Source organism: Malonomonas rubra (assembly GCF_003247215.1).
Lineage (GTDB): Bacteria > Desulfobacterota > Desulfuromonadia > Desulfuromonadales > Geopsychrobacteraceae > Malonomonas > Malonomonas rubra_A.
In genome coordinates, this window is the sequence record NZ_QKAP01000013.1 from 1 (window position 1) to 57,671 (window position 57,671).

General features: G+C 49.7%; 52 protein-coding genes, 7 tRNA genes and 1 riboswitch (1 of these 60 running past the window's edge). Of the genes, 43 read left to right on the forward strand and 16 right to left on the reverse strand.

From position 1 onward, the window contains the following. The 5 genes from Q7J88_RS01015 to Q7J88_RS01035 form a co-directional block, all read left to right on the forward strand. On the forward strand, positions 1–936 hold a 936-nt coding region (locus Q7J88_RS01015), incomplete at its 5' end, for an aldehyde ferredoxin oxidoreductase C-terminal domain-containing protein (RefSeq protein ID WP_303720291.1). Beyond that, the gene (locus tag Q7J88_RS01020; RefSeq protein ID WP_303720292.1) at positions 933–2,105 is read left to right on the forward strand and encodes a class II aldolase/adducin family protein; all 1,173 of its coding nucleotides are present in this window, start codon (positions 933–935) and stop codon (positions 2,103–2,105) included. The genes Q7J88_RS01015 and Q7J88_RS01020, both read left to right, overlap by 4 nt. 14 nt (positions 2,106–2,119) lie before the next feature. Further along, entirely contained in the window at positions 2,120–3,247 is a 1,128-nt protein-coding gene (locus Q7J88_RS01025) for a lipopolysaccharide assembly protein LapB (RefSeq protein ID WP_303720293.1), read from the forward strand. Positions 3,248–3,348: 101 nt separating this feature from the next. Further along, a complete protein-coding gene (locus Q7J88_RS01030; protein ID WP_303720294.1) occupies positions 3,349–3,849 on the forward strand; it encodes an acyl carrier protein phosphodiesterase in 501 nt (166 codons plus the stop codon). Between the two features lie 31 nt (positions 3,850–3,880). Continuing rightward, positions 3,881–4,567, forward strand: a complete 687-nt coding sequence (locus Q7J88_RS01035; RefSeq protein WP_303720295.1) for a CAAX prenyl protease-related protein — start codon at positions 3,881–3,883, stop codon at positions 4,565–4,567. Positions 4,568–4,749: 182 nt separating this feature from the next. Here Q7J88_RS01035 and Q7J88_RS01040 read toward each other — a convergent pair whose 3' ends face one another. Together Q7J88_RS01040 and Q7J88_RS01045 are read right to left on the reverse strand one after the other, a co-directional pair. Continuing rightward, on the reverse strand, positions 4,750–5,124 hold the full coding sequence (locus Q7J88_RS01040; RefSeq protein WP_303720296.1) for a hypothetical protein: 375 nt from the start codon (positions 5,122–5,124) through the stop codon (positions 4,750–4,752). 224 nt (positions 5,125–5,348) lie between these two features. After that, complete coding sequence (locus Q7J88_RS01045; protein ID WP_303720297.1) at positions 5,349–6,686, reverse strand: radical SAM protein; 1,338 nt, start codon at positions 6,684–6,686, stop codon at positions 5,349–5,351. Between the two features lie 112 nt (positions 6,687–6,798). Here Q7J88_RS01045 and Q7J88_RS01050 point away from each other — a divergent pair, with 112 nt between their 5' ends. Continuing rightward, on the forward strand, positions 6,799–8,484 hold the full coding sequence (locus Q7J88_RS01050; protein WP_303720298.1) for a B12-binding domain-containing radical SAM protein: 1,686 nt from the start codon (positions 6,799–6,801) through the stop codon (positions 8,482–8,484). A gap of 52 nt (positions 8,485–8,536) precedes the next feature. On the opposite strand, the gene Q7J88_RS01055 is transcribed toward Q7J88_RS01050, so the two are convergent. Next, complete coding sequence (locus Q7J88_RS01055) at positions 8,537–9,715, reverse strand: OmpA family protein (protein ID WP_303720299.1); 1,179 nt, start codon at positions 9,713–9,715, stop codon at positions 8,537–8,539. A gap of 122 nt (positions 9,716–9,837) precedes the next feature. After that, on the reverse strand, positions 9,838–11,523 hold the full coding sequence (locus tag Q7J88_RS01060) for a DUF6178 family protein (RefSeq protein WP_303720300.1): 1,686 nt from the start codon (positions 11,521–11,523) through the stop codon (positions 9,838–9,840). 204 nt (positions 11,524–11,727) lie between these two features. On the opposite strand from Q7J88_RS01060, the gene Q7J88_RS01065 reads away from it, so the two are divergent. Then, positions 11,728–14,067: an ATP-binding protein gene (locus tag Q7J88_RS01065; protein WP_303720301.1), complete on the forward strand. Its 2,340-nt coding sequence runs from the start codon at positions 11,728–11,730 to the stop codon at positions 14,065–14,067. Further along, entirely contained in the window at positions 14,064–16,199 is a 2,136-nt protein-coding gene (locus tag Q7J88_RS01070; RefSeq protein WP_303720302.1) for a hypothetical protein, read from the forward strand. Before Q7J88_RS01065 ends, Q7J88_RS01070 begins: the two co-directional genes overlap by 4 nt. Here Q7J88_RS01070 and Q7J88_RS01075 read toward each other — a convergent pair. Further along, complete coding sequence (locus Q7J88_RS01075) at positions 16,187–18,643, reverse strand: TonB-dependent siderophore receptor (RefSeq protein ID WP_303720303.1); 2,457 nt, start codon at positions 18,641–18,643, stop codon at positions 16,187–16,189. The two genes, Q7J88_RS01070 and Q7J88_RS01075, sit on opposite strands and share 13 nt — an antisense overlap. 131 nt (positions 18,644–18,774) lie before the next feature. Here Q7J88_RS01075 and Q7J88_RS01080 point away from each other — a divergent pair, with 131 nt between their 5' ends. The 4 genes from Q7J88_RS01080 to Q7J88_RS01095 all read left to right on the forward strand — a co-directional run bounded on the left by Q7J88_RS01080 (position 18,775) and on the right by Q7J88_RS01095 (position 24,770). Next, positions 18,775–19,611 carry an energy transducer TonB gene (locus Q7J88_RS01080; protein ID WP_303720304.1) on the forward strand — a complete coding sequence of 279 codons (837 nt, stop codon included), beginning with the start codon at positions 18,775–18,777 and terminating at the stop codon, positions 19,609–19,611. Between the two features lie 143 nt (positions 19,612–19,754). Next, positions 19,755–21,044 (forward strand): response regulator, encoded by a 1,290-nt coding sequence (locus Q7J88_RS01085; RefSeq protein WP_303720305.1) that lies wholly within the window; start codon positions 19,755–19,757, stop codon positions 21,042–21,044. A gap of 10 nt (positions 21,045–21,054) precedes the next feature. Beyond that, the gene (locus Q7J88_RS01090) at positions 21,055–22,482 is read left to right on the forward strand and encodes a chemotaxis protein CheW (protein ID WP_303720306.1); all 1,428 of its coding nucleotides are present in this window, start codon (positions 21,055–21,057) and stop codon (positions 22,480–22,482) included. Further along, positions 22,479–24,770, forward strand: coding sequence for a hybrid sensor histidine kinase/response regulator (locus Q7J88_RS01095; protein ID WP_303720307.1), 2,292 nt, complete (start codon positions 22,479–22,481; stop codon positions 24,768–24,770). Before Q7J88_RS01090 ends, Q7J88_RS01095 begins: the two co-directional genes overlap by 4 nt. A 121-nt stretch (positions 24,771–24,891) precedes the next feature. On the opposite strand, the gene Q7J88_RS01100 is transcribed toward Q7J88_RS01095, so the two are convergent. Continuing rightward, on the reverse strand, positions 24,892–26,805 hold the full coding sequence (locus Q7J88_RS01100; protein ID WP_303720308.1) for a methyl-accepting chemotaxis protein: 1,914 nt from the start codon (positions 26,803–26,805) through the stop codon (positions 24,892–24,894). A gap of 172 nt (positions 26,806–26,977) precedes the next feature. On the opposite strand from Q7J88_RS01100, the gene Q7J88_RS01105 reads away from it, so the two are divergent. The 15 genes from Q7J88_RS01105 to Q7J88_RS01175 all read left to right on the forward strand — a co-directional run bounded on the left by Q7J88_RS01105 (position 26,978) and on the right by Q7J88_RS01175 (position 36,919). Then, positions 26,978–27,184 (forward strand): hypothetical protein, encoded by a 207-nt coding sequence (locus tag Q7J88_RS01105; RefSeq protein ID WP_303720309.1) that lies wholly within the window; start codon positions 26,978–26,980, stop codon positions 27,182–27,184. Positions 27,185–27,650: 466 nt separating this feature from the next. Then, positions 27,651–27,727: transfer RNA gene (locus Q7J88_RS01110), tRNA-Arg, on the forward strand. Positions 27,728–27,744: 17 nt separating this feature from the next. Beyond that, positions 27,745–27,820: transfer RNA gene (locus Q7J88_RS01115), tRNA-His, on the forward strand. Between the two features lie 254 nt (positions 27,821–28,074). Beyond that, positions 28,075–28,150, forward strand: a tRNA-His gene (locus Q7J88_RS01120). Positions 28,151–28,247: 97 nt separating this feature from the next. Then, a tRNA-Leu gene (locus Q7J88_RS01125) sits at positions 28,248–28,334 on the forward strand. 92 nt (positions 28,335–28,426) lie between these two features. Next, on the forward strand, positions 28,427–29,758 hold the full coding sequence (tig, locus tag Q7J88_RS01130) for a trigger factor (protein WP_303720310.1): 1,332 nt from the start codon (positions 28,427–28,429) through the stop codon (positions 29,756–29,758). A 2-nt stretch (positions 29,759–29,760) separates the two neighbouring features. Further along, positions 29,761–30,345, forward strand: coding sequence for an ATP-dependent Clp endopeptidase proteolytic subunit ClpP (gene clpP / locus Q7J88_RS01135; protein WP_303720311.1), 585 nt, complete (start codon positions 29,761–29,763; stop codon positions 30,343–30,345). 28 nt (positions 30,346–30,373) lie between these two features. After that, the gene (gene clpX / locus Q7J88_RS01140) at positions 30,374–31,621 is read left to right on the forward strand and encodes an ATP-dependent Clp protease ATP-binding subunit ClpX (RefSeq protein ID WP_303720312.1); all 1,248 of its coding nucleotides are present in this window, start codon (positions 30,374–30,376) and stop codon (positions 31,619–31,621) included. Between the two features lie 82 nt (positions 31,622–31,703). Further along, positions 31,704–34,052 carry an endopeptidase La gene (gene lon, locus Q7J88_RS01145; RefSeq protein ID WP_303720313.1) on the forward strand — a complete coding sequence of 783 codons (2,349 nt, stop codon included), beginning with the start codon at positions 31,704–31,706 and terminating at the stop codon, positions 34,050–34,052. Between the two features lie 156 nt (positions 34,053–34,208). Further along, complete coding sequence (locus Q7J88_RS01150; protein WP_303720314.1) at positions 34,209–34,481, forward strand: HU family DNA-binding protein; 273 nt, start codon at positions 34,209–34,211, stop codon at positions 34,479–34,481. Positions 34,482–34,574: 93 nt separating this feature from the next. After that, positions 34,575–34,651 (forward strand) — tRNA-Asp (locus Q7J88_RS01155). A gap of 11 nt (positions 34,652–34,662) precedes the next feature. Beyond that, positions 34,663–34,738 (forward strand) — tRNA-Val (locus tag Q7J88_RS01160). A gap of 4 nt (positions 34,739–34,742) precedes the next feature. Continuing rightward, positions 34,743–34,819 (forward strand) — tRNA-Asp (locus Q7J88_RS01165). 1,098 nt (positions 34,820–35,917) lie between these two features. Next, a complete protein-coding gene (locus Q7J88_RS01170) occupies positions 35,918–36,178 on the forward strand; it encodes a hypothetical protein (protein ID WP_303720315.1) in 261 nt (86 codons plus the stop codon). Between the two features lie 375 nt (positions 36,179–36,553). After that, entirely contained in the window at positions 36,554–36,919 is a 366-nt protein-coding gene (locus Q7J88_RS01175; RefSeq protein WP_369681939.1) for a hypothetical protein, read from the forward strand. A gap of 62 nt (positions 36,920–36,981) precedes the next feature. Here the strand turns inward: Q7J88_RS01175 and Q7J88_RS01180 are convergent, their stop codons facing one another. From Q7J88_RS01180 to thiF, 6 genes are all read right to left on the reverse strand, one after another. Beyond that, positions 36,982–38,718, reverse strand: coding sequence for an SLC13 family permease (locus tag Q7J88_RS01180; RefSeq protein ID WP_303720316.1), 1,737 nt, complete (start codon positions 38,716–38,718; stop codon positions 36,982–36,984). 113 nt (positions 38,719–38,831) lie between these two features. After that, positions 38,832–39,458: a thiamine phosphate synthase gene (gene thiE, locus Q7J88_RS01185; protein WP_303720317.1), complete on the reverse strand. Its 627-nt coding sequence runs from the start codon at positions 39,456–39,458 to the stop codon at positions 38,832–38,834. Next, positions 39,458–40,582, reverse strand: coding sequence for a 2-iminoacetate synthase ThiH (gene thiH, locus Q7J88_RS01190; protein ID WP_303720318.1), 1,125 nt, complete (start codon positions 40,580–40,582; stop codon positions 39,458–39,460). The genes thiE and thiH overlap by 1 nt, the downstream gene beginning before the upstream one ends. Before the next feature lie 4 nt (positions 40,583–40,586). After that, positions 40,587–41,357 carry a thiazole synthase gene (locus Q7J88_RS01195; RefSeq protein ID WP_303720319.1) on the reverse strand — a complete coding sequence of 257 codons (771 nt, stop codon included), beginning with the start codon at positions 41,355–41,357 and terminating at the stop codon, positions 40,587–40,589. A gap of 29 nt (positions 41,358–41,386) precedes the next feature. Then, positions 41,387–41,584, reverse strand: coding sequence for a sulfur carrier protein ThiS (gene thiS / locus Q7J88_RS01200; protein ID WP_303720320.1), 198 nt, complete (start codon positions 41,582–41,584; stop codon positions 41,387–41,389). Between the two features lie 11 nt (positions 41,585–41,595). Beyond that, complete coding sequence (gene thiF / locus Q7J88_RS01205; protein ID WP_303720321.1) at positions 41,596–42,402, reverse strand: sulfur carrier protein ThiS adenylyltransferase ThiF; 807 nt, start codon at positions 42,400–42,402, stop codon at positions 41,596–41,598. 60 nt (positions 42,403–42,462) lie between these two features. Further along, positions 42,463–42,566, reverse strand: a riboswitch (TPP riboswitch). Positions 42,567–42,717: 151 nt separating this feature from the next. On the opposite strand from thiF, the gene Q7J88_RS01210 reads away from it, so the two are divergent. From Q7J88_RS01210 to Q7J88_RS01245, 8 genes are all read left to right on the forward strand, one after another. Continuing rightward, positions 42,718–43,038 (forward strand): hypothetical protein, encoded by a 321-nt coding sequence (locus tag Q7J88_RS01210; RefSeq protein ID WP_303720322.1) that lies wholly within the window; start codon positions 42,718–42,720, stop codon positions 43,036–43,038. A 148-nt stretch (positions 43,039–43,186) separates the two neighbouring features. Then, positions 43,187–44,068, forward strand: coding sequence for an ATP-binding protein (locus tag Q7J88_RS01215; protein ID WP_303720323.1), 882 nt, complete (start codon positions 43,187–43,189; stop codon positions 44,066–44,068). A gap of 15 nt (positions 44,069–44,083) precedes the next feature. After that, positions 44,084–44,491 (forward strand): FmdE family protein, encoded by a 408-nt coding sequence (locus Q7J88_RS01220; protein WP_303720324.1) that lies wholly within the window; start codon positions 44,084–44,086, stop codon positions 44,489–44,491. Continuing rightward, positions 44,484–45,440, forward strand: a complete 957-nt coding sequence (locus Q7J88_RS01225; RefSeq protein ID WP_303720325.1) for a permease — start codon at positions 44,484–44,486, stop codon at positions 45,438–45,440. Before Q7J88_RS01220 ends, Q7J88_RS01225 begins: the two co-directional genes overlap by 8 nt. A gap of 5 nt (positions 45,441–45,445) precedes the next feature. Continuing rightward, entirely contained in the window at positions 45,446–46,288 is an 843-nt protein-coding gene (locus Q7J88_RS01230) for a right-handed parallel beta-helix repeat-containing protein (protein ID WP_303720326.1), read from the forward strand. Positions 46,289–46,415: 127 nt separating this feature from the next. Beyond that, positions 46,416–47,744: a right-handed parallel beta-helix repeat-containing protein gene (locus Q7J88_RS01235; protein WP_303720327.1), complete on the forward strand. Its 1,329-nt coding sequence runs from the start codon at positions 46,416–46,418 to the stop codon at positions 47,742–47,744. 11 nt (positions 47,745–47,755) lie between these two features. Next, on the forward strand, positions 47,756–48,067 hold the full coding sequence (locus Q7J88_RS01240; RefSeq protein ID WP_303720328.1) for a DUF3467 domain-containing protein: 312 nt from the start codon (positions 47,756–47,758) through the stop codon (positions 48,065–48,067). An 18-nt stretch (positions 48,068–48,085) separates the two neighbouring features. After that, positions 48,086–48,685 (forward strand): glycine betaine ABC transporter substrate-binding protein, encoded by a 600-nt coding sequence (locus Q7J88_RS01245; protein WP_303720329.1) that lies wholly within the window; start codon positions 48,086–48,088, stop codon positions 48,683–48,685. A gap of 89 nt (positions 48,686–48,774) precedes the next feature. On the opposite strand, the gene Q7J88_RS01250 is transcribed toward Q7J88_RS01245, so the two are convergent. After that, positions 48,775–49,701 carry a diguanylate cyclase gene (locus tag Q7J88_RS01250; protein ID WP_303720330.1) on the reverse strand — a complete coding sequence of 309 codons (927 nt, stop codon included), beginning with the start codon at positions 49,699–49,701 and terminating at the stop codon, positions 48,775–48,777. A 221-nt stretch (positions 49,702–49,922) separates the two neighbouring features. Beyond that, on the reverse strand, positions 49,923–50,969 hold the full coding sequence (locus tag Q7J88_RS01255) for a 3-deoxy-7-phosphoheptulonate synthase (RefSeq protein WP_303720331.1): 1,047 nt from the start codon (positions 50,967–50,969) through the stop codon (positions 49,923–49,925). A 199-nt stretch (positions 50,970–51,168) separates the two neighbouring features. Between Q7J88_RS01255 and Q7J88_RS01260 the strand changes: the two genes are divergently transcribed. The 4 genes from Q7J88_RS01260 to Q7J88_RS01275 all read left to right on the forward strand — a co-directional run bounded on the left by Q7J88_RS01260 (position 51,169) and on the right by Q7J88_RS01275 (position 52,633). Then, a complete protein-coding gene (locus tag Q7J88_RS01260; RefSeq protein ID WP_303720332.1) occupies positions 51,169–51,450 on the forward strand; it encodes a YggT family protein in 282 nt (93 codons plus the stop codon). Positions 51,451–51,477: 27 nt separating this feature from the next. Next, on the forward strand, positions 51,478–52,008 hold the full coding sequence (locus Q7J88_RS01265; RefSeq protein WP_303720333.1) for a DivIVA domain-containing protein: 531 nt from the start codon (positions 51,478–51,480) through the stop codon (positions 52,006–52,008). Continuing rightward, positions 52,005–52,316: a DUF167 domain-containing protein gene (locus tag Q7J88_RS01270; protein ID WP_303720334.1), complete on the forward strand. Its 312-nt coding sequence runs from the start codon at positions 52,005–52,007 to the stop codon at positions 52,314–52,316. Before Q7J88_RS01265 ends, Q7J88_RS01270 begins: the two co-directional genes overlap by 4 nt. A gap of 74 nt (positions 52,317–52,390) precedes the next feature. Next, positions 52,391–52,633: a zinc ribbon domain-containing protein gene (locus Q7J88_RS01275; protein WP_303720335.1), complete on the forward strand. Its 243-nt coding sequence runs from the start codon at positions 52,391–52,393 to the stop codon at positions 52,631–52,633. 386 nt (positions 52,634–53,019) lie between these two features. Here Q7J88_RS01275 and Q7J88_RS15305 read toward each other — a convergent pair whose 3' ends face one another. Both Q7J88_RS15305 and Q7J88_RS01280 read right to left on the reverse strand, forming a co-directional pair. Next, the gene (locus Q7J88_RS15305; protein WP_369681940.1) at positions 53,020–53,241 is read right to left on the reverse strand and encodes an IS110 family transposase; all 222 of its coding nucleotides are present in this window, start codon (positions 53,239–53,241) and stop codon (positions 53,020–53,022) included. A gap of 772 nt (positions 53,242–54,013) precedes the next feature. Further along, complete coding sequence (locus Q7J88_RS01280; RefSeq protein WP_303720336.1) at positions 54,014–54,775, reverse strand: hypothetical protein; 762 nt, start codon at positions 54,773–54,775, stop codon at positions 54,014–54,016. Between the two features lie 360 nt (positions 54,776–55,135). On the opposite strand from Q7J88_RS01280, the gene folD reads away from it, so the two are divergent. The 4 genes in view from folD to gcvT are tightly spaced (at most 51 nt apart) and all read left to right on the forward strand, a layout consistent with a single transcriptional unit that may run on beyond the window. Beyond that, complete coding sequence (gene folD / locus Q7J88_RS01285; protein ID WP_303720337.1) at positions 55,136–55,990, forward strand: bifunctional methylenetetrahydrofolate dehydrogenase/methenyltetrahydrofolate cyclohydrolase FolD; 855 nt, start codon at positions 55,136–55,138, stop codon at positions 55,988–55,990. Between the two features lie 8 nt (positions 55,991–55,998). Further along, positions 55,999–56,661: a methylenetetrahydrofolate reductase C-terminal domain-containing protein gene (locus Q7J88_RS01290; RefSeq protein WP_303720338.1), complete on the forward strand. Its 663-nt coding sequence runs from the start codon at positions 55,999–56,001 to the stop codon at positions 56,659–56,661. Next, a complete protein-coding gene (locus Q7J88_RS01295) occupies positions 56,658–57,515 on the forward strand; it encodes a methylenetetrahydrofolate reductase (protein ID WP_303720339.1) in 858 nt (285 codons plus the stop codon). The genes Q7J88_RS01290 and Q7J88_RS01295 overlap by 4 nt, the downstream gene beginning before the upstream one ends. A 51-nt stretch (positions 57,516–57,566) precedes the next feature. After that, a protein-coding gene (gcvT, locus tag Q7J88_RS01300) for a glycine cleavage system aminomethyltransferase GcvT (protein ID WP_303720340.1) crosses the window boundary here: on the forward strand, positions 57,567–57,671 show its 5' end (the start). The gene runs 981 nt beyond the window's last position; the window shows 105 of its 1,086 coding nt (coding positions 1–105); it begins with the start codon at positions 57,567–57,569; the stop codon falls past the right edge of the window.

Sequence of the window (57,671 nt, forward strand, 5' to 3'; positions counted from 1 at the left end):
GGGCCCGCGATTCGCAAAGAGTATCAGCCGAAAAACCATGGCTGCTATGGCTGTCCCATTCAATGCAAAAAGAGCACGCAGGACGGCACCCCGCTGCCTGAATATGAAACGGTCAATCATTTCGGAGCGCTCAATAATATCAAAGACCTGCGTTCCATCGTCAATTCCAATAATCTCTGCAACCAGCTCGGGATGGATACCATCTCGGCGGCGGCGACTCTGTCGGCATGGGGAGAAGCGCGTGGTGAATTTCCGAGGGCGGAAGATATCGGTGAGTTGCTGCGAAAGATTGCCCATCGTCAGGGAGATGGAGACTTGTTGGCGGAAGGGGCTCAGCGAGTCGCGCTACGGCAGGGACGGCCGGAACTGAGCATGAGCGTAAAAGGGTTGGAGTTGCCAGCGTATGATCCACGCGGCGCTTATGGGATGGCGCTAGCTTATTGCACCAGTAACCGTGGCGGCTGTCACCTACGCGCTTATCCGATCTCCCACGAAATTCTTCGTAAACCGGTGGCGACCGATCGCTTCGATTTTGCAGGCAAGGCGAGGATGATCAAAATAGCCGAGGATTGCAATGCCACGATCGATTCGCTGGTAGCCTGCAAATTCTCATTTTTTGGTGCTAGCCTCGAGGAATATGCTGAACTTCTGTCGGCGACCACCGGTGTCGAATACACGCCGCAATCATTGAAGGAGATTGGGGAACGGATCTATCTCACAGAGCGTTTTTATAATCTTGCAAACGGGTTCACTGCTGACGATGATTTGCTTCCGGAGCGGTTTTTTACCGAAGCGGGCAGTAGTGGCGAGGGGATTGAGGTTGCGCCGATTGATAAAGTACGATTTGTCGAAGAAATGCAGAAGTATTATCGCATTCGCGGGCTGGATGAACAGGGACGCTTGCCGCAGGCCGATTTCCTGGGGTGTCAGCCATGATTCGGCAGATCGAGAAATATGCCGGCAAACTGGCCACTGATGGTAGCGCTGATCCTGAACGTACCGTGCTGCTGGCCAGGGATGATCGGTTGCTCAACTGGGGGAGTGAAATCTTGCTGCCGCTGGGGCAAGCGGTTATCGAGCGTCTGAACATAATCTCTCTTGTGGTTGCTGCTCCGCCGTTGCCACTGGTCGATTTGCTGCTACGGCGGATTCCGGCGAATGATCGGCGGATCGTCCCGCAGGATACGGAAACCAGGACCTTTCTGCACGATATCCCGGTCATCAGGCGTGAGCAGTTCAGCGTCGAAGATCCGCAGTATCTGGTTTCGCAACTCGGGCAACGCAAGGGGGTGTTGGTCGAAGGGGTTGGGATTATGGCGACCGGCAGTGTTACGGTCGAGCAGGCCTATATTAATTATTCTTCGGTTTATCATGCCCTGTTTGTAAAGTTTCTGCTGATGTTGTTAATTGATCCGCAAGCGCCGACCGAAGAGGAAATAGAGGCGTTGGATCCGCTCTGGCAACAATTGAAAACGGATATCCCCCGGGGCAGTGGAGACTTACTTGAGGGGCCGCTGGATGAAAAAGAGCGGATCCTGCAGGCGATGGATCAGGTCGGTAAGCGAACCGTCGAGCTGAAGTTGGTTGATTCGTTTTTTGGCAACATCTCCTCTTGCCTGGATGGCCAGCTGTTTATCTCCCAGACCGGTGCCAGCCTGGATGACCTGCCCGGCTGTATTGACCGGGTGCCGAATGATAATTCGAGTACCGCCGGGATCACTGCATCGAGTGAGCTGATCGCCCATCGGGCTATATTTGAGCATAGTGGCGCGCGGGCCATTCTGCATGGCCACCCGAAGTTTTCAGTGATTCTAAGCTTGATTTGTCAAGAAACAGACTGCAAGATAAAAGATTGTTGGAAAGATTGTGATAAAATTAGGTACTTAGATCAAGTGCCGATTGTCGCCGGAGAGGTCGGCGCCGGTGGGATCGCGCGCAAGGTTCCCCCGGTTATCGATGGTGGTATTGCAGTAGTTTACGGTCATGGCGTTTTTGCTACCGGTCGGCTCGATTTCCGTCAGCCGCTGGAAGCGATGATCGATCTGGAAAACTGGTGCCGCCACGAATATGCAAGAAATTTATTTGAACGTTGCCGAAATGTTTAAAGCCAGGAGATGCTGTGGATAAAACAGAAAGTAACAACGCAGCTAGCGGGGGAAAGCGACAGCTTTCTGTTATTGATCTTTCGAAAAAAGGCCGACAAAAGTTCCGTGCTCGCCGTTATCAGGAAGCGAAGCAGTTGTTCGAGGAAGGTTTGCAGCAGGAACCGGATAATCCCTATTTGTTGTCCGGGATGGGGGATGCCTGTCGGGAAACCGGCGATTACAACGAAGCAGAGCGCTGTTATCGGCACTTGCTAGGAATCGACAAAAATAATCTATTTGCGCTTCGCGGTTTGGGCGATGTCTGCAAGAAAATGGGACGTCATCAGGAGGGGATACGGCATTGGAAACAGTATCTGAGTCTGCGGCCACGCGATAAGCATGTGATGACGCGGATTGCCGATAGTAGTAAAGCGCTGTTGCAATTTGAAGAGGCGGAAAGGGTTTATCAGCAGATCATCGATTTTGACCCGCGTGACCGTTTCGCTTTGACCGGGATGGCCGATCTACAGCACCGACTCGGAAATGAAGAAAAAGCGATCGCCTATTACGAGAAGGTTTTGCAGTTTGATCCTGATGAGCTGCATATTCTCACTATCATCGGCAAGCTCTGTTGGCGGATTAACGATTTTGATAAGGCTGAAGAGTATTTCCGTCATGCCCTGTCGATCGATCCGCACAACCCTTACGCGCTGTATGGCCTCGGCAACTGCTTCCGCTGGCACCAACAATATGATAAGGCAATTGAAATCTGGGAGGAAATCCTCAAGCAAAATGAAGGGACCCAAGCTCTTTTCACGCGGATGGGCGATGCCAATGTTCACCTCGGAAATATCAAACAGGCCGAAGCCAGTTATTTAACTGCGATGGAACTTGGAGATGACCCTTTTGCGGTTGCCGGGTTGGTCCGTTTGTACTGCGATCGGAAAGACTGGGTACAGGCAGAAAAGTTCTTCTGGATATTGGTCGACGATGAAGAAACCGCAGCCCATCAAATTGAAGAACTGGCCAAGCGCTTTGTTCGTTCTGGGTTGCGGGATACGATGCTCGAGTTTTTCCGCCGCTTGCTTGATTCAGGGCGAGGTGAGTCGATCGTTGTCAGTGAACTGGATGGACGACTCTGCAGGCTGGATTGCGACGAGTGAGCTTATTGTTAAACGGTTCTTGACCGGTGAATTACCTCGCTCATCTCTACTTTTCTGCACCAACTCCTCTGGCTTGGGCCGGATCTTTGATGGGAGATTTCGTGAAAGGCCCAGTGTCAGGCTCTTTGCCCGAAGAACTTGCCCGTCACCTGCGGTTGCATCGTCGAATAGATACCTATACTACTGTAAGCCAGTCATTTCAGAGTAGTCGCCAGCGACTCGATCCACGCTTCCGCTATGCCCGTGGCATTCTCGTTGATGTTTTCTATGATCACTTCCTCGCTTGTCACTGGGATCGATATTCCAGCCGTCCACTTGCTGAGTTCGCGCAAGATGTGTATCGGGGATTGCAAAGCTGTTACCCGTTGTTGCCTGAGAGCTTGCAACAACAACTCCCCCGGATGATTGAGTACGATTGGTTGACTTCTTATCGTGACCAAGACGTTGTCCTGCGTGTTTTGCAGCGCCTGGAAGATCGCTTGCGAAATAAATTTCCATTAGCGGAAGGATACTCGGAAATGATAATTCATCGCTCCGGGTTGGAAGCCGATTTTGCCGATTTCATGAAGGAACTGAGTGCAGCGATAATCTATTGGGATTGATCGGTTTTTGTATTTTTGCCTGGGAGGGATTATGGGTAAGGCAGCTTGGTTGCGGATTGTTCCTTTTGCAGTGTTTATGGGGTTTATCGGCCTGCAGCAAGGCTTGCAGTGGCTTGTCGATCAGGGGATGCTTGCTCTTAGCGAACAGCTGATGCTCTATCTTTATCCGCTGAAAGCGATTCTGGTGGCGATTTTGCTGCTGAGCTTCATACGACATTATGATGAGCTACGCTGGGGAGATTTAAAAAATCCCTCGCAAACGTTTGGCAGCGTGCTACTTGGAATAATCGTTTTTCTTCTTTGGATCAATATGGATTGGGATTTTGCCACGCTGGGTGAAAGTCAGGGGTTTAACCCGAGCCTGATTGAAAACGATCCCATACGTAATGGGCTGATTTTTTCCCGAATTTTTGGCGCTGCCTTGGTGGTGCCGATTATGGAAGAGCTTTTCTGGCGCTCTTTTTTGCTGCGCTACATCATAAATCAGAATTTTATGGCGGTTCGGGTTGGAACCTACAGTCTGGCATCTTTCCTTATCGGTTCGGTGCTGTTCGGCCTAGAGCACAACCTGGTGTTGGCTGGCGTTATGGCAGGGGTTGCATATAGTTTGGTGCTTTATTGGACCAGAAGCATCAGCCAATGCGTTCTGGCGCATGCAGTAACCAATTTTATCCTTGCCCTTTATGTTCTTCAGACCGCCAATTGGCAGTTTTGGTAATTGGCGGCTGAAGAACTGTTTTTCTAATCCACCACTTCAGTTCCGGGTTGTTTGCAGCACTGAGCTCGGCGGAAGCTTTCCATGGTTTGCAGAATAATCCCGGAGATGGCGATCAGTTTAAAGTTTTCCTGCAACATTTCCTCGTTCCAGAAAAAGAAGTAGAAAGCCAGGTAGAATCCGAGTTATTTGAGGGCGAATTTACGCGAGCCGTCTTGCCCGCTTCTGAGCAGAATATAGAAAAATTCGGAAATGATATAGACGGCCAGGGAAATGTTGAGATAGAGCTCAGGCGGTGCTTTGTCAAGCCAGATGCGGAGCTGTGCCGATGGTTCTGGATAGTTGGTTGCCAAGGTGATGACCGCGAGGCTTAGCACCAGGAACGCAACCAGGCCGCACAGATGGCATGCGCACGGTGGAGAGAAGCTTTCCCTCCTGCTTAAAGCCTCTGAAGCGGTTTGCCAGATTTGGTTGTCGATTGCTTTTTCTTTGATGTAATTCCTTTTTTTTGCTGATTTGTTCGCACGATAACCTTCAGATTCTCCTTTTCTGGGCAGCATGGTCTCTCCCTGTTGCTGGATCTGTGATCTTTCGGTGCGCTGAATTTTTATTTGTCCGGTTACTTTGGCATAAATGGTGCCACGGATTTAGTTTTTATAATTGATTTGTTTGTGCGCGATTGTTTCGCAGAATTCACGAAAGTCAGGGTGAACGGAAAATCCGAATGATTTTTTTTTGTTAATAGAAAGGAACCGTTACTGCTCCCTCCGCTCAAAAATTCTTTTTATCCGAGTTGACCAGGCAGTGGCCAGTCGGTTTCAAAACCATCTGGATAAAAATTCTCTTTGGTTCGGTTGAAATAACCGAACTGAATCCGTGGAAACGCCGACTTGACTCGGTCGAGCATTTTCTTCATGCCGATACCGCTTCCTTCCGCTCCCATAGCGTTCCAATACAGCAGTGGGTCGATACTCAAATTACGCATCTGAATCATGTCGATACCGGCTGAATCGATCAACTCCAGCAACTTTGTGATCTCATCCTCTCTGTCGCTGATACCGGGAAAGACCAGATAGTTGAGCATGGTGAACAGACCGTTGCGTTTGGCGCGATAAATCGAATCGATAACTTCGTCGAAACGGTAACCCTGCGGACGATAGTAGGCGTTATAGAAGCGCTCCTGAACTGAATTCAAGGAGATTCTGATTGAATCGATCCCAGCCTCGGCCAACCGGTCGATGGCAGAAGGGATCGATGCATTGCTGTTGAAGTTTATCGTACCTCGCCCGGTTTGTGCACGCATCTCTTTGACGGCGTTACAGATCGTGTCGGTTTGCAAAATCGGATCGCCTTCGCACCCCTGACCGAAGGAGACGATAGCATTTTCCGCTTTACACAGGTGAGGAACAGCGACCTCGCAGAGTTCCTGAACGGTTGGCACGAAAGTTAGCCGTTCTTGGCTGGAAGGGCAGCAATCGGGGGCTTCCTGCTTGGAGATACAGCCGACACAGCGAGCGTTGCAGGTCGGAGAGGTCGGCAGCGGCGCTTCCCAGCGGTTGAAAAACAAGTTCTTGGCGGCAAAGCAGTGATAGTCGAGAGCACAGCGGGAGAGTTGCTCGATCAGGCGATTCTGCGGATATTCAGTGACACGCTTGCGGACTAGCGGTTCCAGCTTGCGATCATCAAAATGTTCCGGTTGCCACTGCTGGTTGCGGTCAACCCGAGCGGCAGCGACATAAAAGCGTTCTTCTTCGACACACCAACCAACGGCGGTATAAGACCAGAGGGTTAGATCAATCTCTTTTTTGCCGTAGACTGCGGCGGGCAGCAGAGTGCGTGTGAATGCTGGTGTCATAAAGGCGGAAACCGCTTGCACTTTGCCACCGCCCCAACTTTTGGGCAGGGTTTCGAGCGTCTTGAGTTTACCGGTGCGCTTGTCGAAGCCGATCGGCGGCGTGTCGGGTATGGTAAACAGGCGACTCCCTTCCGGCAGCGGAATCAGTTCGTCCATTTCCGGTCTGTGCGGAGTCAGTCCACTCATTCCAGCCAGCAACAGGTCGGGGTGTTCAAAGACTTCACCCGCTTCGTCGGCGATAACCGCCAGTATGGTTTTTTTACTCATCTCACAAGATCCTTTTGAACTCTGGCGGCGGAGCATACCACAAGTTGAAGAACGGGATAAAGTGGCTCGATGAACTTGAACCGCAAATGCCCTTTGCGCTATCCTCCGGCGCATGAACATATTGCTAACAACGCTGCATAGCAAATATATCCACGCTAGCCTGGCCCTACCGTATCTCGCAGCTTTCTGCGGTCCAGAGTGTGGTGACATCCGGATCTGCGAATACACTGTTCATGAGCCGAAAGAAACGGTGCTGTCCCGCATCGTTGAGCAACAGGCTGATGTGGTCGCTTTTTCGGTCTACCTGTGGAACCGAGTCGCAACGCTTGAGTTGGTTGCCTGCTTGAAGCAGGTTGCTCCGCAATTGAAAATTGTGCTTGGCGGGCCAGAGGTTTCTTTCGAGGATGCAGATTTTTTTCAGTACTATCCGGTCGATGCCTTGGTCTGTGGTGAGGGGGAATTGCCTTTGCGTCATTTGTTGCGGGCCTGGGAGACAGGACAGGTACCTGTTCCCATCCCCGGATTACATTTACCTGTTGAGCCGGCCCCCAGCGGAAGGAGTTTGCTGGATAATCTGGATGAGCTGCCGTCACCTTTCGCTGCGGGTTTGGTTGACCTGTCGCGTGGGTTGGTTTACTACGAGTCGAGCCGCGGCTGCCCCTATACGTGCAGTTTCTGCATGAGTGCTTTGGATGAGCGGGTTCGCTCCTTTTCCATGGAACGAATTCTCAGTGACTTGCAGCAGTTGATCGATGCCGAGGTCAAGCAGATCAAATTTGTCGATCGCACTTTCAACTATGATAACCCGCGTAGCCGGGAAATCTTCAAATTTATTCTGCAACGGAATCGCTGCAGCCACTTCCATTTTGAAATTGGCGCTCACCTGCTCGACGAAAAGACGTTGCGGCTTCTGGAAACGGTGCCGCCCGGTATGTTTCAGTTTGAAATTGGTGTCCAGTCGTCTCTGCCAGAAACTTTGCAGCAAGTCGGGCGCCGGGCATCGCTGGAAAAGCTGGCCGAGAATGTAAGCCGACTGCGCAAGGCCGATAACATCCACCTACATCTCGATTTGATTGCCGGCTTGCCCGGTGAAAGCTACCAACAGTTCCTCTCCTCGCTTGAGTGGGTTGCTCAATTGCACCCTCACCATTTACAGGTCGAGCCGGTTAAATTGTTGCCCGGAACGCCGTTGCGACAGCAGGCGGGAGCACGTGGTATCCGTTTTGATCCGAATCCGCCTTACGCGATTCTTGGTTCATCCGAAATCGGTTATGCCGAGCTAGAAAAACTGCGCGGGATCAGTCGCTTGCTCGATCTGCTGGTGAACAGCCATCGGTTTGATTTTTTGCTGCCGCTATTGGTGGAGCGACTCGGCGGGCAGGCAAAGGTGCTGGCAGATATTGAAAGCTATTGGCGTGAGAAGGGGCTATTCCAGGGGTCGCAACCGTTGCGGGAAATTTATCTACAGGTCTATGCCTATTTGCGGCAGCGGTTTGCAGAAACCGAGCTCAACCTTCTGCGAGAGGCTTTGGCGCGTGATTATGCTCACCATGAACGGGTGGTTGGTGGTTCCGAACCGGAGTTTTTTACTAGCCGGATTACCGAAGCTGAGAGTGCGCAGGTGAGGCAAAGGGTGAAGCAGGAAATCGCTCGATTGGAGCGTACAGGGAAAATACAGTTTTTTGCTGCAGCCTTTGAGCATCTCCTGGAGTTTTCCGGGCGTACCATTTTGATTTTTCTCTATTTGACCAAGCCGGGGAGCGGGCAACGGGTCAGAGAGATTATGCTCGAAAAATAACAAAAGGCCGAGTTATCCCCGGCCTTTTGTTATTGTCTTTCAATGTAGTCTTCTATTCGGTCGCGCCGCAGAGGACCTCCACGCGGCGATTTTCGAAACGTCCCTCTTTGGTGGCGTTGTCGGCAACCGGTTCCGATTCGCCGAAGCCGCGAGCGGTCAGACGTTTGGCGGGGATGTTGAATTTTTCGACTAACCGGTTTTTGACCGCTTTGGCGCGGCGCTCGGAAAGTCTCCAATTGTACTCATCCGGTCCAAGGTTGTCGGTGTGACCGTCGATATAAACCAAGTTGCCAGGATAGCTCTCTATACACTGGGCCGCTTTGGCAATCTCACCATCATATTCCGGTCCGATCTGGTCGCTGTTGAGACCGAAGTTGATCTTCAGGGTCAGCCGGGTCGGACAGCCATCCGCATCGACGGAAACTCCCGCCGGTGTTTCTGGACACTTGTCGAGATAATCATAGACACCGTCACCGTCCGAATCGAGCGGGCAGCCGACATTGTCGACCGGAACACCTGCCTGGGTGTTGGGGCAGATATCCATCGAATCGATGACACCATCTCCGTCGCTGTCTTTTGGCGGCACTGGGGCCGGGGCTGGGGCCGGGGCTGGAGTTGGCGCTGGTTCTGGAACTGGTTCGGGTTCTGGTGTTGCAACTTGTTCCTCCACCATAACCGGCACCGGGGCTGGGGCTGGGGCACCGAATTGAACCAGCAGGCCACCCGAATAGATTAGGTTGTTTTCCGATTCCGGTTCCCAATCTGTGAGATCGAGCAGATAGCGCACGTCGCCGCGTAGCGCAATTACGTCGTTGATAAAGTATTTAATGCCACCACCAATGTTGCCGAACAGGTGACGGGTGCTTGAGCCGACCTCAGGATTGCTGTTGATTTCCCCCCCCCCGATTGCCAGATAGGGAACCAAGGCATTGTCTGGTTGAAAGTGATACAGCGCATCAAGCCGTAAGGTACGAACTTTGCTGTCGGTATCGCCGGCATTTTCGCCTTCAGCTTTCGTCAGGCCGTACACCGCTTCCAAGGTTGCTCGATCGGTCAGATTGTAGCCGAGTCCGAGAGAAAAGTAGGTTGAATTATCGAAATTCTGATCATTATCAAAAATATGCTCGCCGAACATTGTCGACACACTAAAGGCGCCGGGCAGGTTTCCCGCCCAAATAGGAGTAGATAGAAGTAATACAAACAGAATAGCTAGTGCAAGGCGGTTGATCATCAGCTCCTCCTGTAAAGAGAATGAACGTGAATTGGATAGCAATATTTCAATGTAGCGGAAAGGTTTTTTAAAGATAAACACTCAATTCTGAAAGTGCAACCTTCCCAGTCAAAATTTATAGTTCAGCTGCTAAGCAACAGGCATAGCTGATCTTCTGCATCGAGATTGTCGAGATCGAGAATCTGTAAATCCTCTTGCCAGCAGGCAAGACAGAAGTCGATGAAGATCTGGCAACTGATATCCAATTTCTCGGGAACAGACTGCACCTGGCGGCGGAACTCAGCGGAGACCTCTTCGTTTTCCATCGTCTGGGCTTTGAGCAGTAGAAGGTCTTCTGCCGTCAATGGTTCGGGGCTGAAGGCGCGGCCAAGAATCCGGTTGGCGATTGCTGTCAGGAAAAGCATGGAAAGGCTGGGAAGCTCCGTCTCCGTTTCTGGATTGGGCAAGGCAAAAGGGAGTTTGTCGAACAATCGTTGCAGGTCGCCGATTTGCAGTAGGCGTAACTTAGTCCGTTCGAGGGCATTACTAGTGCAGATCGATTGTAGCGAACTCGGTTCATTTGCGGTAGCTTCGCAGTAAAGGACTGGCGGGTTTTCCAGCAGGGCATCGAGAAACAGCTGCTCAGGGTAGTCGAGGTATGGCCCGATCGGGCCAACCAAGAGCTCACGCGCTTTGTTCTGTAACTGTTGCAGCAGGCTGTGGCCCAGCTGAAACAATTGCAGCAGGTAAGTCGAATCGACGAGCCGTTCCGCTTCGTCGATATCGGTTCCGACTTGATGCTCCATGGCAAGATTAAGAGTGTCGTAGATCTCCTGCAGCGATTTCCCAACTTCGCTGGCGGAGGAAATGTCTGTGTTGTCAGCGCTCATCTTCCGGTTGGCCAGCATGCAGAGCTCGGTGGCCAGCTCATGATTAAGGCCGTTGGTCAACACCTCTGCGAGCAGGCTTTTAGGACTGGCCTGAACCAGCAATGCCCCTGGATTTTGCAGCTCGTCCGCCTCAAGCCGGTAATCACTTTTTCCGCCTGGGATAAAATCCTCCGGGGAAATAAAACTGTAGATGTTTTTCGCTTCCGCAGGGGGGGCAAAGCCAAGGTCGGCCAGCCGGCTGTTGCGCCCCTGGAATACCTCTTCTTCAAGAGACGCCATGATTTCGCTGCGAATCATTTCCATGATCAACAGGTAGGATTGCTGCGCCTGTTCCATGATGATTTTTAGGAACGCGCCGATGATTTTGGCCGCATCGTCAGTGGCGAAATCAATATCGTAAAGAGATTCGAGCCGTCTGGCGTTCTCCGCATCGTCATCGTCATAGACTTCCAGTCCGCGCGTGATGACCAGATGTTTTTTCAAAAAGATGGCCAGAATTTCCGGTTCAATTTCCCGGACCAGCTGACAGACTTTGTCCGGTCCGGTTTCCAGTAACAACTGAATCCAGTGGAGCGAAAGCACCGGGCTAACAGTATCACCATCCCAGCAGTCGAGGTCGAGCAGGGTGGTGATCTGTTCGCTGCTCGCCAGCATCAACAGCTCGGCGGAGTATTCGCTGCCCAGCTCATTGATCGTCATGTAGAGTTCTTGGGGGTGCAACTGAGGAGTGAGTTGTTCGGCATCTGATGCGTTTAGCAACAGGTCGTATTTTTTTTTGCCGTATGCCTGACGGATCATCTCTAGCCGTTCGCCGCTGGTGAGGGCGTTATATTCCTTGGTTGAGATTTGGCGTCCCTGACGCAACAGGGTCAAGTGTTCGACTTGACGTTCTGCCGGCAGATTGATCCGAGTCATCGGCTGTTCCTTTCCGTCTTTCATATTTCCTCTTTCAAAAAGGGACCTACTCTAAAGCAGTCATCACTTTTTTTCAATATATTCGGTAGCTGTTTGTTCGGGAAATCAAGCTTTTACTTCAAATAACGATGGAATATTGATAAGTTGTTGGTAATTTTTTGGGGGGGACTGCGAGTTTTGAAGTTGAGTTTCCGGAATTTATCGATCCGAAAAAAACTGACCGCATTGATGATGTTAATCTGCGTGTTGATCCTGACCATTGTCAGCGGCATTTATGCTGTCGGTGAATTGTACTCTACGCGGAGTTTTTTAGAGCGTGAATTGACAGCGCTTGGGGGGGCTTTGGGCGACAGCTGTAAAAAGTTGCTCATGATTCAACATATTTCCACCACTGAAGATATTTTAGCCTCGTTGCGCGGGCACTCGAGTATTCGCGCTGCTTTCCTGTTCAATCAGGATGGTGAACCTGTTACCCAATATCTTGATAGCTCCGCCATGCCTTTTATTTTGGCTGCAATCGCGCACGATTTTCCCGACTCGGCAAATAAGTTCTGGCTGAATCTAAAACAACGGGAAGTAATTACCAGTCTGCAGCATTTCAGTGTTTTTCTGCCGATAACCTATAACGATCAGCAAATTGGCAGCTTGTATTTGTTGAGCGATCTGAAAACGTTTTACGTTCACCTCAATCGGGTCGCTTTTGCTGTTCTGGTTTTGTTAGGCATGTTGTTGCTTTTTTCGTGGTGGCTAGCGGGACGATTGCAGCGCCCGGTCTCCAAGCCGTTGTTAAGCCTTGTCGATACGATGGCCCTGATTTCCAGGGAAAGAAACTTCACCGTTCGGGCCAAAAAAGAAAGCCAGGATGAAATCGGACAGTTGGTCGATGGATTTAATAACATGCTGGAACAGATCGATAACCATCGCCAGGAACTGGTCGAACATCAACATTCTCTCGAAGCTACTGTCGAGGAACGGACAGAAGAATTGCGAAAGTTGGTGTCGGTGCTTGAATACGCAAAACAACAGGCTGAAGCTGCCAGTGAAGCTAAATCGCAATTTCTTGCCAATATCACCCATGAATTGCGTACTCCACTGATCGGGGTACTGGGGATGAATGAGCTGATGTTTCGTACCTCGCTCGATGAACAGCAGCAGATGCTGGCGAAGACCGTGCAAAGTTCAGGTGAAAATCTGCTTGAGTTGATCAACAACGTGCTCGACTATTCGAAGATCGAGGCCGGTAAGATGCAGCTTGAAAAGGCCGAGTTCTCCCTCTATCAGGTTGTTGATGATGTTTTAAACCTGCTGGCTGGTACCGCCGCTGAAAAAGGCTTATCCCTCTACTCCCGGATTCCGTTGCAGGCAACCTGCAAGGTTCTAGGGGACAAGGTCCGTATCCGGCAGATTTTGATGAACCTGATCGGTAACGCGATCAAGTTTACCGAGCAGGGGGCGGTGACGGTCAATGTGGCCTGCATGACAAAACCTACTTCGGTTACAGAATTTGCCATTGAAATCATCGATACCGGGATCGGCATGGATGTGAAAGCTCAGGAGCAGATCTTTACCGTTTTTTATCAGGCAGATGCCTCCCATACTCGTAAATATGGCGGAACCGGTCTTGGCCTAACGATTGTCCAGCAATTGGTGAAGCTGCTTGACGGTTCTGTCGAGTTGGAGAGTCAGATCGGAAAAGGAAGCTGTTTCCGGATCGGATTCTCTTTGCCACTTCTAAAAGAAGGAGGGCTGGCGTTGCCGGAGTCGTTGCGACAACAGCCGGTTTTGGTTTATGTCGGTGATGATAGCAGCCAGGAGATTCTGGTGAGCCGATTAACCGAACTGGGAACGATTGTGACGAGTGCGGACTCGGTAGCGGATGCCTGGTACAGGCTCGGCTCCGCGGAACGGTCCGGTAAGCCGTTTGCCATGATGCTGCTTTCGCCAACTGCAGAATTGCCCGATGGACAGCCCTTATATCAGGCAATCAGAGAAGAGGACAGGTTGAACACTTTACGGCGGGTCTTGGTGTCGAACCGATCACAGCAAATTGAGTTGCGGAGGCAGGAACACAAACTTTATCTACCTTTCGGCTGGGATCAGCTGGTCGAAACGCTCAGTTTAAGCTGGCACGAATTACATTTGGTAGAGAAAAGTCCAGTTGCGCAAACAGCTTCCAGCGATTCTGAGGAACCGGCAGCAAAACTTTTGCTGGCTGACGGAAGTATCGCCTCGCGTGAGTTGATCAAGATTTCGCTCCGGGAGTTGCCTGTTGAGATCGAGGTGGTGACGAACTTGTCGTTGCTGAATGAGGTTTCACCTGAGGATTACTGCGCAATGTTGATTGATGTATCCTCCTTCCCGATTGAGCAGTTGGTAGACGTTGGTCAGCAACGATTGCAGAATGTTCCTCTGTTTGTGCTTGTTGGTCCTGAAGATGATTTGTCTGAGCTTTCCGAATTGGCAACCGGCATTTTGCACAAACCGTTTAAGTCTGACCTGTTTGTGCCATTGTTGCAGCCTCTACTGGATGCTGAAGTGGAGATTGCCGAGGATGGGGTCGAACGATGAAAAAGACTCTTCCTGTTCTGCTCACGTTCTTGCTGGTTGTTTATTTGACGGCTCTGGGGTGGACTGGCTACGGATTCTGGACAGATTTTTCTCACAGCCAGGAATTCTCGCTTGATCCGCAACAACCGCTTTCCGTTTCTTTACAGAAAACTGCATCGATAGATTTGTCCGGTCATGGCTTCACCGATGAAACCAGGGTTTTCATGCATTTTGATGTCAATAACCAGGACGCGATCGTTGGGTCGACACCACTAATGAGTATTGGGCACGATGTTCATTTGATTGGCGACACCCTGCTGGTAGGAACCAATGGAAATGGTTTGCGACAAGTCGATGTCAGCAATCCTTTGAAACCGAAAATGTTAGAGACCCAGTTACAGACCAATTCCAGCATCCTCGATATCAATCGACATGGAAACAATCTTTATGCGAGCAGTGGCAAGCATGGGCTGCAGATTTTCAAGGTACTTGAAAAAGGGAAAATCTCTCCTTTGCAGCGATTGGATACCTGGTCGATGGCAGTTGCCAGTAAGGTGGTAGACCATTATCTGTATGTAGCTGCAAATATGGATGGATTACTGGTTTATGACCTGAATGAATTAGAGAGGAAAAAACCGATAGCGATTGTCGATCCAGGGGCCCAGGTTAGGGGGGTGGACAGCTACGACAAATACCTGTATGTGGTTGCCGGAAGATTGGGGACGTTTATCTATGAGCTGGACAACAAGGGCCTGCCGTTATTGGTAGGGCGATTAGCAGATGGACGAAGTGCAAGGTCTGTCAAAATTATCGATAACCATCTTTATCTACTGGAGCAGGGAGGGGTAAAGCAGTATTCATTGGCCAACCCAGCTTCACCTGAATTGGTCGTTGAACGTTTTTATCTAGATTCGCCGACCGAGTTATATTCATTTGATAATGAGATTTTTGTCCTTGATAGCACCCGCGGGTTAGGTCGAATCGACTGGAGTGGTAACCAATTGGGGGAGGTCGCTGAATTTGTAAATCTTGGCGCAAGGCCGATGGCGTTAACCAAAGTAGGTTCTTACCTCTATGCGATTACTGCCGATAAGGAAGTGAAGATCATTGACCCAAAGAAAATCTTGCCTCGTCAAACTATCGCTCGAATACCGTCACCTAAGCGCATATCAGATTTCCTCGTTGTTGAGGATCATTTGTTTTTGACTTGTCGGGAGGGCCTTTACTCTCTCAATCTAGCCGATCCGGGAGGTCAGCTTAGACAGCTGAGTAAAGGAAACTTCATTCGTGTTACGCAAAAGGAAGATCGTCTTTGGGTATCAGGCAGTCGAAAAGGAGTAGAGCTGTACGACATCACTCAGCCAAGTCGTCCACGAAAAGTAGCTGCGTGGCCTGAAATTAAGGCTTTCGGTTTGGAGGCTGTCGGTGAATATCTGATTGCAGGTCATAGTGTGGCCGGTGTGTCGCTTCATCGGCGGCTGAATTCAGTTGATATGAAAATGCTGGATCAGGTTTCAGTAAGCAATGTTCTACATATTCATGAAGGGGCAGGGATAGTCGCCGTAGCAACAGCTGAAGAGGGGCTGAAGTTCTATCGGATTGATGATGGCCAGTTGTCATTCCTAAGTCAGCTGAAGCTGCCATTCCCGCTTGCCGATTTTTCGGAGGCTTCAGAGTTTCAGATCGTGGGGAAAACGATTTTTGTCGCTAACGGTAAGGCTGGATTGCTGATTGTTGATATCGAAAACCCAGAGAAGCCTCAACTAGTCAGTTCGTTAAAGCTCCCCGGCTTTGCCTTGGGCCTGCTGGTTGAGAATGACAGGGTTTACGTCGCGGGTCGTTATCGTGGGCTGCATACGGTCGATGTTAGCAAGTTGGACGAGCCGAAACTGGTTGATACGATTGCTATGCCGGCAATTTCAAATCGTATTGTAAGTTATAACGGCATGCTGTATGTGAACAACGGCCCGCTGGGAATTGAAGTTATCCCTAAGCCGATTGAGCTTAAGGTAGAGTTAGCTGCCAAGAATAAATTGAAGGTAGACATTCCGCGTCTGAATATCCCCGGACGGTATAGCTTGTATGTCGGCGATAATGGGCATGCTTCTGCTTTAAACAGTGTACTGGATTTCGTTGAGGGTCAGAATTTGTAAGTAAGCCCGGCCCAGTATTGGCGGCCGAGACGATATTCATCTACCTTTTCGCCAAGTGCCACCCTGCGGTTGAAAACATTCAGGATTTCAAGTTCGAAAACCAGTCGATTACTTTTATAGCTCGGTGTCTCCCAAGTGAATAACCAATCAAAAATAAGGGAGCTTTGGTTGCTTACCTTTTCGAAAACCTCTAATTCAGCACCTGTGTTGGGATCAATGAAAGTGTCACCAGTTGTGTCAACGGATCTGTAGCGGCTTCGGTAGACTGTTTTATTGGTAAATGAGAGGCCGTAGGGAAGCTTGGTCCGGTAAATTAATTTGCCGGTATATGGACGGCTATAGTTGCTTGCAAGTAATTTGTCTCTTCTTACCGCTCTTCCGTCATACCATACGAACTCATCGAGTTCGTCAAGTTCGAACAAATCGTCAAAATGCTCGCTATTGGTTTTTGTCTCCTGCCAAGTGACATCAAAAAATAAATAGTGTTTTTGGGTCCATTTTTCCCAGGAGATGCTGGCTTCTTCGTGGTAGCGTCGTCCTTCGTTTCTGAACTCCTGATAAGTGTAGGTTCCGTCAGGATCGTCTATATTGATGGTAACGATTTGATCCTTATAGTCCCGGTGGATGTACAGTAATTCTAGTCTCCCACCGAAGAGTTTTTGGCGAATTCCCGCTGTGAACTCATCGGAGTAAGGGGTATGAAGGTCTCTTGCTCTGGCTAGATTTATTGATGATCGAGGTTTAAGTTGCCATTCTGGCGGCTGCCCATCAACTAGAACTGCGGGGAATCGCCACCATATCTCGTAAGGTTTTTTTTGTTCTCGCAAATTGTCCGCTAAAAGATCGTCATTGTAGTATCTGTTGTAACCACCGAAAAATTGGGTTTTGTCATTGCCAAACAGGTCGTATGTTGTTGCAAATCGTGGAGCGTAGTCGGTGTTTTTCTGGTAGTCGCTGTAGGAAATTCGTAACCCCGGTTTTAACGTTAAGCGGGAGATTTCCATTTTGTCTTCAATGTAGGCGGAATAGTTACTAACAGAAGCATCTGCTTGGTCTTCCGGATAAACGGTTTTATACCAAAAAAATTGATCTCCATCGATACAGTCTTCCTCATTCCCGGTGCAGTCGACCGAGGCATTAACTAATGCAGCAGAGTAGTTTGTCGATGTGTCTATGCGATCATAGGTCGCTTTGACATGTTTGACTTCGGCCCCTGCCATAGCAAAATGCTCGACTCCTGCTACGTGAACAGGAGGAAATTCCTGGTGAAGATTTACGGTAATGCTTTCTTGGCTTTTTTCGATATCTCCATAACCGCCTTCAGGGCTTCTCGTTCTGTTAATCGCGGCTCCGGCATCTTTAATGTCTGTCGTGGTCCAGTTGAAATGAGATGTTGGGGCATCGCGATTGTTGCCACTCTTTTGCCAGGAAAGATTGGCTTCAGTTTTTCCAATATCGCTTTCATGTTCCAACTTCCCAGCGATTTTGTAGCCGCCATTGTCCAGCTTGAATTGACTGTCGCTGGTGTGCTTCAGGAAAAGATCTTCTTGGTATTTGTTGTAAAGACCCCCAAGCGTGATTTTCGTTTCTAGAGCGGGTTCGAAAACATATTTCAGAAAAATGACATCATTTCTCCTGTACTGAGTTTCTTTTTCTGTGAAGAGGGTAAGCGGTATCGCCGATTCAAGGCGGGAGACAAAAAGAAACAAACCTGAGTTATCGTTGATGGGAAGGTTAAAAAGGCCGTAACTCTTATCTATGGAAAAATTCGGTTGATAACTTTCATCGGTTGAAGTGTAGAAATCTTCTTCGTAATGTGGATCAATATAAAAATGTGTCCACTCATCACGCGTTGTTTTGTAGCTTAATTCTCCGCCGATTTTAGTCTCTGGATCTTTCGTCTCAACAATTTCAACACCACCGGTGAACCCCCCGTAACGTGCCGGAATGTTGCTGCGATAAATCGTAACGGATTCAATCAGGTGAGCAGGTAAAAAGAATTCTTGTGAATGCCCCGGAATGTCATGAATATAGCTTTTGTTGGTAACATTCGGGTCAAAGTAGCTGTTAAAACCGACTCCGTCGAGGATGTACTTATTGTCTCCGGGACGACCGCCTGAAATGGAAATTTCCGGTGGTTTGATTTCGCCTGCTTGAAACGAATTATGATACTTTTCCGAAAATTGCACTCCTGGAACCGTTTCCAGCAAGTCGTTTAGGTTGCCATTGCCAGCCGGAAGAGATTCTATTATGTCTTGATCTCTGATAACCGTAACGGAAAGGTTCTCCATTGATTCTCCAGTTACGGTCACCGTTGGCATGACGTATACGGATTTCGTTTCTGGTGATGAGTTTTCTTCGGCAAGCGCAAAGCTTGAAAAGGCAAGGCCACAAAGGGTGGCAAACGTTATTGCGGCTCGAAGGTTTTTTAGTATGTGGAGCATGATGATTTCAAAATGTTTAAAAATAAAACTTTTGGGTCTTTATGCGATTTTGCGGTAACTTACCAATGGTTTGTTGTTAAAACAAGTAAATACCTGTTTATGATTTACAAGTACCTTTATTGGATTATCTCTTGATTGTTTTTTTCCGCTTGGCAGTGATGATCTGCATGTCTCTACTGTTGCACTTGATGGTCTTTCAGATTGGAATCCCACCGCAGGCTGAGATGATGCAACGCGGCCGCAATGATGGTGTCGGACTCGTGATGCGACCGGTAGGACAGTTTTTTTGTCCAGCGATCCCGCAGGAATATGGGGCAACGGGGTTGTCGCTTGGCTCGGGAATGGTTACTGGGAGAACTAAGACTTGGAACAAAAAACCTCATCAAGCGGCATTGATTGAGACAGGAAAGCGGAAAAGTAAACCGAAGGCTGAACTGTTAAAAGCGAGTCCACAGGCTTTTAAGGCAAACCCAAAACAGGTGGTGACTGAGTCAATCATCGAGGAAGATGTCTTAAAGACCATTCCGTCTTTGGTGTCTTTGATCGAACAGATTGAGGAGGTGCTGCCGGTAAAAACCTCCGCTGACGAAGTGCCCGGTGTGAGCTCTGGTGAGGAACTGGTCAGTCAAAAACCGCACCGTTCAGCTTCAACCATTATCACTGAGGGGGGTGGGAGCAGTGAGGCAATTTTCCAACAGGCCCTACCTCGTTATGAGTTGAATCCACTCCCAGAATATCCGGAGGCGGCAAAGCGCCGAGGACAGCAGGGTACAGTTTTTTTGGAGGTACTTGTATTAGTTGATGGTCGGGTTGGGGAGAGTCGTCTGATAGAATCCTCGGGCTACAAAAGCCTCGATCGCGCGGCCCAAAAAGCGGTCCGGCATTGGCAGTTCAAACCGGCTATTTCCTTGGCAGGGCCTGTTGTGAGCCAGGTGATCGTCCCGGTCGATTTTATTTTGAATCGGTGAACTACATTCCTCTTGCCTTTCTTTAAAGTTTTCTTATTTTCTTAAATTAAAAACTATGAATATTTAATCTTAGGTGGTAAACTTCTAGCGTTTATCGCTTTTTTGCGTTTTAACAGCTTACATTCAGCTTGGAGATTGTGTAAATGGCTACTGATGGAATCAAGGTTCTGCTGGTTGATGACTCACCAACTGTTCGCCGTTTGGGAGAGTTGATCCTTTCTCAGCACGGGTACAACGTCTACACGGCTGAAGACGGTGAACAAGGCCTGGAAATGATCCAGAAAATAAGACCTTCGGTCATCCTAGTTGATTTTATCATGCCGAACATGAACGGCCATACTTTCTGTCGAAAGGTGCGTGAAGACGATAGTTTTAAAGATATCCCACTGATTCTCATTTCATCTAAAGGAGAATCGGTAGGCGAAGCGTTTGAGAAGGAATTTGGGGTTTTATATTATTTCTCCAAGCCGTTCGAACCGGATGATTTGATCAATAAAATGGAAGAGGTTCTAAAGGATGTTGTTGTTGAAGAACCCGAAGAGGAATCGGCTAAAGATACTGGAGGACCTATGACATCTCCAGCCGTTCTTCATGAAATGATTGACAAGTTGCTGCGTCAGTACTTTCAGAAGGATTTCCCTCTGCTGATGCGCAATGTCATGTCGGATATGTTGACTGAAGCAGGCCTGATCAAAAAGGGTGGCGTGATTTTATCCGGTTCGCTGGAAAAAATTCCCCTACCTGATGTGATCAACTTCGCTTCTAATTCGCGTCTTTCCGGTCGATTGACTATTTTTTCCAGGGATGTTTTTGGTGAAATTTTCATTGAAGATGGCATGTTTGTTTTTGCCTCTTGCAGTAAGAAAGGGGGGAAACAGCCATTTTTAACTGACATCATGAAGAAGCAGAAGCTGCTTACTGTTGATGATGACACGATTCGTGATGTGGTTACGGAGGCTCGCGAGAGATGTTTGCCGATCGGTCGAATGCTAGTTGAAAAAAGGTTGGTCAATGAAGGTCAGTTGATGGAAGCTCTCCGCCTGCATGCAATGGATGCCTTCGGGAACATTCTGAGTGCAAAGACCGGGAGTTTTTTTCTCGAGCAAGACGAACTGCCGACCAACTTGCGCGACATGCAGGTGCGCATTTCGTTGATGAACGTATTAATGGAAGGCCTTAGCCAGCTTGATGAAAGGCAGCTTGCAGCGACAGAATTCAAAGATGAAAGCATGGTCCTGGTTCGTTTGATTACCAACGAAGATGCAATGGATACCGTGCAGCTCAAAGCCCGTGAACTTGATATTTTTGCTTTGATTGATGGACATAAACCCTTATCGGAAATTATCCATTTGAGCCAACTCGATCCTCTGGAAACCAAGCGCATCTGTTATGCCTTGCGTAAGGTTGGCCTGTTACGGTTAAAAGCGGCCTAGGAGGGGTGCAATGGATGACTTGCGGCAGAAGTTGTTCCCGATCTTCCTTGGTGAAGCAGAGCGTAATCTGACAGCCCTGAGGCAGTTCCTCGATCATGAGGATCTGTCGCTTGCCTCAGCCGAAGAGTTGGAAACTGCTTTTCGTGCAGCACACACATTAAAGGGTACGGCAAATCTGGTTAAGGCAGATTCGATCTGCAAGATTGCCCGTCGGCTAGAAGCAATGCTGGAAAAGCATTTTGAAGACAGGACCAAGCCAACCCGGGTCGAACATGAAGCGATGCGCTTGGCCGTAGACTGGCTCGCGCCACTGGTTTCTGCATTGCAAGGCGACTTACAGGAACCGAAACTGTTTGTCGCCGAAGCGTTGCAGGCACTCGATTTGGCGGAAAAATTTCCTGGTCGTACTCCGCTGGTCGAACTACTCGACAGCCAGGCTGAACAGCGCGCTCCGCAGCTCGATGATCCGTTTTCAGATGACCCGGATTTATTGACAGAAGAGGATCAATTATTACAGTCTGAACCAGACCCGTTTGCTGATGACCCTCATTTCGGAATAGAAATCGATGGCGGTCTTTCCGTTCAAAAAGTTGTTGTGCCACGGCCAGATATTGCAGCGGGGAGTGACCCGTTTGCCGAGGATCTTGACCTTGCAATCGACTCGCCCGATCTGCAGGACATTGTTGCTGAAAAAAATGACGTGGACTCTGCGGAGGAGGGAAACCTGCCTTTTGACCCTTTCGCTGAAGATGAGCTGGGCGTTGAAGTTTCTACAGTCGAAGATCTCCTAGATGTTTTCCCAGGTGATGATTCAAGTGAAAGGCTCACTGAGGAGAACAAATATAATGAAGGGGGACCTTCTCCAGAAATTTTAGAAGCTGATTTTGCAGATGACCCTTTTGCCGATGATGAAGATTTTACTTCTGAGGTAGCCCTAACTACTAAAGCTGTAAATGAGGGCGCCGCTGAAGTGGACATTGCTGGCGATTCACTTGTCCCTCCCACCGACATTGTTGCCGCACGTGCTGAAGAGATTGCAGAATCACTGTTGTTGCCGCAGGACGAGACGGCTCCACGTAAAGATTATGTCTGCTGTGTTTTTTCCGTCGGTGGCCATGATTACCACTTGCCGATTAAGCAGATGATAGAGATAAGCGACCTGCCGCAGGTGCTGCCTTTGCCGCTGGCGCCGCCAATGGTAAGTGGACTGACCAACTTGCGTGGTCGAGTACTCCCGGTCATCAACCTGGCCATCCTCAATCAGCATCAACTTGAGGAAGTTCGGGTCCAGCATCGACTGGTAATTGCTGAGCATGAGGGTGAGTCTTTAGCATTTCTTGCCGATGGAATTCCTTTTTTGGCGGAAGAATTCAGTGGAGAGAAGATCGATATGTCTAAATTTCTTTCCCTTTACCGGGTTAGAGGGGGGGAGTCATGAGCATCCTCGACAATGTCTTCGAATTTTTTGTAGAAGAAGCCACCGAGCATCTCGCGACCTTAGAAGATGGCCTGTTGCAATTGGAGAAAGACGCCTCTTTAGCGGATGAGCTTATTGAGCCGTTGTTCCGTTCGGCTCACACCCTGAAAGGGGCTGCAAATCTGGTCAACGTGACCGATGTCGGTTCCATCGCTCACCGGTTGGAGGACTCGTTGGAAGCAATCCGCGACGGTGAACAGGTGATGACAGGTGGGAAGGTTGACGCCATGCTGTTTGCTCTTGATCAGATGCGCGAACTGATACAGTTGCGCAAGTCTGGAATAGAGAGTCCCGAAAATATCGTGACCGATGTGCTGTCGAAGCTCGCCAAAGGCGAGGTATCGCAGGATGAGTTTGTTGCTCCGCTAGAGTCAGTCACTGAAAAAGAATTAGAGACAGAAGATCTTGAGCAAGCGGATGAAAGTGTTCCGCAACCGGAATCCTACGTCGGCGTTGAGCGACGTAAACCGACGCGAAGGATGGAAGAAGCTGGAGTCGTCCGGGTCGGCATGAATAAAATAGAATCCTTGATGGGATTGGTTGGTGACTTCACTGTGACCAAGAACCATTTGCTCGACCGGCTTCCGGTTATGGAGCGGATGAAGGGGGAGATCGACTTTGCCGGCCAGCGCTTGCTCAAAGAGGTGACCAGTTTTTCAGAGCGCTACGACTATACTTTACCGCAGCAGAATGCCATTGCTGGTGACGATGCTTTCGATGAGCTTGAGTTCGACCGCTATGATGAGTTGAATCTTTTTTCCCGGAAATTGCGTGAAATTACGGAAGATATTGAGGAAGCACTGCGGGAAATGGCTGGCTTCTTTAAGGTTTTTTCACAGGATGTGCTCTCGCTTGACCGGATGACCGACGAGATGAAAGAACAGATCTCGGCGGCGCGGACGGTTCAAGCTGGCCAATTATTCCAACGGTTCAATCGTTCCATTCGTGACTTGGCGCAGGAGCAGAACAAGTCGGTCGAATTGTGTATCTCAGGTGGCGAGACGGCGATTGACCGGGTTATTTACGATGGTCTTTTTGATCCTTTACTGCATATTGTTCGTAACTCTTTTGCTCATGGCATTGAGCCGCCGGAAGAACGCTTGGCCCAAGGGAAGCAGGAGAAGGCGACGATCTGGTTGAAGGCCGAGCGACGTGGGAATACCGTTGAAATTGTAGTAGAAGATGACGGCCGCGGGATCAACATCGATCGGGTTCGTGAAAGAGGGATCGAAAAAGGCTTTATCCGGGAGGATGACCTGCTTTCTGAGCAGGACTTAATCCAGTTGATCTTTCGTCCCGGGTTCAGTACCACTGCCGAAGCAGATAGCACCTCAGGTCGCGGTGTCGGAATGAACGTCGTTATGGACCGGCTTTCCAGCTTGAACGGTACAATTGACGTCTGGACAGCCAAAGGTGAGGGGAGCCGTTTCCGGTTACGCTTGCCGCTGTCATTGGTTATTGTCAACGTCATCCAATTTACCTGCTGCGGACAAAAGTTGGTCATTCCCTCGGCCTTGGTCGAGGAAATCGTTGATCTCGATTACGAGGCCAGAAACGTCGAAGGAGACAGATTCGACCTGATGCAGAAGGTTGGCCTGGCGAGCTTGTTAAACCTGCCATCCTGTACCGAAGAACCGAAATACGGGATTATTACCCAGTCAGAAGGGACACCGATCATGCTGCTGGTTGATAATGTCATCGGCCAGGAGGATACGGTCATCAAGCCGTTCGGATCTTTCCTTGAAGAATTGCCCTATTTCTCTGGTTCCAGTCTGTCCGGTGATGGAACGATGCGTTTGGTGGTCAACCCGGCCCGCATGAAACATCAACGGATTTCGGTGTCTGCTGTTGTTGCGCCTGTTGAACAAGAACCAGTGGCTCCGAAGGTCATGGTGGTAGATGATTCGCTCAGTGTGCGGAAATTTGCCAGCTTGATGCTTAAGGCAAACGGTTTTGCCGTCGTCACGGCCGTCAACGGGCAGGATGCCTTGGACAAGTTGGAAGAGGGGGAAAACGTTTTTTCAATTATTACCGATCTTGAAATGCCGGTGATGCATGGTTATGAGCTATTGATTGAAATTCAAGAGCGGGGCATCGATATTCCCGTGGCGGTACTCACATCGCGTGCCGGCGAACAGCATCGCAAAGAGGCTTTGTCCCTGGGAGCTTCAGATTATTTGGTAAAGCCGTTTGACGAAGAAGGTTTGGTTTCTGTCGTCACCAAACATCAGGAGTTGGCGCGGGTATAAATACTTTCGATTTTTCCAACAAAGTAAAAAAAGGCGAGCATCGGAGCTCGCCTTTTTTAATATTTCCATGGGTTTAATATCAGGATATTGGAACCTCTTGGCTGTACTTATTTTCTTCTTCCTATGAAGTAAAGATTTGATTGACAAAATCCTCATGGACAGGTTCCACAGCAATTTCGATAGTCGCCGGTTTCTGCGGTTCTTCTGCGGAGAGCCGGAACTGGCCGAGTGATTGGAGCAGCGACTCGGAGACGCCGTTGAGACCTTCGGAAATCTGCGAGGAGGTGGTGATCATGGCTGAGGTTTCCGCAGTAATGTTCGCCATCTCACGAATGGTGGTAACTAGTCCCTCGGATATTTTCTGCTGCTCCTGAGATAGCTCGGTAATCTCGGTGACGATCTGCTTCGATTCGCTAGTTGATTTGTTTATCGCGGCCAAAGCTTCGCCGGTTTCCTGAGCGATCTTTGTTTGCTCTTCAACCGTACTGGTTTCTTCCTCCAGTGCCAGGGTAACTTCGTTCGCTTCTGACTGAATTGCTTTGATGATGCCGCCGATCTGACGGGTCGCCTCGGACGCTTCGTCCGCCAGACGTTTGATTTCATCGGAAATGACTAGAAAGCCCCGGCCTTGTTCCCCTGCACGCGATGCTTCTATTGATGCGTTCATCGCAAGGATGGTGGTACGGGTTGCGACATCAGAAATTAGCTGAGAGATGGTGCCTATTTCGAGCAGGCGCTCGGAAAGGGATTTCATCTTCTTGTTGATGACCTGCACAGTGACTCGGATCAACTGCATCCCCTCAATGTTTCGGTTAACCCGTTCGTTACCGAGGGTAGTCGCTTTATCCACCTGTGATGCAGCACTTTGAGCTAGCGACGTTTTTTTCGCGATCTGGGTCGCCGAAGCTGCAGTTTCCTCGGCTGCATCAGTGGCATCCGTAACGTTAGCTAGCTGGCTATCGGCACCGTCCCTCATCGACTGGAAGATTTCAAGCAACTGACGCGATTCTTCACCTACTTCTTCTGCGTTGATGGTTGTGTCCATCAGTAGAGAGGCCAAGCTTTCAATCATGAGGTTGTAGGAGTCGGCGATAGTACCAAAGGTATCTTCGGTGACAGGTGCACGTAGGGTCAGATCACCATCGGATGCTTCACTGACAACTTCGAGGAAATTGATAACGTTTTCTTCTGTCGCTTTTCGTTCTTCATCACTCTTGATAAAAGATTTGAGACGGGTGAAGACCTCGTTGAATGCTTTGGCTATTTCCTGGTACTCGTCCTTGGAGTTGATGGTGATTTCCCTGAACTCACCTTTACCAACCGACTCGATACCCTCCATCAGCAGGTTTAGTGGGCGGGTGATCCGGTTTGAAGCGCGGAGACCGGCAAAGATGCCGAAGATGATCATGCCACCAACAAGAGCGATCATTGTGCCAAGCATCTCGGTTTCAAACTTTGCAGATTCGGTTTTCTGCTTTTGCAGAGCGATGCTGATGTGAGTGCGCATTTTTTCGATACTGGCAACAAGGGCGTGGACACTTTTTTTGTAAACTTCATAGTTGTCCTTGACCTGAACGAAGCTTTTTCCATCAAGAAGTTCTTTGGCCAGTGGGCGAAGGCTGTTCATGGTGCCGTTATAGGTAAGGCGAATTTCGTTGGAGAGCTCTTTGCGCTCTTTTTGGTTTGAGAATTCGTCGTAATTGCCAACAGATAATTTTTTTAGTTCGGTTGGTATCTTGTTAAAGGTTGCTAGCATCTTCTGGTGATAACCGACCTGCTTTTGTTTGAATTCGGAATTATTGCCAAGGCTGGAGAAAAGAAAAAACTCTTTCTCGTAGCGGCGAGCGAGCGCTACATTAGCGTCAAGGGCGTGTGCTGCTTCAAGCGCTGACAGGAGTTTTGGTTGGTATTTCTCAACTGCTTTCGAGAGACCGTAGAAGGAAATTGCGCTGACTGCGATTGAGATGAAAACCAGCAGCAGAACCATCGTCAACAATTTGGTCCTGATTCTCAGCCCTTGAGTTTTAGTTGCCATAATGTTCGTCTCCCGATTAACTTTTTGCCGAATGAATAAATATCAGATTTTTCCAATAATAGATTCCTAACATGAAAATATCAACATTTTTTGAGGTATTTAATGTTGTTTTTTTACTTTTGCAAGGCTTTCTAAAAATTAGGATTGTGCTGTGTCAGGAGCTTTTGTTGACTTGATGAATGAAGAGGAAAATGTGATCGGTCAGGAGTTACGCAAGGATTGTCACGGGAATCCCAAGCTGAGCAATCGTGCTGTTCATGTACTGTTCAATGCACGGCAGCAACGTCTTCTGCAGAGAAGTGTATTGGCGAAAGATATTCAGTCGTGGAAATGGGATACTAGTGTCGGTGGGCATCTTGATTCTGGTGAAGATTATTGAACGGCTGCGGTTCGTGAAATGTTTAAGGAAGTAGGCGTTGAAGGGGTACCAGTGACGGGCCTGTAAAGTTTATTGATGTAATGGTCTCTCCCCGGCTACCGGAGTCGGCTTCAATGTGACATGGTGGAAGAGTCGCCTAACCATCAAAGAAGTTGAGAGAAGACCATTACATCAAAGTTTTTTTCACCTTCGTTTTTGGAGGTGCCCAGGGTTGACCTGCTGGATCCTAATATCGAGATTCCCGAAGAGGTTGAGGACGCTTTGTTTCACAATCTCGTTGTCAAGGTAAGGCGAAGTGATCGAGAGGCTATGGAAAGATTGTATAAAGATCTTGAGGCTAAGAACCTGGCCAATAGACAATTCTGGACTAAAAACAGGCAAAATAATTTTTTTTCTAGACTAATTACCTCATAATTTCATATGGTGCTGCCGCAGAAGATCATTGAAATTTAAAGTTCTTCTTAATGCGCCCGTAGCTCAACTGGAGAGAGCATCGGCCTTCTAAGCCGAGGGTTACAGGTTCGAGTCCTGTCGGGCGTGCCATTTATATTATGCATGTGGTGGGTGTTGCTTCGTTGGGAGAGCACCAAATTGTGGCCCTGGCTGTCGAGAGTCCAAGCCTCTTCACTCACCCCATTTATTGCTTCGTTTAAAATTATCAATAAGTTTTTTTGTTCTTTGAGATTTGTTTGCTTCACTTAATTTAAACGAAGTTGGCTAAAAAGCACAGGATCAATGAACACTTGTATTTGTGCAGTTTTGAAGCGGTGTCAGGCACGCGCATACACATGCCGTGAAATTTTTAGTACAGATAACAAATCCTCCCTGACGTGCAATTTTTTGAATTGACAAGTGCAGACCGTTTCCGTAACATGGCCGAGCTTTTTATGGTGGGTGTAGCTCAGTTGGCAGAGCACCAGGTTGTGGCCCTGGTTGTCGAGGGTTCGATCCCCTTCACTCACCCCATTTAAATATAATGCTCACCTTCCGCACCCAATGACCCCGGCAACAGATCGGGTGGGTATGGGGGGTGAGCATTGTTAATTTATCATCAATTGTGTTAGCGGACGTGGTGGAATTGGTAGACACGCTAGGTTTAGGCCCTAGTGGGGGTTGCCCTGTGGGAGTTCGAGTCTCCCCGTCCGCACCAATCTTAAGCAAATACAGTTTGTTTTTCGATGAAATGAACTGTTCTCTTTTTTATCGCTTCAAAGCGAAATAATCATCGGGAAGGAAAAGTTTATGAGTGTCACTGTAGAGCAGGTGAGTTCCATTAAAAAGAAGCTGAGCATTGAAGTTGCTGCCGAAATGGTTGCCGAAGAACTCGAGAAGGGCTTCAAAAAAGTGGCCAAGGGTGCCAGCATCAAGGGATTTCGTAAAGGGAAGGTGCCTAAGGCTATCCTTGAGCAGCACTTTGGTCCGCGCGTTGAGTACGAAACGATCAACTCGCTAGTGAATAACACACTCTACAAGTCGATGGTTGAAAATAAGATCGAAGCTGTATCTCAGCCGGAAATAGTCGAGACTGGTGCGATCGAAAGGGGCAAGCCGTTCACCTACCAGGCTGAGGTTGAGGTTCGCCCGGAAGTCACGGCAAAGGACTATACTGGTCTGGATCTGGAAAAAGAAAAGTTCGTTTTCGACGATGCGATTGTTGATCAACAAATCGAGCAGATGGCTGCTTCCCGGGTTCAACTTGAGGTGTCCAAACGCAAGAAAGCCCGTGAAGGTGATACCGTTATCATTGATTTCGAAGGTTTTATTGATGACACCCCTTTTGAAAATGGTGCCGCGAAGGATTATCAGCTTGAGCTTGGCTCCAACAGCTTTATCCCTGGATTCGAAGATCAACTCATTGGCTTGAAACGTGAGGAAGAGAAAGAAATCAATGTCTCTTTCCCGGAGAGTTACGGGGCCAAAGAACTGGCCGGCAAGCCCGCAATGTTCAAAGTTTTGGTAAAGGAAATCAAAGAAAAGGTCGAACCGAAAATTGACGATTCTTTCGCAAAGGAGATGGGCTCTGAAAACCTTGAGGATTTGCGTGAAAAGGTTAAGGAGAACGCCATCAAGCAGGAGGAGGGGCGGATTAAAGGTCAACTTCAAGAAAACTTGATGGCCGCTTTGATCGAAAAGAACGAGTTTGAAGTCCCCGAAGGTATGGTGAAAAATCAGCTGATGCACCTTAAAGATAGTTTTTCCCAGCGTCTTAAGGCTCAGGGCATGTCTCTTGAGATGCTCGGAATGAACGATGAGAACTTCGCGAACACATATCGCGACATGGCGCTTCAGCAGGTCAAAGGTGAGATCCTGCTCGATTCGATCGCCGAACAGGAAAAAATCGAATTGGCAGAGAACGCTGTTGATGACAAAATCAAGCAGTTTGCCGATGAGAGTAATGCTTCACTGGAGGATGTGCAAAAGTATTTCGAGAACGCTTCCGCCATGGCTGGTCTGAAAGGTCAGCTGTTGAATGAAAAAGTCATCGCTTTTCTGTTGGAGTCTGCTAGTGTGACAGAGGTCGATCCGAAGCAGCCAGAAGTTGAGCAGGATGAAACTACCGAGGAGGAAGCCTGATTATGAGTTTGGTCCCGATGGTAGTAGAAGATTCCGGTCGTGGTGAACGTGCATATGATATCTATTCGCGTTTGCTTAAGGATCGGATCATTTTTCTTGGGGGTGCCATCGAAGATCATATGGCCAACCTGATCATTGCCCAGCTGTTGTTTCTGGAGTCTGAGGATCCGGATCGAGACATCCACCTGTACATCAATTCTCCAGGGGGGGTCGTTACCGCAGGGATGGCGATTTACGATACCATGCAGTACCTCAAGGCGCCGGTATCGACCATCTGTGTCGGTCAGGCTGCCAGTATGGGGGCTGTGCTGCTGGCTGCCGGAGAAGAGGGGAAACGGTACGCGCTGCCGCATGCGCGCATTATGATCCACCAACCGCTCGGTGGTTTTCAGGGACAGGCGACGGACATCAACATTCATGCCCAGGAAATTCTCCGAATGCGGGAAAGTCTGAATGGTCTGCTGGCGAGGCATTGTCGGCAGGATATAGAGAAAATCGCCGCAGATACTGAGCGTGATTTTTTCATGGATAGCGCAGCGGCCTGTACTTATGGTATCATCGATTCCATCGTCGACAGAAAGAAGTAAATCGACCAGTATCTGGAGGAGATGATACGTGAGCGCAAAAGACGAAAATGGCCAGTTGACTTGTTCATTTTGCGGCAAATCGCAGGATGAGGTCAAAAAGCTGATAGCGGGTCCGACAGTTTATATTTGTGATGAATGTATAGAACTGTGTAACGACATCATTGATGAAGAGGCACGTCTCGATGATGCGTCTGAGCAGGAATCGCGGAAATTGCCGAAGCCGGCTGAAATTCGCGAGATCCTTGACGAGTACGTCGTTGGTCAGGATCGGGCGAAAAAGGTTCTTTCGGTTGCGGTATACAATCATTACAAGCGGGTTGAGTTCGCAGAGAAGAACGATGATATAGAAATTCAGAAGAGTAATATCCTGCTGCTCGGCCCGACCGGTAGCGGTAAGACACTGCTGGCCCAGACCTTGGCCAAAGTGCTTGATGTGCCTTTTGCCATTGCTGATGCAACCAACCTGACCGAAGCTGGTTATGTCGGTGAAGACGTAGAGAATATTATTCTCAGTCTGCTTCAGGCTGCAGATTATGATCTGGAAAAAGCACAGCGTGGTATCATTTATATTGATGAAGTTGACAAGATCGCCCGTAAGTCGGAATCGCCGTCGATTACCCGTGATGTGTCAGGTGAAGGAGTTCAGCAGGCTCTGCTGAAAATTATTGAAGGAACCACTGCCAGCGTACCGCCGAAGGGTGGGCGCAAGCACCCGCAGCAGGAATTTCTTAAGGTCGATACCACCAATATTTTGTTCATCTGTGGAGGCGCTTTCTCCGGGTTGGAAAAGGTCATCAACAAGCGGATTGGTTCCAAAGTGATGGGTTTCGGTGCTGAAGTCAGGTCGATCAAAGAAGAGGAATTGGGCGAACTGCTGAGCAAGGTGCAACCGATGGACCTGCTCAAATACGGTCTGATCCCGGAATTTGTTGGCCGGTTACCGGTCATCGCGACCCTCAACGAACTTGACGAAGAGGCGTTGATCCAGATTCTGCGGGAACCGAAGAATGCGCTGATCAAACAGTATCAGCGCCTGCTTGAGATGGAGCGGGTTAACTTGAAGTTTACCGATGGAGCACTGATTGCAATTGCCAAAGAAGCGCTTGAGCGTAAAACCGGTGCTCGTGGTCTGCGCTCCATTCTTGAGAATGCCATGTTGGATGTGATGTACGATATCCCCTCGCAAGATCGGGTTAAGGAAGTCGTGCTGAATGAAGATGTTATTACCAAGGGTAGCAAGCCGATTATTCTCTATGATGTTGCTGAGAGCGCTTAAGTCCCTATCTTAAAACAATACAAAATAAAGAGCGTGGGTCCGTCGGTTGACGCCACGCTCTTTTCTCTTCACAGGTAAACCTATGTCTGAGCTTGTTGATCAAACCATGCCGACAGAACCTGTAGTGCTTCCGGTTTTGCCGCTGCGTGATATTGTTGTCTTCCCCTATATGGTTGCTCCTTTGTTTGTCGGGCGACCGCAGTCGATCGGTGCTTTGGAGAAGGCGACCGACAGCGACAAGTATATTTTCCTGATTAGCCAGAAGGATCCCAAGGTTGATTCTCCAGCCGAAGAAGACCTCTACCAAGTAGGCTGCATCGGCAAGGTAGCGCAACTTCTCAAGCTGCCTGACGGGACAGTCAAAGTTCTGGTCGAAGGTTGCTGGCGCGCTCGGGTGTTAAAATTCTATCCTGGTGACGCTTTGATTCAGGCCGAGGTGGAGCCGCAGGAAGAGGTGCTGGAGAATACCGCCGAGGTCGCTGCATTGATGCGGGCCATTAACACCGCCTTTGAAAGCTACGTGAACCTGAGCAAAAAGCTATCCCCTGAGGTCAGTAACAGCGTTACCGGTATCGAGAGTCCGACCCGGCTGGCAGATACCATCGTCGGGCATCTGCAGATACCGATTGCCGATAAACAGGAGATTCTCGAACTGCTCAACCCCATGTTGCGTCTTGAGCATATTCTCGCCGTTCTGGAACAGGAAATAGAAATCCTGCAGATTGAAGGACGGATTCGCAGCCGGGTTAAAAGCCAGATGGAGCGCAGCCAGAAAGAGTACTATCTGAATGAGCAGATGCGCGCTATCCAGAAGGAATTGGGCGAGAAGGACGAGTTTAAACAGGAAATTCTGCAGTTCGAAGAGCAGATCAAAAAGAAGCGCATGTCGAAAGAGGCCACGGACAAGGCCCATGCTGAACTGCGCAAATTAAAAATGATGTCGCCCATGTCGGCCGAAGCGACGGTAGTGCGCAATTACATCGAATGGCTGCTGTCGCTGCCGTGGAAGAAGATGACCAAGGATCGGCATGACCTGCTGCAGGCGGAAGCAATCCTTGAAGCTGATCACTACGGGTTGGAAAAGGTCAAGGAGCGGGTGCTTGAATATCTCGCCGTGCAGGCTCTGGTAAAGCAGATCAAGGGGCCGATCCTCTGTCTCGTCGGTCCTCCCGGAGTGGGGAAAACTTCCCTTGGGCAGTCGATCGCCAAAGCGTTGCAGCGAAAATTCGTCCGAATATCATTGGGGGGGGTTCGTGACGAAGCGGAGATCCGTGGACATCGGCGCACCTACATTGGCGCCATGCCGGGAAAAATCATTCAAGGATTGCGCAAAGTCGGGGTGAATAATCCTGTCTTTATGCTCGATGAAATTGACAAGATGAGTACCGATTTTCGCGGTGACCCTTCTTCTGCCCTTCTTGAAGTCCTCGATCCGGAGCAGAACAGCACCTTTGTAGACCATTTCCTTGATGTTGATTACGACCTGTCGCAGGTCTTGTTTGTCGCTACCGCCAATAACCTTCATTCGATTCCTCGGCCACTGCATGATCGCCTTGAAGTGATCCGGGTGGAAGGTTATTCGGAGGAGGAAAAGCTGCATATCGCGCGGCGTTATTTGCTAAAAAAGCAGAGCAATGCACATGGCCTGGGTGACAAGCAGGTTAAGTTTTCTGACCGTGCTCTCTATGAGATTGTTCGCCGCTATACTCGGGAATCTGGGGTTCGCAGCCTTGACCGCAGTATCGCTTCAGTGATGCGGAAATTGGCAAAAAGGGCACTTTTGGAAGGGAAAAAGAAAGCTTTTTCGGTCGCAGAGAATCAGATCAAGCAATATCTTGGAGTGCCGCAATATAAGTACGGGGTGCGCGAAGAAGAAGATCAGGTCGGGGTATCGACCGGCTTGGCTTGGACGGAAACCGGCGGTGAGTTGCTGTCGATTGAGGTGACAACTCTGCCGGGCAAAGGGAAATTAACGATTACCGGTAAACTAGGTGAGGTTATGCAGGAATCTGCTCAGGCGGCAATGAGTTATATCCGTTCTCGCTGGCAAGAGCTTGGCTTGGAGGAAGATTTTTACTCCAAACTGGATATCCATATTCATGTTCCCGAAGGAGCTGTGCCGAAAGACGGACCATCTGCAGGGATTACTATTGCGACAGCTTTGGCTTCGGCTTTAACCGGGAAGGCGGTTTGTAAGGACCTCGCGATGACTGGCGAGGTTACTTTACGCGGTCGAGTGCTGGCAATCGGCGGTGTTAAGGAGAAGTTGCTGGCTGCACGCCGTGGTGGAATAAGAAAAATATTGATTCCGCAAGAGAATGGAAAAAATCTTTCTGAATTACCTGTTGAACTGACACGTTCAGTTGAGGTCATAACAGTTGCTCATATGGATCAAGTACTTAATGCAGCGATCCCGGAATTGGATATCTGAAGGCCGGTCTTAATGAATCCCTGAACCTTCGGAAAATCGCATAAAATGGGCAGAAAACAGGGAAAAAGGGCTTGACAGTTTTTTTGCAAACCTGATATATCTTATCGCGTTTTTAAGAAGTTTAATTTACTTTTAACTATCTATTGGAGGTGTGCTGTGACAAAAGCTGATCTGGTCAATGCAATGGCTGATAAGGCTGGTTTGAGCAAAACTGATGCTGAGGGTGCTTTGAAAGCTTTTACCGAAGCTGTTACCGATGCCTTGAAGGCCGGTGAAAAAGTTGCTCTGGTTGGTTTCGGAACATTCAGTGTTGGTAAGCGTGCTGCTCGTACCGGTCAGAATCCTCAGACCGGCGCTAAGATCGAGATCGCTGCCGCGAATGTCCCTAAGTTCAAAGCTGGCAAAGCCTTGAAGGATTCCGTTAACTAAACAGCACAAACAAGTAAAATAGATCGGAAGTAGGAAGCATAAGCAGCCCATCCACTGATCCCGCGCGGGCAGACTTGCTTCCTATTTCTTTCTGGGGCTGTAGTAGAGTCGGTTACAACGCCGGCCTGTCACGCCGGAGGTCGCGGGTTCGAGTCCCGTCAGCCCCGCCATTTAAAAATATGGGCGAATAGCTCAGCTGGGAGAGCGCCTGCCTTACAAGCAGGATGTCGGGGGTTCGAGCCCCTCTTCGCCCACCATATTGGGGCTGTAGTAGAGTCGGTTACAACGCCGGCCTGTCACGCCGGAGGTCGCGGGTTCGAGTCCCGTCAGCCCCGCCATACATATCAAGAGGTAATCGTTTTGCGGTTACCTCTTTTTTTGTGTCCATTTAAACGGTCGAGTGAAATGGATTACCATGAGCGGAAATCTGAAATCATATAATGTAAAAATGGTAATTTAAGTTTGTCAAAAAGGGTAGGGAGGACTGGCTAGTAAGTGCTGCTCGCAAAATGGGTGTATGACGAGATTTACCCTTCGGCATTTATCTTTTTGGGTTTTGCTGATCAGTGCCACCTGGGACTGCCTTTCACTCGCATCTGCAGCCCTGAGTCTGCTAGGCGACAATAACGGAGCCAATTCCCATCCACACAATTTATGCAGTAGCAGTAGCGCCGCAGGTCATTCCGGTACCGAAGATCGAATCTGTGTTTTCTTTTCTGTGGTGCTCCTCATGGGACCTTGTTAGCGGGATCTTGTGGAACAGAGATGATTCGTCAGACAACTTTCTTCTATATGCAGAAGTGGAGTCGTTGTTAGATAACCCGGGTGTAACAGGTTATGATTATTCTGACCAGACCGAATATCATAACGGTTCCACAAGGCTCTGCCTGTCATGTCACGATGGTGTTACCGCCATTGCCGAGGTTATCAATGGCGGCAGCTTGAATCCATCCGGTTTAGGTAGTAGTAACTTTAATGGATCTGTTTGGGGCATAGGAATGCGGCACGAATACGATTATCGATCTTTCCAATGCTCATCTCAATTCCTTTGTTTTTAGCGATTCCGCCCTCGCTTTGTATGCGACGATCCCTTATCCTGATGTCCCTAATTTCCGGGCTGACTGGACCGAGTTGTTGCCTGGTTTGCTTGATTCGCACAATCGACTGCAATGGGGCGGTTGTCATGAACCACATACCGATATTTATAACGACGGGGTTTATGATTTACCGATGTGGCAACATTGTACCGGTGAAGATGTTGCTGAAATGCCGTTTTCAAGAGCTGTTATATGAGGCCACCGGCCAATATTAATCATAATTAGCGAAGAATTCGGTAGGAGATGATGAAGAAACAAACGCTGATTGCTCTTATTTTTTGTCTTTTGGTGACCTCAGGATATGCTTATATCAGAAGGCGCATTCTGAAATGAGCACACGTGGATAAGAGGCTTCTCCCGAAGAGTTGCCGTGGTTGTCATCGCGGCATGAACATGTCGATTCGGAACGAAGAGCAGACTTGTCTTAATTGTCACGGTACCCCGATCAGAAGACAAAAGATGGTTGTTGGTGGATTATTGAAAAAATCAGCCGAAGGCCGCTTTGCCAACATCGAATCCGAACTGAAAAATCCTTATAAAAACCTAGTGTTAACGACCCAAAGGATCCACAACCCGCTTGAAATTCTGCCAGAAACGTAGCTCAATGCGGCACGGCAAATAGAATGTGTTGATTGACACGACCCACATCTAGTTTTCGAAGAAAACCCTTTCAGCGGGATAACCGGGAAACGGGTCGGCAATTTTGGAACCGAGATTACCGAAGAATATGAACTTTGATATAAGTGTCATGCAAATAGCGCCTACCTGCCAGCCGATGCCACCGACAAGAAGCCTGAGTCTCGTCCGACCAATAAATCCTATCAACCGGTTGAAAAAGAAGGGGCGAACGCCTAGGTTATCAGCCTGAAATAATCTTATGTAGCGAGAAAAGAACGGCCCGGTGATATCTCGATAATCATCTGTAGTGATTGTCATGGCAACGATAACGAGGCAGGTCCCCGTGGGCCACACGGGTTGATCTATCGTGGGTTGCTCGTCGCCAACTACGAGATGGAGGATGGCCGTAACGAAAGCACCTACGCATACGCTCTCTGTTACAAGTGTCATGACCGTGCTAGCATTTTCATGGATGAATGCTTCCCTTATAACTCATTGCATATTATCGGCAATCGTAGCAGTAACCAGCGGCGAATCTCCCATTTCACCTGCCACGATGCACATGGCAGCACCAGTAATCAGTATTTGATCCGTTTCAACACTGATGTCGTGGGAGAATACATGGAAGGTAAGTTGCGGTTCAGTGCACAAGGCGTCGCATCGTGGCACGGTTCCTGTGCGTTGAATTGTCACGGCGTTGAGCATGAACCGAAAGAGTATTGAATCCTGATATCCATGTAAAAGGTAGCCAGCCTCGCCGATCCGCTCGGACGAGGCTTTTTGCTTTAGAATGGAAAGACAAAGGGGATAGCCAAACTGGCAAGCAGCCAGACCAGGATGTTTAGCGGGGTGCCGACTTTCAGATAATCGCTGAACTGATAGCCGCCGGGGCCGATCACCAGTGCGTTTGATTGATGACTGACCGGAGTCATGAAGCAGGTTGATGCCGCCAAGGCCACGGCCATGAAAAAGGGTTGCGGGTTGACGCCAAAGTGTTGCGACAGGTCGTAGGCGATTGGCGCCAGCAGAACCGCTGTGGCTGCATTGCTCATGATGCAGGTAAGCAGCATGGTAATCAGGAACAGCACCCCTAACGTGATCCAGGGGCCGTAGGGGCCGGCCATGTCGGTCAGGTGGGCGGCCAGAAAACTCGAAGCTCCGCTGGTCTCCATCGCGGTACCAAGGGGCAACGTTCCGGCAATCAACATGATGACCGGCCAGTTGATGCTCTCGTAGGCATCGGATAGTTTGATGCAACCGGACAGGATCATCGCGACAGCACCGAGGGCGGAAGCGTGCATGATCGGGAGCAGACCAGCGGTCACCGAGAGGATAACCGTGACCATGATGATGATCGCCAGCGGTGCCTTGTCGGGTAGATAGGGTTCTGGCTTGATGCCACCCAGAAGCAGAAAATCATGCTTGTCGGCAAGGTGCAGGATTTTACTTTCCGGCCCTTCGATTAGCAGCATGTCGCCAAACTTAAGAACCACGTGATCGACCCGCTTGACAACCGGTTCACCTCTCCGCCAGATCGCCAGAACATTCAATCCGTGAGTGTCACGAAAGTGGACTTCCCGCAGGGTTTTCCCGACAAGTTCATTGGTTGGGGTCAGGGCAACTTCCGCTACCTGATTTTCCTCTTTGTTTTCGGCGGCGATAACCTGTGCTGTTCCCGGAACAACTTCAATCCCTTTGACGCCTTTCAGTTTTAACAGTTGTTCCGGCTTTCCTTCTAAAAATAGAATATCGCCTGCGCGCAGTACTAGAGAGCTTCTGGGGGAGGTGATCTTTAACTGTTCACGCATCAGGGAACGGACCTTGAGCTGGAAGTCGGAAGAAAAGCCAGTTTCCTGCAGCGTTTTGCCTATATATGTAGCTTCTTCAGACAGGCGAATTTCCGAGACGTAGGCTTTGAGTTGACTCATTTGCTGAACCGAGGCTGATGGGTTGTCGGGTAACAGTCTCCGACCGATCAGCATCATGTAGCAGATACTGATGATAACCACCACAACGCCAAGGGGAGTAAAGTCGAACATGTTGAACTGTTGTCCCGAATATTCGAGCATCAATTCGTTGATTAAGATATTTGGTGGGGTTCCGATCAGCGTACAGACTCCACCGATCAGTGAACCGAAAGCCAAAGGCATCAAAAGCCGCGAGGCGGCAATTTCAGCTTTTTTGGCGATACCGGTGACCATTGGAAGGAGTACCGCGGCAGCGCCGATATTGTTGATGAATGCTGAGGCAACGGCAGTAAGGCTCATGATGGCCAGTACCAGTTTGGCTTCACTCTTTTCAGCAAAGCTGAACAGCCAGCGCCCCAGATGTGCCGTGACCCCGGTATTGGCGATCGCGGCACTGATGATGAACATGGCGGCAACCGTGATGACGGCGGGGTTGCTGAAGGCGATGAAGGCTTGTTCTGCAGGGATAACGTTGAACAGGGGCAGGCTCAGCAGAATCAACAGGCTGACTAGGTCCATGCGAATCCAGCCGGTGGCAAATAAAAGAATTGCCACGCTCAGAATGCTGAGAACAAGAATAATTTGCATTTGGCACCAGTCGGAAAAGATTAAACGGCTACCGTAGCAATAATTTTAGTCTAACTGGCTGGAATGACAATTTGAAGGGCTCAGGAGCCGAGTATTTTCAGCAACCGGCAACAACTTTCAAAGGGAGAGTGTGCACTGAGCAGGGCGGAAATCAAGGCCACACCATGTGCTCCGCTGTTGCGCACGGCAGAACAATTTTCCCTTTTTATGCCACCTAAACCGTAAACTGGCAGTTTGGAATGGGTACAAGCTGTTTTGAGAGCATCCAGCCCGAGCGGCTTCCCGTAAGCTGCTTTGGATGGGGTGTAAAAGACCGGCCCGTAGGTTACGAAATCAGCTCCCTGCCTTTCAGCAGTGAGAATGTCTGTTACGCTGTGGGTTGAAACGCCGATCAGCTTGTTTGGGCCGAGCCGCTCTCTTGCCACCGCTGGTGGGACCGAGTTCCCGCCAAGATGGACGCCGTCGGCATCGACTGCCATGGCAACATCGACCCGGTCGTTGATTAACAGTTTACAGTTGTAATGTTTGGTTAACTCCCTGATGTCTCTGGCTAGAGGGAGCAGCTCAGCCCCAGAGAGGTCTTTCTCCCGCAGTTGCAACATCGTCACTCCGGCTTCGAGCAGTTCTTCCAGCACCTTGAGCAGCAGTCGAGCCTCGGCCAGTTGCTTTCGGTCTGTGATCAGATAAAGCGGTGGCAGTTCTGACATCAGCAGGCTTGGTTCAAAAAGGCACTGTCCCAATCCTTCCAGACCGGATCATATCCCTTTGATTGGAGCAGCCTTACCATCTCTTCGGGAGAGCGCTCGTCGTTGATGGCGAATTGCTCGCCTTCATGCCCCCCTTCACCATATCCACCGGGGGCAGTGCAGGACCCGGCGCTCATCTGGGTAATCCCGAGCGGCAACAGATTGTCGCGCAGTTGCGAACTCTCGCGGGTCGAGAGGACCAGCCCGGCATCCGGAACCAGCAGCCGCAGCGCACAGATGAACTGGGTGAGCTGTCGGTCGCTGACAATGCTGTTCGGTTGAAAACCGCCTTCTGCCGGACGCAGGCGCGGGAAGGAGATCGTCACCTGGGTGCGCCAGTAGTTGCGAGCCAGGTAGAGTGCATGCAGGCCTGTATAGAAGACGTCGCTCAGACATTCGCCGAGCCCGAGCAGGGAGCCGATGCCGATGCGCCGCAAACCGGCTTCTCCTGCGCGTTCCGGGGCCGCTAGGCGATAGCTGTAATCGCTCTTCGGACCGTAAGGATGCAAATCCCGGTAGAGCTCAGCATCGTAGGTCTCCTGGTAGAGAGTCAGTCCATCGACGCCTGCAGCAACCATCCGCTGGTATTCATCGGTATCCATCGGGAAAACCTCGATTGAAACCGAACCGCAATGGGTTTTGACCGAATGTATTGATTGTTCAAGGAAGTCGATGCCTGCCGACTCGGGCGCCTCACCAGTGAGCAGCAACATGTGGCGAAAGCCCTTGCCGCGCAGCAGTTTGGCTTCGCGCTCAATTTCTGCCATAGTCAAAGTTTTTCGCGACAAATGATTGTCGGCACTGAAGCCGCAGTATTTGCAGCCGTTGTGACATTCATTGGACAGATAGATCGGAGCGTAGAGCAAAATCGTCCGACCGAACCGTTGCATGGTGATCTTATTGGCGCGGATGGCTATTTTCTCAAGTTGTTCGTCGCTGATCTGCGGTGCCAGCAGGCAGGCAAAATCCTCCATGTTCAAGCGCGGGCGGCGCAGGGCCTGATCGATCTGCTGCGGTGTCGCGTTAAGAATCCTGTTAAGGATTTCTGCTTGCGGAAATTGTTGCAGTTGTTGTTCGAAGCTCATGATTTCAATCTCTCAGAAAACCGGTTAGCGGACTGGATGCTTCTGCCTTGTTCCGCTGCGGTCCAAGCCCTGCGAGATAGGCTTCTCGGCCTGCTTCAACCCCTTTTTTGAAGGCACGGCCCATGGCTGCTGGATCGGGGGTGTCAGCCAGTGCGGTGTTGACTAGCACGGCGTCTGCGCCCATTTCCATCGCTTCAGCGGCATGGGAAGGAGCTCCCAAACCGGCATCGACCACCACAGGTACCTTGGCCTGCTCAATGATGATCGCAATATGGTCGCGGGTCCGCAGGCCGCGGTTGGTACCGATCGGTGCTCCGAGCGGCATGACCGTCGCGGTACCGGCTTCTTCCAAATGCTTGGCCAGGACCGGGTCCGCCGGCATGTAGGGCAGCACGACAAAGCCCTCTTTAACCAGCACTTCGGCGGCCTTTAACGTCTCAATCGGATCTGGCAGCAAGTAGTAGGGGTCGGGAGTGACTTCCAGTTTAATCCAAGGCTCGCAACCGGCGGATCGGGCCAGGCGGGCTAGGCGAATTGCTTCTTCAGCATCACGCGCACCGCTGGTGTTCGGTAGCAGTAGATAACGATTGCGGTCGATATGCGTAAGCAGTGAATCTTCCGGGTTGTCTATATCGACCCGGCGCAAGGCTACGGTGACGATTTCGCTGCCGGAGTGTTCCATGGCATCGACCATCGCCTGATTGGAGGCGAATTTCCCGGTCCCGACCATCAAACGTGAGCTGAATTCCCGACCGGCGATGACTAACTTGTCCATAAGATTTTTCCCTGTCTGTTTGGGTAAACTCAACCGCCGCCGACGAACTGGATGATTTCCAGGTTGTCACCTTCGTTCAGTGCAGTATCGTGTGCTTCGGCAGTGAGGATTTTTTTGTTCAGTTCAATGACCACACGCTCCGGCGACAGCTCAAGTTGCTGCAAAAGCTGAATGATGGTCAGCGGGGAATCAAAAGAGCGGCTCTGGCCGTTGATCTTCAGTTGCATCGTTAATCCTTTTACTCCGGCTCTTCGCCCAGCAGCAGCCGCAAGACGGCGTTAGCTTGATGATGTGCGGCGATTCCAACCCGGGGAGCCATTAGTCCGCAACCCGGCTCAGCGGCAGTGGTGCCGTCACCGCAGAGATAGAAGCGGTCGCTGATTTTCAGGGTCTGGATGCTGTTCGAAGACCCGTAACCTGCCATGCCGGATGCCGCAATCAGAGGCTTGTCTTTCATCTGGGTAAGAAAGTTGCTGGTCAGCATCGCCTTTTGTTCGGCAGCGTCGAAAGCTTCAACCAGCACATCGACGCTTGCGAACAGTCCGGCCAGGTTTCCTCCCGTCACCCGAAGATAATGAGCGACAACTTCAACGCCGGGGTTGATGCGCGCCAGGTTGGCCTTTAGGGCCTCAACTTTTGGCAAACCGATCTGGTCGATAAAATACTGCTGACGATTCAGGTTCGATGGCTCCACCACGTCGAAGTCGACCAGGACCAGTTTGCCGACTCCTATTCTAGCCAGAGCGATTGCGATGTTCGAGCCGAGGCCACCGACGCCGGCAATGCCGACGCAGCTGTTTTTGATCTTCTCATGTACGCCAGGAGTGTGCCGAGCCCTTATCAAACGCTCGAGTTCTTCCGTTGACGGTTCTTCGCCGCGTTGTATCAAGACGACCCGGTCGCCATTTTTAAGTGCCTGGTCGTTACTGGTCGGATAACCGTTAACGATCAGCAGATCCGCCTGGGGTTTTTTCTGCTCACGAAGCGCAAAAAGCGACAACTCGCCAGCGATCTCTTCCGGTTGTTCATTGAGATAGATCAGCATAAAAGTCTATAAAAACGAAAAAAGCCACCCAATAGGTGGCCGTCAACATTACAGCTAATGTTGGTTACGACAGCCACTTCCCTACGCCGGTATTAGCCGGATCAGGTTCCAAGGGTCGCTCGAATTTCGAGCTCTCAGTAACGATGACTCCCCTAGGGCTAATGTGAAAGTTGAAACTAGCAGTCTGACGAGTTGAAAGTCAATATCTTTGCAACATTTTCTAGTGTTCTGCGATTGATCTTTTCGACGACTTTGCTTAGGATGGCGAACTCTTCTTGGTTGCTTGAAGAGTTCTTGTAAAGAAAGGAAGAAGAGATGTCGATATCTGAACGTTACCGGCAAATTTGGGAGCAGATCGATACCGAATCGGATCGTCTGTATGAGATTTTGCCCGAGGAAATGGCAAAGGCGTTGCGCCAGGTTGATCGGGCGGTGGAAGAAATGCAGGAATTTGCCGAGACGGTCGGTGAAATCCCGCAGTTTCAGCTGGAGGCAAAACTGTCTCCGGTGCTGTTGAAAGGGCATGAGTGTCTCGATCGGGCGCGGGTGATGTTGGAGGCCGCCGGTCATGAAAAGGAGGCCGCCGGTATCTGGGAACTGGAACAGTTGATCTATCGGTTGTTGAATGATCTGTAACAGATCATGACATAGCGTGTGCAGGGCGTCCAAAGTGACGCCCTTTTTGCTGGCATACACCTTGCTTTACTGGTAGCGGGTTTTGTGAGTTGTTATTTTTGCGTTGCTTGGAGGGTAACGCCTGTCTGCACTGGAGCATTTGGATATTATGCATAAGAAACTGGAAAAAATATTTTACGAAGTCCGTGAGCCGGTTCTAGATTGGGACAATATTGGTGGCTTCGCAGAGGTCAAAGAGATCCTCAAGGAGATGGTCTGCCTGCCGTTGCAGAAGCCGGAAATGATCAAGCAGCATCAACTCGGTATCCCGGCCGGTGTGATGATGTGGGGACCGCTTGGGGTCGGTATCACCATGCTGGCGGAAGCCTGCGCCAAGGAAGCCGGCGCTTCGTTCGTCTATATCAGCGGTCAGGAGATGCTCGGAAAAGGTGAAGAGCTGGTTGAGGCCTTCGATACAGCGATTCACGAGGCACCTTGTGTGCTGTTTATTTCCGATTGTGAATGGCTGGCACCACGGGTCGGTTGCAATTATGAATGGGATCCGGGCAACCTGCGCGGGATCCCGCCGACATTCGCCACCAAGGAACTGAACCGGTTATTTATCGAACAGATTGATCGGATCAATAAAGTGGAAAACGTGATGCTGGTCGGTTCCTGTTACCGTATCGATACGGTCGATCAGGCGATCATCAAAGAAAAGAAGCGCTTCAACCGGAAGGTGTTCGTGCATCCACCACGGGTTGTCGACCGTCGCGGTATGCTCGATATTTACATGGACCAGATGCCGAATCTGGCTGACGATGTCGACCGGGACAAGCTGGCCGAGCTGACCGAAGGCTATGTCGGCTGGGACGCAGAGAGCCTCTGTAAGCGGGCGACGGTCAATGCCATCAAGGAAGATGCGCCGCAGGTGACGATGGCTCATTTTCTCAAGTCGCTAAAAGAGGTCCGCTACTGGCTGACCCCCGATATGACACGGGTTTATCACGAGATTTACGAAAACGATTGCCCGCATCATTACGCTTTTTAGGTCCAGATTGACGTGATGGATCTCTACGCAAAACTCGCCGAAATCCATGGCCACTATTGCCCCATGAGCACCCTTGGACTGCGGTTGGGGCTGGAGGCGGCACGGTTAGTAACAGTGACCAGTCAGGCAGATTGGAACTTCTGTTACCTGGCACGCACCTGTGCTGCCGACGGAATTGCCATGGCCCTAGGGGAAACGGAACGGTCGATTGAGTTCTCCGTTGATCCGCAGGGACAGCATTTGCTCGTTTGCCGCTCGGTAGATGGCAAAGAGTTGTCACTTGCCCTCTCTGCTGAGGCACTGCAGTTGGCCAAGGATTACCACGGGTTTGATGACGACGGTAAAAGCCGACAACTTCACCTGTTAAGAACAATTGCCAGCGAGCGTCTGATCGACATGTCAGGACCGACCGAAAATGTCTGATTCCATATTTATCCAGGTGTTCAATGTAATTCAGGACGAAATCCTGAAGATGTGGTGGTTCTTTCTGCTGTCGATCCTGCTGGTGGGAATCATCAAAGGCTACAAAATTGATCTGCGGATTCGTGATTCGATCAACCGGGCCGGTTTTTGGGGGATTCCGATTGCCGTGGCTGTCGGAATGGTTTCTCCGCTGTGCGCTTGTGGCATTCTGCCGGTGGTGATCTCTCTGGCGATGATGGGAACTCCATTGGCGCCGCTGATGGCGCTGCTGGTTACTTCGCCAGTGATGGGACCGGATGCCCTGTTACTGACTTATCGCGGACTGGGTGCTGATTGGGCGCTGATGAAATTCGTCGGTGCCGGGATTCTCGGTCTGACCTCCGGGATGTTGGTGCTGTGGCTGCAGAGAAGCGGTTATCTCGCCAGCGATATGGTGCGTTTGCAGCCGGTCTATAAGGATGATGGTACCTTGGCGACGGCTGCCGAGATCGGCGCCGCGCATGGCATCAAGGTCAAGCGGATGCAAGTGATACCGCGTGACAGCAGGGTACGGTTTATTTTCGATCGCACCGTCGATGCCGGTCTGTTTGTTGGGAAGTACCTGCTTTTGGCGATTATCCTTGAAGCGATTATCGTTACGCTGGTGCCCATTTCCTGGATTACCTTTCTGGTCGGTCAACATAATTTTCAATCGTTATTCGCCGCAGCGTTTATAGGCCTGCCATTGCCGACCAATCAGATCCCGATTATCCCCATTATGGCAGGGCTGCTGGAACGAGGGATCGACACTGGTGCGGGGCTGACTTTGTTGCTGGCCGGCCCGGTCACCAGCCTGCCAGCGATGCTGGCGCTCTGGGCAATGTTTCAGAAGCGCTTGGTGCTGGTTTTTGTTGCGCACGCCTTATCAGTCTCCATTCTACTCGGCTGGATTCTGCAGTCGTTTCTTTAGGGCACATGATGCGCTGGTTTATTTTTGTCTTCATGTTCATCGCCCTGTCTGCTTGTGCCCAATCACGTAAGATTTCACGTCAGAGCTATTCCGATCTGGTCATTGCTGAAGATACGCTATGGAGCGGTTCGATCCTGATCGACGGCCAGGTTGAGGTGCTGCACAACGCCAAGTTAACGATTGCACCAGGAACGGACATCGCTTTTTCCTATCGGGATGAAAACCGTGATGGCCTGGGGGACGGGACTCTGATCGTTAAAGGGGAACTGGTGGCGGTCGGCAGCAAGCAGCAGCCGATCCGTTTTCGGAGCGCTAAAGAGAACCCTCAGCCGGGAGATTGGCTGGAAATAGCGGTCGATTTCTCCAAGGAGGTGCATCTTCGTTATTGTGAGATCCGTGATTCCGCCTATACGTTACATGCCCACTTTACCAACGGTCTGGTTGAAGACTGTCATATTCATCACAATATTGATGGTTGTCGCATCGGTCAGGCGACAATGGTTCTGCAACACAACCTAGTCGAGCATAATACCGGCAAGGGGATTAATTTCCGGAACTCGCGGGTCAAGGTGCTCAATAACCTGATTCGCAACAATACGGCAGGGATTTTCCTGTTCGAAAACGATCAGCCCTTTGAGATCAGCGCCAACAATATACTCGATAATCAGTATCAGCTGCGGTTGGGGGATTTTTATGTGGCGGATGTCGATCTGCACGGTAATTGGTGGGGAACGGCGGACGAGGTTGCAATCAGAAAAGGAATTTACGATCGGCAGGTCGATCCGGAAATTGGGGTTGTCACGATTGATCCTTCCCCCACGCCGGTAAATAATGCCGGTCCGCGTTAGATCTGGCGGTTAAATTGCAATGAATTGAGATTCTCGAGCAATTTGTTTGTTTCGTTACGAAGGTTTGTCGTTGTTTTTGACAAGACGCGGGTAGGTTTTGACGGTTTTTTGCCACTATGAGGCTGGTTTGAAAGTTTTTCGGCCAATTATCCTTTTGGTTATGATGTTTCTGGCTAATCCTGTGTTGGCTGCCGAGCAGAGACATCTACTGATTGATAAAAATCAGCGCTGGCAGGGGACGGTCGAGCTTGATCGGCCGGTTCTTGTGGCGGTTGACGCCCGGCTGGAAATTGCTCCCGGAGCGCGGATCAATGTTACGGCAAAGAAGGTCGTGCTTAAAGTTGAAGGCGAACTGGAGGCTCTCGGATCGGTTGCTCAACCAATCCGCTTTGAAGCGCCTCACGGTTGGTTCGGGATAGAGCTCCAGACTACAGAAAATAGCCGTTTTGAGCATGTGCAAATCGAAGGGGCGGAATCTGGAATTGCTGCATCGCAAAGCCGGTTCGAGGTAAGGAATAGTCTTTTTAGTAGTTGTAAAACGGCAATCAAACTAGATCGTCAATCTGAATCGGAGATTGCGCAGAACGAGTTTGTCGATAATCAGACCGGCATCGATATCGGAACCCGTTCGCAGGGAGTGGTGAAGGAAAATTTATTTAAAGGAAATGCGGTGGCGGTTGTAGCCAGTCATAACAGTACCGGTATCGTCCGCGAAAATCGTTTTATTGCCAATCAGCAGGGAGTTTATGTACAACATCTTTTTCCTGGGACGATGAATGAAAACAGTTTCGAGCAGAATAAGACAGCGGTTATCTGCGACCAGACCATGGCCAGCCCGCTGATTACCGACAATCGTTTTGTCGGTAATGAAAAGGGGATTGTTAATCTGCTGGCGTCCAAACCGCAGGTGCGAAATAATTTGTTTCACGATAATGATATCGCCCTCGTGAACAATCAACTTGGCAGCCCAGTGGTTGAGAAGAATCTGTTTGTTGGTAACCGATTGGCGATCAAAAGTGAGCGGCGTTCCGCACCGCAGATAGAGTACAATCGGTTTCTGGAAAATGATTTAGCACTGTTCTGTGACTATCTTTCCTATCCGACGGTTAAACAGAATAATTTTATTACGAACAACATGGCGGTTAAGCTGGGTGACCATCAGAGTGCCGATATGGAGAAGCAGGGAGCTGCCGATAAACAGACGGAAAAAATACTTGCTGCTTCCGGGCGTCAAGGCAAACCAGCTGTTTTTCACCCTGCCTCTGGAATCGTTGATGTAAGTTTAAACTGGTGGGAACCTGATGTGGAAGAAGAGATCGAGAAGTTCTTTTTCGACCGTTCTCAGGAGAAATGGGTGCTTGATGACGCGACCGGTAAGCGTTATCTTCGGGATGAAATATCTTTTCGGCCAAGGTTGACGAAACCGGTTACCGATGCCGGAAGAAAATATCAATAGGTGAGGACTGGATGGAAAAGAAAAAAGAAACGGAAGTGAAACTGGAAATACAGATAGATGACGATGTCGCCGCAGGCCAATACATTAATATGGTGGTTATTAATCATAATGACAGCGAGTTTGTGCTTGATTGTATCTTTTTACAACCGCAAGCGCTGAAGGCAAAGGTGCGCTCTCGGTTGATTACCTCGCCGCGCCACGCCAAGCGACTGTTGTTGGCGCTGCAGAACAATGTTGTCAGTTATGAAAAGAAATATGGTGTCATTAACCTTGATGAAGGGAAACAGGCACCGGTTGAAAAATCTGACTCCCCGGTACATTAGCTGTTGAGGAAGGATGAAATGATGGCCTGGATCAAAAAGAAGATTGTGTTTCTGTTTCTGTTGTTTCTCACCACTTTGCCGGTAACTGGATTCGCCTGTGTCGGAAAGACTCTGGTTGTCGGTTCGACCGGAGGAGTGCAGCAGGAACTGTTAGCGAATATGCTCGCTCAACTGATCACTGAGCGGACCGGAACTTCAGTCAAATTGGTAAATCATGACTCTAGCCAGAGTGCACACCAAGCGTTGATGAAAGACGATCTGGATATTTATGTCGAGTATACCGGAGTCGGGCAAATTGAAATATTGGGTGGTGAGCCGATTAACGACCCTGAACTGCTGTATGAAGCGGTAAAGAAACGTTACAATGAAGAGCTGAATATTGTCTGGCTCAAGCCGCTTGGTTTTGAAGCCAATATTGTGGATCTTACTTTACCAGCACAGGCGGTTCCGATAGCGAGGAAGGATACACTGAAAAAATTTCCTGCTCTGGCGCGTTTGATCAACAAATTGAGTGGAAAAATTAATGCACGGACAATCGCCCAGCTTGAAGAGCAGACTACTTCACAGGGAGTAAAAGAGGTTGCTCGGGGGTTTTTAAAGCAGAATCGGCTGATCTGATTTAAATCCGTCAAAGACAAAAACACCAAACCGCCCGGTCAGTATGACTCGGACGGTTTGGTGTTAAAAGGTCCTTCTGGTTGTAGAGATTAATTGGAAATCTCTTTGTCTCTGACTTGGTTACGACCACGATTTTTGGCTTCGTAGAGAGCATCATCTGCGACCCGAATAATCTCATCGATCGAGCCTTCATCCGTACCATCATAGCCCGCCACTCCGAAGCTCATGGTCAGTTGATAATTTTCCATCGGTGCAGGCAACTTCATTTCGGTAGCAAGTTTCCGGATCCGTTCAGCGACATCATAAGCGGACTCCAGATCGGTTTCCGGCAGTACCAAACAAAATTCCTCCCCGCCATATCGCGCTGCAAGGTCATAGGTCCTGAGTTCATCCTGCAGCAAATCGGCAACATTGGTTAAGACTTCGTCGCCGATCTGGTGACCGTAGTTGTCGTTGACTTTTTTGAAGTGGTCGATATCAGTCATAATCAAAGAGAGTGGTTTTTTGTTCCGGAAGCAGCGGTTTAACTCCACCTCAAGCTTTTCATAGAGATGGCGGCGATTGTAGAGGCGGGTCAGCGGATCAGTTTGAGCCAACTGCAGCAAAAGTTGATTGCTGCGGCGCAACTCATCCTGCAATGTTTTGATCTGCATTTGGACATGCACGCGTGCTACGATTTCCGCTGGCTCGAATGGCTTGGTAATGTAATCGCAAGCGCCAGATTCTAAACCACGGATTTTCGTGCTCAGGTCACCATGACAGGTCAGCATGATGATCGGTATTGCTTTTAAATCTTCTCGAGATTGCATCATGGCGAGAAATTTCAATCCATCGATGCCAGGCATTTCGATATCGCATAAAACCAGATCAACCTTGTTGCTGACGAGCAATTTGAAGGCTTCGATGCCATCGGCAGCCGTCAGGATTTTGGAAAACAACCGTCCATCAGCAAAAATCTGCTCCACCTGGGTGCGGATTGCCTTGGAATCATCGATGATAAGTAATGAGCGATTCATTGATATGCGCTTATGGATATATGCATTTATAGTAGGGAGCTTGGTTGATTCTAATTTCAGTCTATCCGCAAAGTAAAGATTTTTTGGAGAAATTTTTCCCGAAAATTAGTAAATGTAGCAGGAGGCGATTGAGCTATTAATTTTATTGGCTCTAGATTGGCAGACCTTTTCTGCTAATCTAGAGCCGCATATCAAATTATCTTACAAATCTAAATTCGCTCTTATCGCCCTAGTCGCTCAAAGGTTCGAATCAGCATATCTTCGGTTGTTTTCCAGTCGACACATTTGTCAGTGACAGAAACTCCATATTTTAGCTGGCTTAAATCTTCAGGGATGCCCTGGTTCCCGGCTTCCAAGTTGCTTTCGATCATCACACCATTGATCGCTGTAGTGCCAGAAATGATCTGCTCAACAATGCTGTCGAGCACCTCCCCTTGGCGCTCGTGGTCTTTGTAGGAGTTGGCATGGCTGCAGTCGACCATGATTGATGGCGGAAGCCTGTTGTTTTTTAGTAGTTCGCTAGTATCAGCGATGTCTTGTGGCGAGTAATTCGGCCCGTCGTTTCCGCCGCGCAAAACAATATGGATGTCCGGGTTGCCGGTCGTTTCTACAATGGAACTGCGACCCTCGTAATTGATCCCCAGAAAGCTGTGTGGTTGGCAGGCCGCTGCCATGGCATCGGTTGCAATCTTCAGTCCACCGTCAGTGCCATTTTTGAAGCCGACCGGAAAAGAAAGGCCGCTGGCCATTTCGCGATGGGTCTGTGATTCGGTAGTACGGGCACCGATAGCTCCCCAACTGATGATGTCAGAGAGATATTGCGGGATGGTTGGCTCAAGCATTTCGCTAGCAATCGGTAACCGAAGCTTGGTGATGGCATTGAAAAGCTGTCGGGCGATGCCTAGTCCCTTGGAGATTCTGTGGGTACCGTTCATGTCGGGATCGTTGATCAAGCCTTTCCAACCTACCGTAGTGCGCGGTTTTTCGAAATAAACGCGCATGACAATGAACAGCTTTTCCTTTACTTTTTCAGAAAGCTTGGCCAGGCGCTCCGCATATTCGAGGGCTGCTTTCGGGTCATGGATGGAGCAGGGACCAACGACAACGATCAGACGCTTGTCTTCACCACGCAGGATTGCTTTGATGGTATTGCGGCTGTTGTTGACAAAAACTGCATCTTCTGTGTCTAAGGGGAAAACCTGCTTCAGGTCAGCAGGGGCGATGATTGGAGTGACTTCGCGAACGTTAAGATTGTTTGTCTGAACCATGGTTTCCTCGCAAAATAATATATATGTCGTAATTGCAGAAAATGAAAAGTTGTCTTAATCTATCGGCTTTCCGCATTAAAGTCAAAGTTTCTGCGGGTTTGGGAATGTCGAACTACGGTTTGACAGGTTTTTGCAGGTTTTGTATAAGTATATAAAATTACGGTAAATTTACTTCGTTTGTTAGGGAAGGTGGGATGTTATGGGTATGCTAATCGTTGCGATTGCCAGGATTATCGATCTGGCTTTCAATATTTATATTTTTATTGTCATCGCCCGTGCGCTGATTTCATGGGTCAACCCGGATCCGTATAATCCGATTGTCCGTTTTTTGCATAGTGCAACCGATCCGGTCCTCTACAAGTTACGTAAAATGCTCCCATTTTTGCGCGCTGGAAGCTTCGATTTTTCACCGATCGTGTTGCTTTTACTCTTGTCCGTCATCCAGCAGTTGGTGATGTCATTCCTGATGCAGTTGGCATAATTGTTTGCTGATCAAAGAGGATAATAAATGCGTATTACTCCGATAGAAATTCAGCAACATCAGTTCAAGAGCCGCCTGCTGGGGTACGACACAGCAGCTGTCGATCATTTCCTCGAGATGCTTGCTGATGAACTTGAGCGTTTGCACAAGCAGAACAATGAACTTAAAGAGTCTCTGGCGCGAACCCGGACATCGCTTGAGCAGATGCGCGATCGTGAAAAGGCGCTTCAGGAAACGCTGATGACTGCACAGCGGGTGACAGAAGAATTGAAGGAAAATGCTCGGAAAGAAGCCGAGATCTTGGTCGCCGAAGCTCATCTTGAGGGGGAACAGGTTGTCCGGGATGCCGCCGAACGGCGAGTCCAGCTGATCAGCGAAATTCAGGAATTGAGGCGGCAAAAGATCTCGTTTGAAGCTAGTTTACGGTCGTTGATTGAAGGTCACCTGAAGCTTCTCGATCTTGATATCCTGCAAATCGAAGCAGATGAACATCAAGCAAGGCTACTCGATCAAGTTTCTTCTGGACTGCCTTTCGATAAAGAGGGCGATCAATTTTGAGTTATCCGTGTCTGAAAGAAAACGTGGTCGGGGTCATTTTGCAGATTCAGGTTCAACCTCGTTCGAGCCGCAATCAGTTGGTCGGTCTTCAGGGTGATGCCCTGAAGATCAAGCTGACTTCTCCTCCTGTGGATGGTGCTGCCAATAAAGCATGCTGTGCCTTTTTGGCAAAGGTTTTTGGAGTCGCCAAGGGAGATGTTGAGCTTGTTGCCGGGGACAAATCGCGGCAAAAAAGAATCTTGCTCAACGGCTTGGATTTGGCGACGGCAGAACAAATACTCAAATCCCAGCTTGAAGCTGCGTCTTGACAGCGGTTGTTTCTGGTTATATTATCTCCCTTCATTTCTGTAGAATAAAAAAATAATTGCAGGAGTAGATGGTTATGCCGTTGTATGAATATCAGTGTGAGTCGTGCGGACTACAATTTGAAGTCCGGCAAAAGTTTTCTGATGATCCGGTCAGCAAATGCCATGAATGCGGCGGACCGGTCAATAAGCTGATCTCGCAAGGGGGATTCGCTCTGAAAGGCGGGGGATGGTATCAGCAGGGTTACAGCCAGAAGCCTTCTTGTGGTAGCCAGAAGAGTGAAGGCTGCGCTGGGTGTCCGAACGCTGTTAACAGTTGATCCGGTAAAATGATCAGTCTGTAGCCCCGCATCAGCTTTGCGGGGCTTTCTTATGTGACCCCTGTCAAGACAAACTTTCCTGTTGTTAAAGACTGAAGGCGTTTGAGCAATATCCCTTTCTCATTCGTGTCCTTTAATCGCCAAGTACCAATCCGGTACGCCCAACGAACCTCACCCTTTTCGTTCCGCCACCCGAAGTGGACAAAGTCCCGTCGCGTCAGACCTGTTTATGTTGCAGGTCGGTAGGCTCTTTGTTCGATGCTCAAGCACCAGAGGATAATTGCTGATTTTTTTGCCGAAGCAGCAGTCGCCTTTTGTGGAATACCGGTTTTGTTGAGCAGTTTGTTGTATAGTTCGCCAGCCTTGTAACCTTTTGCTCGCCATATTCAGGCGGCTTCTATTAGCAATGATCGTAAGCGTTTTTGTCCAACTGGCATTAAATAACAACGAGGTGTTTTCTCACCGCTGTGTCGAACTGTTGGTGCAAATCCAAGATAACTGTTGACCTTTTCTGCACGGTTAAATCGTTCAGGGTGAAACGGCTCAAGATGAAAGGTTGTGGCGACAACCTTGCCGAGCCCAGGGACTGTTGTGAGTACTCGAATCACCGGCCGATGACTCGGGCGCCGGTTGAGTTGTTCCGTTGACCTGCCACTTCACTCAGCTTTCGTTGAAGAAATTCCAGCTCTCACAAGTGGCTGTCAATGGATAAGCGCCCCTCGGGCAAAAGAGGGAGTGCGGCGAGGTGGGTTTTGAAATCCGAGCGCCAGTTCTTGACAGCAATTGTTTCCTCGAACCCGTGACAGAGGAGAAAACCCTTAATCCGCTGTTTGCATTGGCGAGTTCGACCTGGCATCGGATGCCGACGACGCAACAAGGCTCGATGAACCTCCTCCTAGGCTGAAGGTAGAGATAGGGCGAATCAACTTTTTTTGTACAATAGTGAGCCAGCTTCAAACAATCGAGCCGATCCGTTTTGGAATCAGGACTGACGCTTCTTGGAATTTTACTCGGGGCTGTAACAATCACAGGGAACCCTTCTACCTGTAAAGCACGAGCCAGGGAAAAGCCAGTCAGTCCTGCTCCATAGGTAACTCCCACAACGTGAATGTTTAGCTGGCACAATGTTTTACAAAAACTTCCGGGCAAGCAAACCGTTGTGAATGTAATATGTTCTGTCGTCTACTCTGAGCAGAGCGAAATGGTAACTACGCTTGTGGACGTCCAAGTCGATCCAGAACGGTTCCGCTTGATGTGTCGAGAGAAAAGACTGCAGAGCAGATAAACTCTATCTTGCCATACTGGCCTCCTGACTTGTTCAGAAATGCGGATTTCTTTCAAGTCTACCGTGGGGGCCAACATGGTATTTTCTTTTGTTCATCAGTCATTAAATTGCACTTCGAAAGTCAGTGTGAAAATACCGGTCGGATCGAAATCCTTCTCCCGTCTCCATTGGACTTCCGGTTTTAATTCTATAAACAACCATTTCTTGATAATACGTTGCCGGTATTTTATGAAGCTATCATATTCGGTTACATGGTTTTGCGGCCGTGTTTCGCCAACCACATATGAACCGATTGCCAGGGCTTTTTTGTGGCTGAAAGACTGTAGCCACTGCCCCATTGTCAGCCACTCGTAACCGTTGCTCGATTCGGAGAAAAATCCTCGTCCGGTTGTCCGGATCAGCATTGATTTGTTCAGCGGCAGATCGTAATCGATGCGGCTCTCTTCGCCGAAGCCTTCCTTGTTCTCCCAAAAGACTGCTTGCGTCAAGGTCAGCAGCGATTCCTGTGCGATCGGAATCGAATATCGGACACGCGATCCCAAATGTGGGTTGAACTCATTTTCCAAATCGATTTTGATTCTATGGGTTAGGCTGAATTGTGTGTTTCGTTCCTGAGTGTACTGCAGGGCTAGGCTGGTATCCTGGCCGTTGGCGAGCTCTTGATTAATCCTCGAGTCTTTGAGGGCTTCATCGCGTAAATCCTCATCTTCGCTGGACAGAATTAAATGAAAGCGATTGGTCAGGTTGGGAAGGTAGAGCTGTGCTTTGACCTTTCCTTTAAAGCTAAGCTTTTCACCATCTTCAGCGATAAGTGAGCCGCGCAACCGCAGCGAAGTGCCTGCAATCTCTTCATCCAAACGTGGGTCCTGGAAAAAGTTATCGAACCATCTGGCCGGAGTCGACAGCGATTGGGAAATTTCTTTATGGGTTTTGTCAACCAAGGTAGTGCCGGGCGTCTCCGTATTCTCCTGTGCGTTGCAATATTGGGCTGTGGATAGGAGCAGGAGTAAAAAAAGCAGAGTTGTAATCGGGAAAAAGCTGGTTTGCATAAAGCAATCCCCTGTTGGAAAAGTATATGTGGTACAGGTGCTTCAGCGTCTTTACATTCGCTAAATGCTTACGTATAGTTTGGCATCCAGCTTTTGAAAATTAAGCATCTCCACTCATTTAAGAATGATCTCACTTGGCTATAAGTATAGCAGTTATGGAGGAGTTACGTGGCTCAAGTTATCGATGGTAAAGCAATTGCGGCAGATTTAAGAGAAGAAATCAAAGCAGATACGGCCGAGTTGGTGGCCCAGGGGGTCACTCCCGGATTAGCGGTAGTACTGGTGGGCGAGGACCCGGCTAGCCGGGTTTATGTATCAATGAAAGAAAAAGCATGCGCTGTAGCGGGGATATTTTCTGATGAACATAAGCTGCCAGCCGAAACCACTGAAGATGAGCTTTTGGAGTTGATCGACAAGCTGAATGCTGACGAGAGGATCGATGGCATTCTGGTTCAGTTGCCTTTGCCCAATCATATCGACGAATCGAAGGTGCTCGATACCATATCGCCGAAGAAGGATGTTGACGGTTTCCATCCATACAATGTCGGTCGACTGGCGACCGGTAACCCGCTGTTTCAACCCTGTACCCCTTACGGAGTCATGAAGATGCTGGAGCGTACCGGTGTTGACCTCAAGGGGAAAGAAGTTGTTGTTGTCGGGCGTTCCAATATCGTCGGCAAGCCGGTTGCCCTGATGTGTCTGGCCGAACATGCCACCGTTACCATCTGTCATTCCCGCACCCAGGATTTGCCGGCTAAGGTTGCCGCTGCAGATGTGGTGATCGCAGCTGTCGGCGTACCGGAAATGATCAAAGGGGAATGGATTAAGGAAGGCGCTGTGGTGATCGATGTTGGTGTCAACCGGGTAGGAGAGAAGAAACTGGTCGGAGATGTCGAATATGACGCGGCATTCGAGCGCGCATCTGCGATCACACCGGTGCCGGGCGGTGTCGGCCCGATGACCATTACCATGTTGCTCTACAATACTGTGGTTAGCGCCAAACGACGGGCGGGGGGAAAATAGGAATTTGAATGATTATCAGCACCCCGAAAGGGCGCGAAGAACTCGCGGCTTTGCTCGCAGAATACCACTCCCTGTATATTATCGGCTGTGGAGCTTGTGCAACGGTCTGTAAAGTGGGTGGCGAGGACGAGGTCTTCGCTACCCAGGAGTGGCTCGAGGAAAACGGGCATGAGGTGGTTGGCAGCATGGTGCTCGAAGAAGCCTGCCATATCATGCGCGCTGCCCGTGAGCTGCGTCGCTGCAAGGCCCAGATTGATGAGGCTGATGCTTTGCTGATTCTTTCCTGTGGCGCTGGGGTGCAATCGATTTCCAACTGTGTCGACAAGCGTGTGTTGGCGGGGGTCAACTCGCTGTTTCTGGGGAATATCCGTCGCTTTGGCGAGTTCGAAGAAAAATGCTCGCTGTGTGGTGACTGCATCCTCAGCGAAACGGCCGGAATCTGTCCAGTAACTAACTGTGCCAAGGGAATGCTGAATGGTCCTTGTGGCGGTATGGAAGACGGGCATTGCGAGGCGGATGAATTACGTGACTGTGCCTGGCTGAAGATCTACCAGCGTTTGGAAAAGCAGCGGCGGCACGGGGTTTTCGAGCGGGTGGTCGAGCCGAAGGATTGGGCCAAGAAGTTCAAACCGGGTCAGCATCGGCTCGACAAGAATGGGGACAAGAAATGAGTCGGTTGGCGGACAAGCTGGCTCGCCAGCAGTTTGTTGTGACTGCGGAAATCGCTCCGCCGAAAGGGATCGATGTCGCCCCCGCGTTGGCCAAGGCGGAAGTGTTGCGCGATATGGATGCCATCAATGTGACCGACAACCAGGGGGCCTGTATGCGCATGTCACCTTTGGTTTTATCCCGCCTGCTGGTCGAGCAGGGGTTCGATCCGATCTTACAGATTACCTGTCGTGATCGTAATCGGATGGCGCTACAGTCCGACCTGCTTGGCGCTGCCGCCATGGGGATCGAGAACCTGCTGCTGTTGACCGGCGATCACCCGAAATTCGGAGACCATAAAGCCTCACGCCCGGTGTTTGATCTTGATTCTGTGCAATTGCTCAAAGCTGTCGAGCGTTTGCAACAGGGCGTCGATATGGCCGGAAAACAACTCTCGGAAGCTCCGCATTTTTTTTCTGGCGCTGCAGTTGCTCCTGCTGCAGAACCACAAGCCCTGACCCTGAAAAAGTTCAAGAAAAAGATTAACTGTGGTGCAGAGTTTTTTCAGACTCAGGCTGTTTTTCAGCGCACGCAACTTGAGTCATTTATTGCCGAAGCAAAACAGTTTCAGGTTCCTGTTATACTGGGGGTGCTGCTGCTGAAAAATGTCCGTATGGCAAATTTCCTCAACAAGAATATTCCGGGTGTACAGGTGCCGCAAGATCTGCTACAACGCCTTGAAGATGCAGTGAATCCATTGCAGGAAGGTGTTCGGATCGCTCGTGAAATGGTAGCTCTGGCACGCGAGTTCTGTCAGGGGGTACATCTGATGACATTCGGTCAAGAAAATTTGATACCGCAGATCCTTGCGGAATAATTTGTTACAACTCTGTAGTTCAATAAAATCCAGATACCAGGGAGCCTGCCGATGAAAAAAACCGTACTGAATCAGGTCCACCGAGATGCGGGTGCCCGCATGGTCGAATTCGGCGGCTGGGATATGCCGGTGCAATACTCGGGAGTGCTTGCCGAA

Excerpts from the sequence above, each read along its gene's own strand:
- Q7J88_RS01020 (WP_303720292.1), top strand. The coding sequence starts at position 933 with ATGATTCGGCAGATCGAGAAATATGCCGGCAAACTGGCCACTGATGGT.
- Q7J88_RS01035 (WP_303720295.1), top strand. The coding sequence starts at position 3,881 with ATGGGTAAGGCAGCTTGGTTGCGGATTGTTCCTTTTGCAGTGTTTATG.
- Q7J88_RS01040 (WP_303720296.1), bottom strand. The coding sequence starts at position 5,124 with ATGCTGCCCAGAAAAGGAGAATCTGAAGGTTATCGTGCGAACAAATCA.
- Q7J88_RS01045 (WP_303720297.1), bottom strand. The coding sequence starts at position 6,686 with ATGAGTAAAAAAACCATACTGGCGGTTATCGCCGACGAAGCGGGTGAA.
- Q7J88_RS01050 (WP_303720298.1), top strand. The coding sequence starts at position 6,799 with ATGAACATATTGCTAACAACGCTGCATAGCAAATATATCCACGCTAGC.
- Q7J88_RS01055 (WP_303720299.1), bottom strand. The coding sequence starts at position 9,715 with ATGATCAACCGCCTTGCACTAGCTATTCTGTTTGTATTACTTCTATCT.
- Q7J88_RS01060 (WP_303720300.1), bottom strand. The coding sequence starts at position 11,523 with ATGAAAGACGGAAAGGAACAGCCGATGACTCGGATCAATCTGCCGGCA.
- Q7J88_RS01065 (WP_303720301.1), top strand. The coding sequence starts at position 11,728 with ATGATGTTAATCTGCGTGTTGATCCTGACCATTGTCAGCGGCATTTAT.
- Q7J88_RS01070 (WP_303720302.1), top strand. The coding sequence starts at position 14,064 with ATGAAAAAGACTCTTCCTGTTCTGCTCACGTTCTTGCTGGTTGTTTAT.
- Q7J88_RS01075 (WP_303720303.1), bottom strand. The coding sequence starts at position 18,643 with ATGCTCCACATACTAAAAAACCTTCGAGCCGCAATAACGTTTGCCACC.
- Q7J88_RS01085 (WP_303720305.1), top strand. The coding sequence starts at position 19,755 with ATGGCTACTGATGGAATCAAGGTTCTGCTGGTTGATGACTCACCAACT.
- Q7J88_RS01090 (WP_303720306.1), top strand. The coding sequence starts at position 21,055 with ATGGATGACTTGCGGCAGAAGTTGTTCCCGATCTTCCTTGGTGAAGCA.
- Q7J88_RS01095 (WP_303720307.1), top strand. The coding sequence starts at position 22,479 with ATGAGCATCCTCGACAATGTCTTCGAATTTTTTGTAGAAGAAGCCACC.
- Q7J88_RS01100 (WP_303720308.1), bottom strand. The coding sequence starts at position 26,805 with ATGGCAACTAAAACTCAAGGGCTGAGAATCAGGACCAAATTGTTGACG.
- tig (WP_303720310.1), top strand. The coding sequence starts at position 28,427 with ATGAGTGTCACTGTAGAGCAGGTGAGTTCCATTAAAAAGAAGCTGAGC.
- clpP (WP_303720311.1), top strand. The coding sequence starts at position 29,761 with ATGAGTTTGGTCCCGATGGTAGTAGAAGATTCCGGTCGTGGTGAACGT.
- lon (WP_303720313.1), top strand. The coding sequence starts at position 31,704 with ATGTCTGAGCTTGTTGATCAAACCATGCCGACAGAACCTGTAGTGCTT.
- thiE (WP_303720317.1), bottom strand. The coding sequence starts at position 39,458 with ATGTCAGAACTGCCACCGCTTTATCTGATCACAGACCGAAAGCAACTG.
- thiH (WP_303720318.1), bottom strand. The coding sequence starts at position 40,582 with ATGAGCTTCGAACAACAACTGCAACAATTTCCGCAAGCAGAAATCCTT.
- Q7J88_RS01195 (WP_303720319.1), bottom strand. The coding sequence starts at position 41,357 with ATGGACAAGTTAGTCATCGCCGGTCGGGAATTCAGCTCACGTTTGATG.
- thiS (WP_303720320.1), bottom strand. The coding sequence starts at position 41,584 with ATGCAACTGAAGATCAACGGCCAGAGCCGCTCTTTTGATTCCCCGCTG.
- thiF (WP_303720321.1), bottom strand. The coding sequence starts at position 42,402 with ATGCTGATCTATCTCAATGAACAACCGGAAGAGATCGCTGGCGAGTTG.
- Q7J88_RS01210 (WP_303720322.1), top strand. The coding sequence starts at position 42,718 with ATGTCGATATCTGAACGTTACCGGCAAATTTGGGAGCAGATCGATACC.
- Q7J88_RS01215 (WP_303720323.1), top strand. The coding sequence starts at position 43,187 with ATGCATAAGAAACTGGAAAAAATATTTTACGAAGTCCGTGAGCCGGTT.
- Q7J88_RS01220 (WP_303720324.1), top strand. The coding sequence starts at position 44,084 with ATGGATCTCTACGCAAAACTCGCCGAAATCCATGGCCACTATTGCCCC.
- Q7J88_RS01225 (WP_303720325.1), top strand. The coding sequence starts at position 44,484 with ATGTCTGATTCCATATTTATCCAGGTGTTCAATGTAATTCAGGACGAA.
- Q7J88_RS01230 (WP_303720326.1), top strand. The coding sequence starts at position 45,446 with ATGATGCGCTGGTTTATTTTTGTCTTCATGTTCATCGCCCTGTCTGCT.
- Q7J88_RS01240 (WP_303720328.1), top strand. The coding sequence starts at position 47,756 with ATGGAAAAGAAAAAAGAAACGGAAGTGAAACTGGAAATACAGATAGAT.
- Q7J88_RS01245 (WP_303720329.1), top strand. The coding sequence starts at position 48,086 with ATGATGGCCTGGATCAAAAAGAAGATTGTGTTTCTGTTTCTGTTGTTT.
- Q7J88_RS01250 (WP_303720330.1), bottom strand. The coding sequence starts at position 49,701 with ATGAATCGCTCATTACTTATCATCGATGATTCCAAGGCAATCCGCACC.
- Q7J88_RS01255 (WP_303720331.1), bottom strand. The coding sequence starts at position 50,969 with ATGGTTCAGACAAACAATCTTAACGTTCGCGAAGTCACTCCAATCATC.
- Q7J88_RS01260 (WP_303720332.1), top strand. The coding sequence starts at position 51,169 with ATGGGTATGCTAATCGTTGCGATTGCCAGGATTATCGATCTGGCTTTC.
- Q7J88_RS01265 (WP_303720333.1), top strand. The coding sequence starts at position 51,478 with ATGCGTATTACTCCGATAGAAATTCAGCAACATCAGTTCAAGAGCCGC.
- Q7J88_RS01275 (WP_303720335.1), top strand. The coding sequence starts at position 52,391 with ATGCCGTTGTATGAATATCAGTGTGAGTCGTGCGGACTACAATTTGAA.
- Q7J88_RS01290 (WP_303720338.1), top strand. The coding sequence starts at position 55,999 with ATGATTATCAGCACCCCGAAAGGGCGCGAAGAACTCGCGGCTTTGCTC.
- Q7J88_RS01295 (WP_303720339.1), top strand. The coding sequence starts at position 56,658 with ATGAGTCGGTTGGCGGACAAGCTGGCTCGCCAGCAGTTTGTTGTGACT.